General features: G+C 41.9%; 45 protein-coding genes and 2 pseudogenes. 20 read left to right on the plus strand and 27 right to left on the minus strand.

Annotated elements, in window-relative coordinates; genetic code table 11:
* From L1267_RS18220 to L1267_RS18240, 5 genes and pseudogenes are all read left to right on the plus strand, one after another.
* A pseudogene (locus L1267_RS18220) lies at positions 1-232 on the plus strand (4-hydroxy-tetrahydrodipicolinate synthase); the annotation flags it as partial.
* Positions 233-246: 14 nt separating this feature from the next.
* Positions 247-987, plus strand: a complete 741-nt coding sequence (locus L1267_RS18225; RefSeq protein ID WP_135923242.1) for a 2,3,4,5-tetrahydropyridine-2,6-dicarboxylate N-succinyltransferase — start codon at positions 247-249, stop codon at positions 985-987.
* Entirely contained in the window at positions 987-2192 is a 1206-nt protein-coding gene (locus L1267_RS18230; RefSeq protein WP_235383711.1) for a PLP-dependent decarboxylase, read from the plus strand. Before L1267_RS18225 ends, L1267_RS18230 begins: the two co-directional genes overlap by 1 nt.
* Positions 2193-2197: 5 nt before the next feature.
* Entirely contained in the window at positions 2198-3316 is a 1119-nt protein-coding gene (locus tag L1267_RS18235) for a succinylglutamate desuccinylase/aspartoacylase family protein (RefSeq protein ID WP_235383712.1), read from the plus strand.
* A 187-nt stretch (positions 3317-3503) separates the two neighbouring features.
* Positions 3504-4541 (plus strand): phospholipase A, encoded by a 1038-nt coding sequence (locus L1267_RS18240; RefSeq protein WP_054563462.1) that lies wholly within the window; start codon positions 3504-3506, stop codon positions 4539-4541.
* 70 nt (positions 4542-4611) lie between these two features.
* Here the strand turns inward: L1267_RS18240 and L1267_RS18245 are convergent, their stop codons facing one another.
* Positions 4612-5505, minus strand: coding sequence for a bifunctional GNAT family N-acetyltransferase/hotdog fold thioesterase (locus L1267_RS18245; RefSeq protein WP_135923239.1), 894 nt, complete (start codon positions 5503-5505; stop codon positions 4612-4614).
* A gap of 228 nt (positions 5506-5733) precedes the next feature.
* On the opposite strand from L1267_RS18245, the gene L1267_RS18250 reads away from it, so the two are divergent.
* Complete coding sequence (locus tag L1267_RS18250; RefSeq protein WP_138556667.1) at positions 5734-6423, plus strand: spermidine synthase; 690 nt, start codon at positions 5734-5736, stop codon at positions 6421-6423.
* A 7-nt stretch (positions 6424-6430) separates the two neighbouring features.
* Here L1267_RS18250 and dtd read toward each other — a convergent pair whose 3' ends face one another.
* Genes dtd through L1267_RS18265 form a run of 3 tightly spaced genes read right to left on the minus strand, consistent with a single transcriptional unit; the run spans position 6431 to position 8708 of the window.
* Positions 6431-6868, minus strand: coding sequence for a D-aminoacyl-tRNA deacylase (dtd, locus tag L1267_RS18255; RefSeq protein ID WP_135923237.1), 438 nt, complete (start codon positions 6866-6868; stop codon positions 6431-6433).
* Entirely contained in the window at positions 6856-7809 is a 954-nt protein-coding gene (locus L1267_RS18260; RefSeq protein ID WP_171040378.1) for an alpha/beta fold hydrolase, read from the minus strand. Before L1267_RS18260 ends, dtd begins: the two co-directional genes overlap by 13 nt.
* Positions 7810-7835: 26 nt before the next feature.
* Positions 7836-8708: a virulence factor BrkB family protein gene (locus L1267_RS18265; RefSeq protein ID WP_235383713.1), complete on the minus strand. Its 873-nt coding sequence runs from the start codon at positions 8706-8708 to the stop codon at positions 7836-7838.
* 86 nt (positions 8709-8794) lie between these two features.
* Between L1267_RS18265 and L1267_RS18270 the strand changes: the two genes are divergently transcribed.
* Together L1267_RS18270 and L1267_RS18275 are read left to right on the plus strand one after the other, a co-directional pair.
* Positions 8795-9451: a DUF2959 domain-containing protein gene (locus L1267_RS18270; protein WP_235383714.1), complete on the plus strand. Its 657-nt coding sequence runs from the start codon at positions 8795-8797 to the stop codon at positions 9449-9451.
* A 132-nt stretch (positions 9452-9583) separates the two neighbouring features.
* A complete protein-coding gene (locus L1267_RS18275; RefSeq protein ID WP_235383715.1) occupies positions 9584-10675 on the plus strand; it encodes an MBL fold metallo-hydrolase in 1092 nt (363 codons plus the stop codon).
* A gap of 52 nt (positions 10676-10727) precedes the next feature.
* Here L1267_RS18275 and L1267_RS18280 read toward each other — a convergent pair whose 3' ends face one another.
* On the minus strand, positions 10728-11147 hold the full coding sequence (locus L1267_RS18280) for a BLUF domain-containing protein (protein WP_199527628.1): 420 nt from the start codon (positions 11145-11147) through the stop codon (positions 10728-10730).
* Positions 11148-11341: 194 nt separating this feature from the next.
* Positions 11342-13165 carry a translational GTPase TypA gene (typA, locus tag L1267_RS18285; protein ID WP_135923231.1) on the minus strand — a complete coding sequence of 608 codons (1824 nt, stop codon included), beginning with the start codon at positions 13163-13165 and terminating at the stop codon, positions 11342-11344.
* Between the two features lie 507 nt (positions 13166-13672).
* Here typA and glnA point away from each other — a divergent pair.
* The 5 genes from glnA to L1267_RS18310 all read left to right on the plus strand — a co-directional run bounded on the left by glnA (position 13673) and on the right by L1267_RS18310 (position 18774).
* Complete coding sequence (glnA, locus tag L1267_RS18290; RefSeq protein ID WP_135923230.1) at positions 13673-15079, plus strand: glutamate--ammonia ligase; 1407 nt, start codon at positions 13673-13675, stop codon at positions 15077-15079.
* A 134-nt stretch (positions 15080-15213) separates the two neighbouring features.
* Positions 15214-15729: a DUF4124 domain-containing protein gene (locus L1267_RS18295; protein WP_235383716.1), complete on the plus strand. Its 516-nt coding sequence runs from the start codon at positions 15214-15216 to the stop codon at positions 15727-15729.
* Between the two features lie 86 nt (positions 15730-15815).
* Positions 15816-16886 carry a nitrogen regulation protein NR(II) gene (glnL, locus tag L1267_RS18300; protein WP_135923228.1) on the plus strand — a complete coding sequence of 357 codons (1071 nt, stop codon included), beginning with the start codon at positions 15816-15818 and terminating at the stop codon, positions 16884-16886.
* Positions 16887-16904: 18 nt separating this feature from the next.
* Positions 16905-18290, plus strand: a complete 1386-nt coding sequence (gene ntrC, locus L1267_RS18305; protein WP_135923227.1) for a nitrogen regulation protein NR(I) — start codon at positions 16905-16907, stop codon at positions 18288-18290.
* A 25-nt stretch (positions 18291-18315) separates the two neighbouring features.
* Complete coding sequence (locus L1267_RS18310) at positions 18316-18774, plus strand: Crp/Fnr family transcriptional regulator (RefSeq protein WP_135923226.1); 459 nt, start codon at positions 18316-18318, stop codon at positions 18772-18774.
* Here L1267_RS18310 and L1267_RS18315 read toward each other — a convergent pair.
* Positions 18771-19433, minus strand: a complete 663-nt coding sequence (locus L1267_RS18315; RefSeq protein WP_235383717.1) for a hypothetical protein — start codon at positions 19431-19433, stop codon at positions 18771-18773. The genes L1267_RS18310 and L1267_RS18315 overlap by 4 nt on opposite strands.
* Before the next feature lie 57 nt (positions 19434-19490).
* Positions 19491-19778 (minus strand): hypothetical protein, encoded by a 288-nt coding sequence (locus L1267_RS18320; RefSeq protein WP_199527626.1) that lies wholly within the window; start codon positions 19776-19778, stop codon positions 19491-19493.
* Between the two features lie 238 nt (positions 19779-20016).
* On the opposite strand from L1267_RS18320, the gene L1267_RS18325 reads away from it, so the two are divergent.
* The 5 genes from L1267_RS18325 (at position 20017) to L1267_RS18345 (ending at position 25248) form a co-directional block, all read left to right on the plus strand.
* Positions 20017-20391 carry an RNA-binding S4 domain-containing protein gene (locus tag L1267_RS18325; RefSeq protein WP_138556717.1) on the plus strand — a complete coding sequence of 125 codons (375 nt, stop codon included), beginning with the start codon at positions 20017-20019 and terminating at the stop codon, positions 20389-20391.
* Between the two features lie 70 nt (positions 20392-20461).
* Positions 20462-20881 carry a hypothetical protein gene (locus tag L1267_RS18330; RefSeq protein ID WP_135923223.1) on the plus strand — a complete coding sequence of 140 codons (420 nt, stop codon included), beginning with the start codon at positions 20462-20464 and terminating at the stop codon, positions 20879-20881.
* A 214-nt stretch (positions 20882-21095) separates the two neighbouring features.
* The gene (gene acnA / locus L1267_RS18335) at positions 21096-23846 is read left to right on the plus strand and encodes an aconitate hydratase AcnA (RefSeq protein WP_235383718.1); all 2751 of its coding nucleotides are present in this window, start codon (positions 21096-21098) and stop codon (positions 23844-23846) included.
* Between the two features lie 187 nt (positions 23847-24033).
* The gene (locus tag L1267_RS18340; RefSeq protein ID WP_235383719.1) at positions 24034-24921 is read left to right on the plus strand and encodes a DUF4097 domain-containing protein; all 888 of its coding nucleotides are present in this window, start codon (positions 24034-24036) and stop codon (positions 24919-24921) included.
* A gap of 81 nt (positions 24922-25002) precedes the next feature.
* Complete coding sequence (locus L1267_RS18345) at positions 25003-25248, plus strand: hypothetical protein (RefSeq protein ID WP_054552382.1); 246 nt, start codon at positions 25003-25005, stop codon at positions 25246-25248.
* On the opposite strand, the gene L1267_RS18350 is transcribed toward L1267_RS18345, so the two are convergent.
* From L1267_RS18350 to L1267_RS18370, 5 genes are all read right to left on the minus strand, one after another.
* A complete protein-coding gene (locus L1267_RS18350; RefSeq protein ID WP_235383720.1) occupies positions 25245-25784 on the minus strand; it encodes a DUF4124 domain-containing protein in 540 nt (179 codons plus the stop codon). The genes L1267_RS18345 and L1267_RS18350 overlap by 4 nt on opposite strands.
* A 15-nt stretch (positions 25785-25799) precedes the next feature.
* Positions 25800-26528, minus strand: a complete 729-nt coding sequence (locus L1267_RS18355) for a substrate-binding periplasmic protein (protein WP_235383721.1) — start codon at positions 26526-26528, stop codon at positions 25800-25802.
* A 100-nt stretch (positions 26529-26628) separates the two neighbouring features.
* A complete protein-coding gene (locus L1267_RS18360) occupies positions 26629-27369 on the minus strand; it encodes a phosphoadenylyl-sulfate reductase (protein ID WP_235383722.1) in 741 nt (246 codons plus the stop codon).
* A 38-nt stretch (positions 27370-27407) separates the two neighbouring features.
* Entirely contained in the window at positions 27408-29105 is a 1698-nt protein-coding gene (cysI, locus tag L1267_RS18365; protein ID WP_135923217.1) for an assimilatory sulfite reductase (NADPH) hemoprotein subunit, read from the minus strand.
* Between the two features lie 48 nt (positions 29106-29153).
* Positions 29154-30968 carry an assimilatory sulfite reductase (NADPH) flavoprotein subunit gene (locus L1267_RS18370; RefSeq protein WP_235383723.1) on the minus strand — a complete coding sequence of 605 codons (1815 nt, stop codon included), beginning with the start codon at positions 30966-30968 and terminating at the stop codon, positions 29154-29156.
* A 347-nt stretch (positions 30969-31315) separates the two neighbouring features.
* On the opposite strand from L1267_RS18370, the gene L1267_RS18375 reads away from it, so the two are divergent.
* A complete protein-coding gene (locus L1267_RS18375) occupies positions 31316-32956 on the plus strand; it encodes an endonuclease (protein WP_235383724.1) in 1641 nt (546 codons plus the stop codon).
* 60 nt (positions 32957-33016) lie between these two features.
* Here L1267_RS18375 and L1267_RS18380 read toward each other — a convergent pair whose 3' ends face one another.
* The 13 genes from L1267_RS18380 to rpsJ form a co-directional block, all read right to left on the minus strand.
* Positions 33017-33331, minus strand: coding sequence for a hypothetical protein (locus L1267_RS18380; RefSeq protein WP_235383725.1), 315 nt, complete (start codon positions 33329-33331; stop codon positions 33017-33019).
* A 64-nt stretch (positions 33332-33395) separates the two neighbouring features.
* A complete protein-coding gene (locus L1267_RS18385) occupies positions 33396-34112 on the minus strand; it encodes a hypothetical protein (RefSeq protein WP_235383726.1) in 717 nt (238 codons plus the stop codon).
* Positions 34113-34394: 282 nt separating this feature from the next.
* On the minus strand, positions 34395-34652 hold the full coding sequence (gene rpsQ, locus L1267_RS18390) for a 30S ribosomal protein S17 (protein ID WP_135923212.1): 258 nt from the start codon (positions 34650-34652) through the stop codon (positions 34395-34397).
* Positions 34652-34843: a 50S ribosomal protein L29 gene (gene rpmC, locus L1267_RS18395; RefSeq protein WP_054552371.1), complete on the minus strand. Its 192-nt coding sequence runs from the start codon at positions 34841-34843 to the stop codon at positions 34652-34654. Before rpmC ends, rpsQ begins: the two co-directional genes overlap by 1 nt.
* Complete coding sequence (gene rplP, locus L1267_RS18400; protein ID WP_036974208.1) at positions 34843-35256, minus strand: 50S ribosomal protein L16; 414 nt, start codon at positions 35254-35256, stop codon at positions 34843-34845. Before rplP ends, rpmC begins: the two co-directional genes overlap by 1 nt.
* A gap of 12 nt (positions 35257-35268) precedes the next feature.
* Entirely contained in the window at positions 35269-35970 is a 702-nt protein-coding gene (gene rpsC, locus L1267_RS18405; protein WP_063701047.1) for a 30S ribosomal protein S3, read from the minus strand.
* An 11-nt stretch (positions 35971-35981) separates the two neighbouring features.
* A complete protein-coding gene (rplV, locus tag L1267_RS18410; protein ID WP_004588690.1) occupies positions 35982-36314 on the minus strand; it encodes a 50S ribosomal protein L22 in 333 nt (110 codons plus the stop codon).
* Positions 36315-36328: 14 nt separating this feature from the next.
* Positions 36329-36607 carry a 30S ribosomal protein S19 gene (rpsS, locus tag L1267_RS18415; protein ID WP_010376377.1) on the minus strand — a complete coding sequence of 93 codons (279 nt, stop codon included), beginning with the start codon at positions 36605-36607 and terminating at the stop codon, positions 36329-36331.
* A 16-nt stretch (positions 36608-36623) separates the two neighbouring features.
* A complete protein-coding gene (gene rplB, locus L1267_RS18420) occupies positions 36624-37448 on the minus strand; it encodes a 50S ribosomal protein L2 (RefSeq protein WP_135923211.1) in 825 nt (274 codons plus the stop codon).
* A 17-nt stretch (positions 37449-37465) separates the two neighbouring features.
* Positions 37466-37768: a 50S ribosomal protein L23 gene (rplW, locus tag L1267_RS18425; RefSeq protein WP_135923210.1), complete on the minus strand. Its 303-nt coding sequence runs from the start codon at positions 37766-37768 to the stop codon at positions 37466-37468.
* Positions 37765-38370 carry a 50S ribosomal protein L4 gene (gene rplD / locus L1267_RS18430; RefSeq protein ID WP_062568199.1) on the minus strand — a complete coding sequence of 202 codons (606 nt, stop codon included), beginning with the start codon at positions 38368-38370 and terminating at the stop codon, positions 37765-37767. Before rplD ends, rplW begins: the two co-directional genes overlap by 4 nt.
* 17 nt (positions 38371-38387) lie before the next feature.
* The gene (gene rplC, locus L1267_RS18435) at positions 38388-39023 is read right to left on the minus strand and encodes a 50S ribosomal protein L3 (RefSeq protein WP_004588685.1); all 636 of its coding nucleotides are present in this window, start codon (positions 39021-39023) and stop codon (positions 38388-38390) included.
* A gap of 27 nt (positions 39024-39050) precedes the next feature.
* A complete protein-coding gene (rpsJ, locus tag L1267_RS18440; RefSeq protein WP_002957900.1) occupies positions 39051-39362 on the minus strand; it encodes a 30S ribosomal protein S10 in 312 nt (103 codons plus the stop codon).
* Positions 39363-39855: 493 nt separating this feature from the next.
* Here rpsJ and plsB point away from each other — a divergent pair, with 493 nt between their 5' ends.
* On the plus strand, positions 39856-42306 hold the full coding sequence (plsB, locus tag L1267_RS18445) for a glycerol-3-phosphate 1-O-acyltransferase PlsB (protein ID WP_235383727.1): 2451 nt from the start codon (positions 39856-39858) through the stop codon (positions 42304-42306).
* On the opposite strand, the pseudogene L1267_RS18450 reads toward plsB, so the two are convergent.
* Positions 42303-42645: pseudogene (locus tag L1267_RS18450) on the minus strand (acyl-CoA thioesterase domain-containing protein); the annotation flags it as partial. The gene plsB and the pseudogene L1267_RS18450 overlap by 4 nt on opposite strands.

Consider the following 42645-nt stretch of genomic DNA (forward strand, 5'->3'; position numbering starts at 1 on the left):
CCATGAGTTTGTTAAACGCAGTTTAAGTGGTCAATATCCAAATCTATTCACCGATTGGTCGCAAGCGATTCAAAGCTTATTTGCTGTCGCAAATCCAATCCCCGTAAAAGTACTGATGCACCTGCAAGGTAAAATAAATACCCCGCATTTACGTCCGCCGCTTACGCATTTAGAGCTAGAGCAAACAGACAGCATCACCCACGCAAACAACACAATTTTATCTTGGAACTAAAAACAGGTTTTATCATGAGCTGGTTAGAATTATTAAACAACTTAGAATCGGGCGCAGTGCGCGCAGCTACACAAGACGAAAACGGCAACTGGCATGCCAATGTTGAAGTTAAACAAGGCATTTTAGAAGCCTTCAAAAATGGTACTAACACCGAGTTCCCAGGTGGTTTTGTAGATAAGCACAACCTAGCACCACAGGGCTTTGCTGCAAATGCCGGCGTGCGTATGGTACCAGGTGGTAGCAGTGTTCGTCGTGGCGCACACGTTGCTAAAGGCACGATTATCATGCCACCAGCGTATGTAAATATTGGCGCATTCATCGACGAAGGCACGATGGTCGACAGTCACGCATTAGTGGGTTCATGCGCACAAGTAGGTAAAAATGTTCACTTAAGTGCAGCAGTACAGTTAGGTGGCGTGCTTGAGCCAATTGGTGCCAGCCCTGTGGTTATTGAAGATGACGCTTTCATCGGTGCAGGCTGCGTTATTGTTGAAGGTGTGGTTGTGAAAAAAGGTGCTGTACTTGCGCCGGGTGTGCGCTTATCTGCAACCATCCCTGTCTACGATTGTGTTAATGAGCGCCAGCTAAACAAAGGTGAAGCAATTCCAGAAAACGCGATTGTAATCCCAGGTTCTCGCCCTGCTTCAAATGCATGGGCTCGCGAGCAAGGTTTAAGCATGTCTTGTGCATTGATCGTGAAATACCGTGACGAACAAAGCGATGCATCATTATTGTTAGAAGAGGTTTTACGTTAATGAGCTTTTTGAGCACGCCCATCAAGCAAGCGGTTGAACAAGTTTCAACACATCTTGATACGCCATTTTTTATCTATGATTTAGATAAATTAACTGCACATTTAAATCAATTAACTGCGCAAACCGATGTGAAACTTTGGTATGCCGTTAAGGCCAACCCGCTGTCTCGCATTATTCAATGTTTAGACAGCGCAGGGTTTAATTTTGATGTTGCGAGTAAAGGTGAACTTGAGCAAGTACTTGCCCAAGGCATCGATAGCGAGCGCGTGCTCAACACAGGGCCTGCAAAGAGCCCTGCACAAATTTCACATTTTATTGCTCGCGGCGTACGTACCTTCGTGGCCGAGAGCATAAACCAAGTTCGCTGGTTAAATGAGCAAGCAACAAAAGCAAATTGTCAGCTGCAAGTTCTGTTGCGTGTACAACTTCGTTGGCCAGACAGCGAAAAGAACCCACTTGGCGGCGATAGCCTTACTCCTTTTGGTTTGGGCTGTGATGAGTGGCAAGCGCTCACAGTAAGTGATTACCCTGCTCTTAACTTTGATGGCCTGCATATTTTCCAATGGGGCAATATGCTGAGCACTGACAAACTCGCCGAGCTATGGCGTGCGATGATTGCGCCATTACAACAACTAGCAAGTGCATTAAATATTAACCTTAATATTCTCGATTTAGGGGGTGGCTTAGGCATTCCTTATACTCAAGATGCTAACCGACTCGATTGGTCTGCACTTATCGAGACTCTGGCGGGTATTAAAGCAGATGCCGGTGTCAAAGAGCTTTGGATGGAACTTGGCCGCTATGCGGTGGGCGAATGCGGCCATTACGCCACACCGGTTGTTGAACGCAAAGAAAATTACAATCAACAGCAGGTGATTTTATCAGGCGGTATTAACCATTTACTTCGCCCTGCTGTGACAAGCCAAGATTTTCCTGCGGCATTACTACGCGAGTCAACGGCTGAGCCTGCGGCAATGACTTTATACGGCCCTCTTTGCACCGCCCTTGATTGCTTAGGTGAGCACCAATTAGCGAGCGATTTAAATGAGCAAGACTGGTTGGTATTCAGCCAATGTGGTGCATACGGCTTTACCGAAAGCATGCCGTACTTTTTATGCCACGAATTAGCGGCTGAATACATCCTTGAACAAGGCAATATTGAGTGCATTCGTAGCGCTGAAGATGCCAGCTATTATTTAAGGTAATCACCATGAGTAAAGAATTAATCAGCCAAGAGAATATTGTGGTTGGCGAAATTGCCAACGGCCTACCACTGACAATTCCTGTGTATCGTTTAAAAGGCGATGGCACAGGGCCAAACGTGTATATACAAGCTAATATGCACGGTGCTGAAGTACAAGGTAACGCTGTAATTTATCAATTGCTTGAGCAGCTAAAATCACTCAAGCTGCGTGGCGATATTACCCTAGTGCCTTATGCCAACCCAATTGGTTGTAATCAAAAGTCAGGTGAGTTTACTCTAGGTCGCTTCGATCCAATTACTGGCACCAACTGGAACCGCATGTACCGCTTTAATAAAGCATTACCATCACAAATTGCTGAACTGCACAAAGACAGTGATGATGCGACCCTTAAAGCTGCGTTTAAACAGGCACTCGTTGCTGACATCGACAGCCAATTAACGGGCCCTGATTACAGCTTAACAACGGGTAAGCGCATTGCACTTAACTTGCAAAAGCTTGCCCATCAGGCTGATATTGTTTTAGATCTTCACACCGGGCCTATCTCAAGTAAGCACTTATACTGCCCCCAATACGCCAAAGCCAGCGCGAGCTATTTTAATATTGAGCATGTGTTATTGATCCCAAGTGATTTTGATGGCGCAATGGATGAAGCGAGTTTCTGCCCGTGGTGGTCGTTATCTGAAGAGCTTGCCAAACAAGGCCGTGAATTTGCAGTTCAAGTCGAAGCATTTACCGTTGAACTTGGTAGCCAAGAAAAAATCGATTTAAGTGCAGCCCTTGAAGACGCCAATAGCATTTTAAGTTACCTAAATTATAAAGAGGTATTGGTTGATGCCGCATATCAACCAAAAGCGATGACACGCTATGCATGTATGCTTGAAGATTATGTAGCTTACTACGCACCTATGGGTGGCATGGTAGAATACCTTGCACCACTCGGTGGCCATATTAAAGCAGGCGAACCAATTGCTCATATTTTACGAATGGAGCGCTACCTTTCTGAGCAGCCACTACAAACATTGAGTTTTGATAAAGACGCCATCGCTATTTTGCATTTTGCCTCAGCAAGCGTGAATCAAGGCACCGAACTTTATAAGTTTTTTACCAACGTATTTGAGCTATAAGCTCACCCCTTCTCATTGCGTGAGAGTCGACGGCTTATGCCCTTAGGCCGTCACAGCAGGGCTCCAAGCTTAGCTTGGGGCTCTCTATTTACCTAAAATATCAACAATTCAGTATAAGTTCACGGTTACTTATGTAAAAATCGTTATAATTATTCTTACTTATAAGTCTATTCAAAAGGGAACTGCAATGGGATGGCGCATTTGGCTGGCAGCTGCTGGCTTATTTTCTGTACCTGTATTTGCTCAAACTGAACAACCACAAACCAATGAACAAGATGACGCGCTAGAACTCGTAAAGCAGTGTATTTTGAACGAAGCCATTGGCGGTGACGGCAAACAAACACTCGAAGAACTTCGTAAAAAATGCTCTGACTTAGACGAGAGTAAAAAGCTTACCGCTTTAGACAAACGTAAAGCCCGTGAAGAAGTGAGCAAGAAAAACCGTAATGTGATCACTCCTCATAAGCGTAACTACATTTTACCACTTTCATATGTATCTAATCCGAATGAGCGTCCATTTGATGGTTTAAAAGATCTTGCTGAGCAAACTGATGGTGAACCACTTGATAACCTTGAAGTGAAATATCAACTATCAATTAAAGTACCTATTTTCGAAGGCTTCTCAGATAAAGATCAGGGCGTATTCTTTGCGTTTACCATGCAATCGTTTTGGCAGTTTTATAACAAAGATATTTCATCACCGTTTCGTGAAACAAACTACGAACCAGAGATCTTCTGGGTGAACTACCTTGATCCTGAGCATGTGCTTTGGGGCGATGAAATGGCAATTGCAATTGGTGCATCACATCAATCTAATGGTCGCAGCCAACCAAATTCACGTTCATGGAACCGTATCTATGCCGATTTCTTGTGGGAAAAAGACGGCTTTGTATTTAGCTTTAAGCCTTGGTACCGAATTCCGGAAGATAAAAAAGACGATGAATTAGAAGCGCGTGGCGATGATAACCCTGATATTTACAAATACATGGGTTACTTTGAATTCTCAGGTGCATACCGTTATAACGAGCATGAATTTAGCTTTATGACCCGTAATAACTTAAATTCAGATAACCGTGGTGCAATCCAATTAGATTGGTCTTTCCCTCTATGGGGCCGATTACGTGGTTACGCACAATACTTTAATGGTTATGGCGAGAGCTTAATTGATTACAACGCCGATATTGAACGTTTTGGTGTGGGTATTCTGTTAACTGACTTGCTTTAACTGCAGTATTAACTGACTTACTTTAACTGCAATAAAGAGCGAGCTTTAGTTAGCTCGCTCTGAATATGCGTTATTTTTTAACGATGAAGTGACCTTCAAATTCAGCAACTAACACATCACCATCGTATACATTCACTGGTACATGGTAGCTTGCTTTGCCACTGTCTTCTAAATCCGCTAACTTGCCTTTGCAGCCAGCCAGCTCAACACTACCACGAGGGTCGTTATTCAGTGGTTTAAGGTATTTAATGTTAGCATCAGCTAATACGATATTCCCTTCAAGTCCTGCTTCTTTCAGTGCAAGGTAAGTAGCACCCCAGCCAGTTAAAGTCGCTAGACTGTAAATTGAACCTGCAAACATAGTGTTATGAAGGTTTAGGTTCGCATCTAAATCAGCACGAGTAGTAAATTGCCAATCGGTATAGCTTTCAACTTTAATTCCCATCGCATCACTGATTGGAATCGACTCACGCCACGTATTTTGCAGTACTTGTGTCCAGTTTGGATGACGGAACCAGCCCGGCTCAGACGGTTTTTGTTTTACCATTTTCCAGTGTTGTACATCGTCATAGGCAAGGTGCGCTTTTTCTTTTAGCTCGTAGCCGTGACGTTTATAAAACTCTAAGGCACGTTCACGGGCAAAAAGCACGAGCTCATCGGCATCTTGAGTCCACGCTATTTTTTCTAGCTCATGCAGTAAACGACTACCAATGTGCTGATTACGATTCCCTTCAGCAACCGCCATATAGCGTACTTGTGCTTGTTGATGATTATTAAAATGCAAACGTGCTACACCTAATACTTCGCCATCATTGTTTTTAATAAAGCGATGCTCGGCATCTTGCTCTAAGTCATCTTGCTCAGAACCGCGCGGCTCACCCCAAGGTGCTCTTAAAACCTGCCAACGTAATGAATAATACGCTTGCCAATCTTCGCTACTTTGCGGTGTGGTCACTTTAAACATAAATACTCCTGTGAAAATACAGCCACTGTCTGTTATTTTTCTAACGTGGCTCGACGAATGCAAATTACGATACGCGATCTTCTTGCAAGTTGGAATAATACTTTGGTGACCCAGCTTAAATTATTATTCAGAGCTGTAAAAACTAATGCACAATTGCACTTTATGGTGACTAGTCTATGCTGAAACAATTGTCATACTTTTTAAACATAAAAGCTAAAGGCCCGAGATATGGAACATTTTTTTGAACCCAGTGGCGCAATAAAGCATAGTTTTATTGAAGAATGTCACCAGTTAGGGCAGCTGATTTACTGGCACAAGCAAGGCAATTACAGCATTCAAGTTAGGCAACTCAATCAACTACGTTGGTTATTGATTAACGAAACTCTTCAATCTGTTATCGAAAAACGTCAGCCTAACAGGCTTCTTTTCCCTCATTTACAATATCTTGCGAAGCTCTGGCAGAAACTTGATGAACCTAAAAAAATTTTAGAGTTAGGCTTAGGTGGCGGGGCAATTCGTAACTATCTTCAGCATACCTACCCTGATAGCCAGCTTATTTCAGTGGAAAAAAACCCCGATATTATTCATTGTTACAAACGCTACTTTGGTGGAGATCACACAAGTAATTTACGCTGTTTCGATGCTCAACAAATACTTGAGCAAGGACACGAATACAATTGGATTATATTGGATTTATTCAGTGAAGTAGATGGCCCACTGTTTTTATACAAACATACTTTTTATGCCAAGCTTCGTACAGCGATGGCTAAAGGTGGTGTATTATTTATTAACTTTTTATCCAGTCACCCATCGCAGTTAAAGCAACTTGAGCATTTACTTATCACCGAATTCGGCAAGCGACCAAGTATCGAAAAGATCCCTAATTATGTGAATCATATCGTGATGATCAAAAAGTAGTTGTCTGTTACACAGATAAATTAAAAGTAACGGGACCATCGTTACATAGGCTTACTTGCATATCAGCACCAAATTGCCCTGTGGCTACTGTTAACCCGGCTTTTTTAGCTTCAGCGATAAAATACTCATAGAGCGTATTAGCTTGATCAGGCGTACCAGCACTTGAAAAGCTCGGACGCATGCCCTTTTTAGTGTCTGCGGCTAGTGTAAACTGCGAAACCACCAACAGTTCACCCTTGATATCATTCAAACTTAAATTCATCTTTCCTTGTTCATCGGTAAAAATTCGGTAATTACTTACTTTATGTAAAAGCTTCTGAGCGCTTTGTTCGGTATCCTGTTTTTCAACGCCTAATAGCAGCAAAATACCTTGTGAAATTTCACCGACGACTTCGCCCGCCACTTCTACTTTTGCCTGTTTTACTCTTTGAATTAAACCTTGCATTGATCCCTCGATAACTTGATATACATTAAATCTGCAGCACGTCGCATTGCTGCCAAATATACCTGATTATCGCTACTGTGCCCAATACCATCTAATATCAATAATTGTGCATTTAACTGTTCAGCAAGCTGCTGTACGGCACTATATCGACAGATCAAATCGGCCCGGCCATGAATAAACCAAATGGGTAAATGAGTCAATACATGCGCATTTTCTGCGATGTAACCCTCTTCAATAAAACAAAGATTACGAAAATAATGCACCATTAATCTTGCTTGATTTAAGCCTACATGGGGCTCTTGCAAACTCCAATTATTTAATGGCTCACCATGACATAACACCTGCTCCCAATGGCACCATAGTTTGGCGAATTTGCTGGCTTTAATTTGATCGCTACTATTTAGTTGTTGCTGATAAAAGTCGAGTAAGGCATGCCAATCGGTAAAATCATGAGCAAACTCTTTAAAGCATTCTGGGTAAAAATGCGCGCCCGCGCCTTTAGTTGTGTAAAGCCATTCAAAGTCACTGTTACAGGCTAAAAAACTAGCCCGTAAAATAAGTCCTGCGATGTGCTCCCGATGTTTTATTGCATACACAAGTGCAAGAGTTGCTCCCCACGATTCGCCGCACACCAGCCATTTTTCAATGCCGAGTTGCTGGCGTAAAAACTCGAGATCAGCGACTAAATCTAATGTGGTGTTTGTGTTGATATCATGGGGGGTTGAATGACCACAACCGCGCTGGCTGAACATGATCACTCGATAACGTTCTAAATCAAAAAAGCGGCAATTTTCAGGGCACAGCCCCGCTCCGGGCCCGCCATGACATAACACCACAGCAATCCCTGTAGACGCACCATATTCTTGCACATGGATTTGATGGCCATCGCCAACACTCAAATGGTAATCACGGTTGGCAACATAATGTGGATGTAACTGCACCTCGCTCTCCTTAGGTGCAGTCGCTATTAAACGTCTATATCAGGTGTATCCTCAATATCTTCAGGACTGATACATACCGTAAACTCTGCACCGAGTAATACGACAATCCAAGACAGATAGACCCAAACAAATAGTATAGGTATCGTCGCCAACGCCCCATAAATAACTTCATAAGATGGGAAGTGACTGATATACAGAGCAAAGCCTTTTTTTGTCAGCTCAAACAACATAGCTGCAAACAATGCTCCTGGAATTGCCGCTCTAAATGGAACTCGTGTGTTAGGCACTAAAGTATAGAGCATAATGAAGCCAATCATGGAAATTATGTAAGGTAATAGTTTCAATAAAAAGCCGCTGAATCCAGGAATACCTTGATCAGCGAATGATACTAAAGACACAATGTATGAGGTAACACCAATACTCGCGCCGAGTAATACTGGACCTAAGCTAAGCACCATCCAATAAACGGCAAACGAAATCATCATGGGGCGTTTTTTCTTAATACGCCAAATTCGGTTCAATGTGGCATCGACATTGCGAATGAGTAACAAGGACACTGATGCTAAAAATCCCACACCGACCGCAGTCATTTTATTAGCATTACCGGCAAAGGCGCTGATATGCTCTTTAATAACATCAGAAGAAGTCGGCACAAGATTAGTAAATAAGAAATTTTCTATGGTTACCAAGGTGCTTTCAAATCCAGGAAAAGCAGAAAAAATAGCGACACCAACCGCCACTAATGGCACGATTGATAACAAGGTTACATAAGCCAAATAACCTGCATTAACAGTAATTTGATCGTCAATACAACGATTGAGATACTGCATCCACCAAGTAGGTTGTTGCTTTAAGAAAATGCTTATTTGCAGCTTATAACGAGTGAGCTTCTCATCCATAGAATCTAATTTCTGCTAAAATGTTTTGATAATCATAGCAATCCACCACATAATTTGAAATGACAGGTACCTAAAAAGGATTCTCAATGAAAAAACTGATACTTTTAAGTGCACCACTATTTGCAGTAACCATGGCATTATCAGGCTGTCAGTCAGCTTATTACTCTGCTATGGAATCTGTAGGAGTGCACAAACGCGACATTTTAGTCGACCGCGTAGAAGAAACAAAAGAATCACAACAAGAATCCCAAGAAGAATTTCAATCAGCCCTAGATAGATTAACCACATTAATCAATTTCAATGGCGGTGAACTTGAGGATGCATATAAGCAACTAAATGATGATTATGAATCAAGCCTAGCGGCTGCAAATGACGTAACAAATAATATCAATAAAGTTGAAGATGTCGCTGAGGCACTATTTGAAGAATGGGCTGATGAGCTAGAGCAATACAAAAGCGCCTCACTAAAACGTGAAAGCAGCAAAAAGCTCAATGCAACTAAGCGCCAATTTGATCAACTACTTCGCTCAATGCGCAGCGCAGAAAGCAAAATGGAGCCGGTATTATCATCACTGCATGACAACGTCCTGTATTTAAAGCACAACCTCAACGCGCAGGCTGTTACAGCTATCAAGGGTGAATTTACGAATCTTAAACGCGATATAAAAGTGTTAATGGACGACATGAACAAATCAATTGAAGACTCTAATAAGTTCATTGAGCAAATGAATAAAGCTGGTTAATTAGCGCAAACGAGTTTTTACAAAGCCTACTTAAACGTAGGCTTTTTTGTGTAATCTCTTGTTACTTTTTAATGATTTATCTTAAATTTTATTTTGCTAAACTCACGGCAAAGAATAAAAAGTAAACATAGTATGCACTTAAAAACACTCTCAGCACTCATTGCAGCTGCACTCTTAACTGCTTGTAGCAGCCCTAATACTGTCAATGTTATTGCCGGTGAAGGCACTATTACTCCGTTAAAAACTGAAGGTGACTACGAAGGTCGCTTTCATAACCTATATCCTGGTGATAAAGAATACCCAACAACCTGCACTGACAATTGCTATGAACCATCAGAGCTACTTATATGTGACGACAGCAACTCACAATGCCAATATCAAGCAGAACAAAGCGTACCTGAAATAAACTCAGGGTTTACAGTTCGCTGGTTAGGTCATGCAGGCTTTTATATTCAATCACCCAATGGTGAGCAGCTATTATTTGACCCAGTCAAAGAGCAATTTGATTCGCCTGTAGACTTGGCCTTTAAGCTAGCTGGAGGTATCTATCGCAAACCAGGTTTTTGGCCAACACAAGCAGAACTTGATGGCTTAGATGCTGTGATATATTCACATATTCACTATGATCATTTTAACAAAGCCAATATAGAAGAAATTGGCAATTCGCCGCGTTATTTAGTGCCATTAGGATTTGCAGATAACTTTCCGACTGGTGGCTTTAATATTTCAGAAATGGCGTGGTACGCGAGTACACAAATTAATGACTTAACTATTAATGCGGTGCCAGCACACCATTTTAGTAGCCGAACTCTAGTCCCATTCATTTATGAAGATCACAACAAAGATCTCTGGAATGGCTGGTTACTAGAACAAAATGGTAAAACATTATTTTTTGCTGGCGATACCGGTTACTCACAACATTTTCAGGATATTAAGCAGAAATACGGCGAGATTGATGTATGTCTTATGCCGATAGCTTCTTATTACCATGAAGAAGATGGTAAGTGGTATCGCTATGTTCATACTACACCTGAAGATGCTATTAACGCAGCTGAGGAGCTTGGCTGTAAAGTGATGATCCCTTGGGGTTATGGTAACTCAAGCTGGCAAATGGGCGACCATTCAAGCCATTCGGCACTACTAAGATTACTAACAATGAAAGCAAGAATGGCTAGCAAGCTCCCTTTGTACATTCTTAATGAAGGTGAGCAAGTTTCACTATAATGCTGCTTGTTCTAGTATACCAATTCGCTTAATTGAGCGAATTGGTATTAAGCTAACTTTTAAGCAGTAAATCCCTGAGCGCCAACATTAGTTTGTGTGCACTACCTGCAGACATAGCGAGCGGGTTAAACTCACTCGTACCAGAATATTTGAGGGTAATCGGAGTAACGAGTCTAGAGTAAGGAATGTAGCCCATAGACCAGTTCTCAAACTCTCTTTCAAAAATCTCACAATAATTTAGCATAATAATATTTTTATGCCGCGTATCATTCAAAATACGGTGATAAGTTGCATTTACCGCACTTCTAGAGCCTTCCAAGCACTGTAAAAAGTGAGTAGTATTAAAACAAAGCAAACCTGTAACATTCATTTTGCTATTGTTTTGTTTGGCTTTCTCAAGAATATTTTCAATATCCCCAGGCCCAAACCCATCGCTAATTTCACTTGTATAAATAAGTCTAACTAAGTACATCTCACTCTCCTGCAAGGTCGATTTAGAAAAGATAGTACAGATGGGGGGTTTAGCAAAAAAAGTGCAGTTAAGTTTAAAATTTTACATGAATAAAGTTGGGTATCGCTGCGCTCAACCTACTTGGCTAACCACTAAAAAAAACCGCCGTATCTTTCAATACGGCGGTTCTAATTTTGTGAAACTAAAAGACCTTATTAGTCTTTAGCTTGACGGCTCGCACGTTTACGCTCACTTTCAGTTAAGTGACGTTTACGAATACGGATGCTCTGAGGTGTCACTTCCACTAACTCATCATCATCGATGAATTCAATCGCTTGTTCAAGCGTATAGTTAAGTGGTGGTGTTAACGTTTGTGCTTCATCTGTACCAGATGCACGAACGTTAGTAAGTTGCTTACCTTTAAGTGCGTTTACTGTTAGGTCGTTATCGCGGCTGTGGATACCGATAACCATACCTTCGTAAACTTCAACACCGTGACCGATGAATAACTTACCACGGTCTTGTAGGTTGAATAATGCGTTAGTAAGTGCTTTACCTGTTGCGTTAGCAATCATTACACCATTCTTACGCGCGCCGATAGTACCGCCTTTATGTGGGCCGTAGTGATCGAATGTGTGGTAAAGAAGACCAGAACCAGACGTTAATGTCATGAATTCAGTTTGGAAACCAATTAAGCCACGGCTTGGGATCATAAAGTCCATACGTACACGGCCTTTACCATCTGGAGACATGTCTGTTAGTTCACCCTTACGAAGACCAATTTGTTCCATGATAGAACCTTGGTGCTCTTCTTGACAGTCAATTGTAAGTGTTTCGTATGGCTCTTCTTTTTGACCATCAACTTCACGAAGGATTACTTGTGGACGAGAAACCGCAAGCTCGTAGCCTTCACGACGCATGTTCTCGATTAAGATACCTAAGTGTAACTCACCACGACCAGAAACACGGAAGCTATCTGGGTTGTCAGTTTCTTCAACACGTAGTGCTACGTTATGTACAAGCTCTGCTTGTAAACGCTCTAGGATGTTACGTGACGTTACGAATTTACCTTCTTTACCAGCGAATGGTGAAGTGTTTACAGAGAACGTCATTGTTACTGTAGGCTCATCAACGCTAAGCGGTGGTAATGCTTCAACGGTATTTACATCACAGATAGTGTCTGAGATTTTCAGCTCACCAAGACCCGTGATAGCAATGATGTCACCAGCGCCTGCAGATTCTGCTTCATGACGCTCAAGACCTAAGTAGCTCATTACTTGGCCAACTTTACCGTTACGCTTAGTACCGTCTGCGCTTACAACAGTAACCTGTTGGTTAGGACGAACAGTACCACGCTTGATACGACCAACACCGATAACACCGATGTATGAGTTGTAGTCAAGCTGAGAAATTTGCATTTGGAAAGCACCTTCAGGATCTGCATCCGGTGGAGATACTTCATCAACGATCATCTGGAACATTGGTTCCATGTTATCTGATGGCTCGTCTAAATCTAATGTAGCCCAGCCATTGATAGCTGATGCATAGATTACTTTAAAGTCTAACTGTTCGTCAGTTGCACCTAAGTTATCGAATAAGTCGAATACTTGGTCCATAACCCAGTCAGGACGTGCACCTGGCTTGTCGATTTTGTTGATAACAACGATCGGTGTTAAACCTTGTGCGAATGCTTTTTGCGTTACGAAACGCGTTTGTGGCATTGGACCTTCTTGAGCATCAACAAGTAGTAATACTGAGTCAGCCATCGAAAGTACGCGCTCTACTTCACCACCGAAGTCGGCGTGTCCTGGGGTGTCTACGATATTGATATGGTAGTCATTCCAAGAGATAGCTGTGTTTTTAGCTAAAATGGTAATACCACGCTCTTTCTCAATGTCGTTTGAGTCCATTACGCGCTCTTCATTACCGCCGCGCGTTTCTAATGTGCCTGATTGCTCAAGCAGTTTATCAACCAAAGTTGTTTTACCGTGGTCAACGTGGGCGATAATCGCTATATTTCTTAACTTTTCGATGCTCATATTTTTTCTCAGAGAAATTGAATCTCATTGATCCTGCAAGATCTACGCACTCACCGGCATTTTCACCAGATGTCCCAGCATAGGATTTAAAAGGGCGCATATTATCCCTTAATAATGGCATGGATGAAAGTTTATCCAATACAATTTTCAAAACTTTCTTCAGGCATTTTATAAGTATCTGTTTTATAAATGACAAATTTATGAAAATAATAATTTTTATAAGCATAAAACTGGCAAAATTGCATTTTTTAAACCATATTTTGGCACTTAATCGTATTTAGAACCGATAAATTGGCACGCTCAGTAATTGTGCAAATCGTCGTCATTCTTTTTACGCACCAAAATGATCTTTTTCCGCACCAAAACAGTGCATAAAAAGTTAACATAACAACAAGCGGTTTCTTTTTTGTCAGCCTTAACAACACCTTAAAAAAATGGCATGAAACCAGCTTACATAGAGCAAAAGCAATAATGCAGCAAAAATAAAACCCAACAATTGGAGGACACATGTCACAATCGGTTTTAGATTTTATCAAAGAAAATGACGTTAAGTTCATTGATTTACGCTTTACTGATACCAAAGGTAAAGAACAGCATGTTTCTATTCCTCATCACCAAATTGATGAAGATTTCTTCGAAGACGGCAAAATGTTTGACGGTTCTTCAATTGCAGGTTGGAAAGGCATCAACGAATCAGATATGGTGCTTATGCCTGTTCCTGAGTCTGCTAAAATGGACCCGTTTTCTGAAGAAGCTACACTAATCATCCGTTGTGACGTAGTTGAGCCTTCAACACTTCAAGGTTACGAGCGTGACCCACGTTCAGTTGCAAAACGCGCTGAAGAGTACATGCGTTCTACAGGTATCGCTGATACTGTATTATTTGGTCCAGAGCCAGAATTCTTCCTTTTTGATGACGTTAAATACAAATCAGACATGTCTGGTTCTATGTACAAAATCGATTCTGTAGAAGCTGCTTGGAACTCAGATAAAGATTACGAAGGTGGCAACATGGGTCACCGTCCAGGTGTTAAAGGCGGTTACTTCCCGTGTTCACCTGTTGATTCATCACATGACTGGCGTTCAGCAACTTGTTTAGTTCTTGAAGAGCTAGGTCAAGTAGTAGAAGCTCACCACCACGAAGTAGCAACTGCAGGTCAAAATGAGATCGCAACTCGCTTCAATACAATGGTATTAAAAGCTGACGAAATCCAAGAGATGAAATATGTTATCCATAACATGGCTCACTTATACGGAAAAACAGCGACATTCATGCCTAAGCCAATCGTAGGTGATAACGGTTCTGGTATGCACTGTCACCAATCTCTAGGTAAAGATGGCGTAAACATCTTCGCTGGTGACAAATACGCTGGTCTATCTGAAGAAGCACTTTACTACATCGGTGGTATCATCAAGCACGCTAAAGCAATCAACGCATTCGCTAACGCGTCAACTAACTCATACAAGCGTCTAGTTCCGGGCTTCGAAGCACCAGTAATGCTTGCATACTCTGCACGTAACCGTTCTGCTTCAATCCGTATCCCAGTGGTACCGTCTGCTAAAGCACGTCGTATCGAAGTACGTTTCCCTGATCCAACAGCTAACCCATACTTAGCGTTCTCTGCAATGCTTATGGCTGGCCTTGACGGTATCAAAAACAAGATCCACCCTGGTGATGCAATGGATAAAGACTTATACGATCTTCCAGCTGAAGAAGCTGCAGAGATCCCACAAGTTGCATCTTCACTGCAAGAAGCATTAGATTCATTAGATGCTGACCGTGAGTTCTTAAAAGCTGGCGGCGTATTCACTGATGACCTTATCGATGCTTACATTGCACTTAAGGGCAAAGAAGTTGAAAAGCTTAACATGACAACTCACCCAGTTGAGTTCGAAATGTACTACAGCGTTTAATTTAACGCCGTATCAGAATTATCAGATTGATAATAAATGTGTGTTCTCAAGCCCGCTTTGCGGGCTTTTTTGATGGTAATTTGGCCAATTCTACTCTAAAGTTTTAGTTAGATTAGATAACCTAGGGTCACAGAGTGAAAAACACGATTTTATTAGTATTACTCCTTTTTACAGTATGCAATTACGCACAAAGTGAAGTAAAAAAAATTTACTCGTGGAAAGATGAGAATGGTGTTTTAGTGTTCTCAGACTCACCTCGCCCTGGGGCTAAAGAAGTAAAGCTCAATACTCAAAACCTTACCATGCCTACAACCGACACCAGCATACTCGATAACCCCGCTAGTGCGACACCTGTCAATTTTAAAATAACGATTTCCTCACCAGAAAATGAGGCAACCGTTCGAGAGAATACAGGCTCAGTATACGTCACAGCACGAGTGAGTCCGCGTTTTGCAACAGGCTTCAAAGTACAGCTGATAGTTGATGGCACACCTCACGGAAAATCGAGTAATAGCACGACCTTTGCATTGCGAAATGTCGACCGAGGCGAACACACATTACAAGCAAAACTTATAGATGCGAATAATAAAGTCGTTTCGGTTAGCCCTGTTAGCACTTTCTACATGCACAGAGCATCGATACTTAATTGAAACTAATTTTTTCGAGTCGGTATCATGCAAAGTAAATGGATTGTGCTAAGCTGCTGTTAATTGCAACGCACTAAAATGGTGCAAACATGCTCAGTGATACACATTTTAATTCTGAACTACTCGAAAGTATTTGGAAAAATTTAAGTACAGCCGTTATTTTGCTCGATAATGATTTTAAACTGGTTTATGCAAATGATAGTGCTAGTGAGCTATTAGGCTTAGGTCCAAAGCGTATAATTAATCAGCCATTCGATAACTTATTTAACTACCACTCCATTGACCTAAAACGTATTGCTCAGTACTCGTTGTTTGATGGCGTTGACTGCCACCAGCATAGAGCTGACGTGGTGTTCGTCGATTCTCGCCATGCTAAGCTAACCATTAGCACCCGCCGAATAAACAGCAATAATGAAAATTATATTTTGTTTGAGTGCCGACAAATGGATGATGAAATTCGCCACGATCAAGCATCAAATCAAATGCACCAATATCAAGCCGCACGCAATTTAATTCGTGGTTTAGCACACGAAATTAAAAATCCTTTGGGTGGAATACGCGGAGCGGCGCAATTATTGCAGTACGAGGTTGATCAGCAAGAGCGTGATCAATGTGCAGAGCTTATCATTGAGCAAGCTGACCGATTACGAGAGCTCGTAGACCGTTTACTTGGTCCAAACCAATTGCCACATAAATCATATGGCAATATTCACCAAGCTCTTGAGTCAGTGATTAAGCTTAGCATGTTAGATAACAGCGCTAATATCACTTTAGTGAAAGACTATGATCCAAGTATACCGAGTGTGTACATTGACCAAAGTAAAATTCAACAAGTGGTACTTAACATTATTCGCAATGCACAGCAGGCTCTGGTTGATGGTGGCGAAATTAGAATAAAAACCCGTATTAACCATCAACATAGACGTCCTGGTAAAGCACCGAAGAAAACCTTGCTGATCCAGATTTCAGATAATGGTCCAGGGATAGATAAGAGTTTAAGAGAAACCTTGTTTTATCCAATGATCACTAACAAAGAAAATGGTTCAGGACTTGGGTTATCCATTGCACAGACTTTGGTTGATCAACACGGTGGACACATTGACTGCGATAGTTGGCCAGGCCATACAGAATTTAATATCTATTTGCCTTTTACGGATTAATGGTTTTTTGGAGTAGTCATGAAAACAGTTTGGTTAGTTGATGATGATGCCTCAATACGCTTTGTATTAGAAAAAGCGCTGGCGCGAGCAGGATTTGAAACAGAAAGTTATGCAAATGCACAAGATGTGCTTAACGCACTCAAGTTTAGTCAGCCTACCGTTCTAGTCTCAGATGTAAGAATGCCTGGTATGGATGGTATGGCATTACTTGAAACAATTGCCGAACAAAACCCTGGGTTGCCAGTCATCATTATGACTGCACACTCAGACTTAGACTCAGCGGTAAATGCATTCCAAAAAGGCGCATTTGAATACCTTGCAAAACCATTTGATCTAGATGAAGCAGTTGCGCTGGTAGAGAGCGCCTGTCGTGCTAATTCAACAAAAAAAACCAAGCGTAAGCAAGCACCACAAACGAATGCCCATATCATAGGCGAAGCGCCTGCGATGCAAGAGGTGTTTCGCGCGATTGGTAAATTATCAGCATCAAGTATGAGCGTGCTAATTAATGGTGAATCAGGAACAGGTAAAGAGCTTGTTGCCAGTGCCCTACACAATCATAGTCCGCGTAAAGAAAACCAATTTATCGCTTTAAATATGGCTGCCATTCCAAAAGAGTTAGTAGAATCAGAATTGTTTGGCCATGAAAAAGGCGCGTTTACAGGGGCCGACAGTATTCGTAAAGGTCGTTTTGAACAAGCCAATGGTGGTACCTTATTTTTAGATGAAATTGGTGACATGCCACTTGATGTACAAACGCGTTTGTTACGTGTATTAGCCGATGGTGAATTTTACCGAGTTGGTGGCCATCAAAGCATTAAAGTAGATGTGCGTATTATCGCTGCAACACACCAAAATCTCGAAGATTTAGTTAAACAAGGCAAGTTTCGTGATGACTTGTTTCATCGTCTTAACGTTGTGCGTTTACGCTTACCAGCGCTACGCGAACGTACCGAAGACATTGAACGATTAGCACAGCACTTTTTACATAAAAGTGCCAAAGAGCTTCAAGTTGAAAGCAAAATACTAAGCCCTAAAGCCACAGAGCAACTACGCTTATTCAATTGGCCAGGTAACGTGCGCCAACTAGAAAACACCTGTCGCTGGTTAACAGTAATGGCTCCGGGTGAGCTTATCAGCGAACAAGATTTACCGCCCGAAATAGTTGCCGCAGCTCCAGTGGAACAGGAAGGTGATTGGCTGGATGCATTTCAGCAGTGGCTCAACCTTGAGCTTAAACAAGGTAAAGAAAATATCTGGCCGGCTATACAAGCACAGCTAGAAACTCGCTTGATTAAAACAGCATTAGCCAATTGTGCGGGGCACAAGCAAGACGCCGCGGTGAAAATTGGTTGGGGCCGCAATACATTGACCCGTAAGTTAAAAGAGCGCAATATTAGCTAATTTATTGCCATAACAATGTGAATCAATGAAGTTAATCGAACACATACCACTCATTAAACAAATGGAAATAATTAACAGATTGTCGTTCTTTAGAGAGTTTACTCTTAGTGAACGACAAGTGTTATTAGAGTCATTCAGTCATTTATATTTGGTTAAACAAGGCCGTGCTGTTTTCAAGCAGTACGACAATGACAAGCGTTTGTATATTGTTCTAAGTGGTTCACTGATGGTGTTCAAGCAAAGTCATTTACATGAGCTTGGGATTATTGACCCAGGTGAATTTATCGGTGAAGGTGCTTTTATTAACAATCGGGAACATAGCACAAGCGCCCGTGCTAGAGTGGATACTATTTTATTAGCTATCGCCCCCGAAGCACTCACCCGCTTGCCCAATGTGATCCGCGAGAAAATTAAAGATCGCATAATCGAAGGCATGAGTGAGCGAATTGTGAAATTGAGTAATTATCTCGAATCACGTAGCTAATCCATATACACAACTTGCAATGAACAATTAAGCCACCCTGGTTTATTTACACGTGCTGTGTAACGGTAGGTGTCAGATGGCTTCATACCAAATGGGGTACTCACTTCTGGCGTTAAATGGCTGTAACTTTGCGAATAGTTTTTATAATAAATGACTAAATAGCCGTATAAGTAATCCCAGTCCAATGAGACTCGCCTACCACTCGCTAGGTTAAACTCGGCCTGTTTATCACTAAATTTGACCGCAAGGCCGTTAAACTCATCCTCAACGCAACCCGTTGTTATTACTCGAGCCGGCATAGTGAAACTAGTTGAGTCATTTTTTGCTCGTAAGTAAAAGCCTATATTGCCTTGATTGTAAAAGTGATTAGCCTCTGTGGTGTACTTAATTTCAGCTTGATAACCCAGCCCTTGCATAATTTCTGCAAGTTGTTCGGTTTCATGAGTGAGAATTTTATCGCTCGATAACATTAAGGTTGCATCAGCAAAGTCTCTTGGAATAGGGAGCTTAGTGTATTCGTAGGGTAAGCTTTGCTTATTTAAAGCTTGCTCTAATGTGTGCAACTGTTGTTGATCAAGATTTTCTGTGTATACGTAGACTGTTGGTTGCTGACAACCTGCCAAAATTAAAAATATAGCTGCTGAAATTATCCTCTTCATTTTCTTTCTCACTTTAGATTACAAACGTAGTCTAAAGTGAGAAAAACAATAAATCAATTAATTCAGGTGCTTTTTCAGCCAATTATTAACACTTTGCCGAGTGTAGAGAATATCTTTAAATAAGCGGTGAGTTTGATGCTGAAGCATTTTTTCTTTATTTGCTTCACCTGAAGTCAATTGGCTATGGTTATCATTAAAGCGAGAAATTAATGCAAATCCCTGTTCTGACTTTTCAGGCTGCGACTTTATAGCTTGAGTTAGCAAAGCTCGCACATCATCTGCCGCTAGCAATGATGAATCTTGTAATCCCATTAACTCTTTTCTTAGCGCTGATCTTACGCCCATTACTACTACTCCAGAACGAATCTAAAAATATTAAACGGATAAGCAATTAGCAATTTGTACACCAATTTCATACGCGCGCAGTGTAGCCAGCAAATACTGCAGTTTTTTTACTGTTTGTAAAAATCTCAGATTATTTATTGCTGTAAATTTTAACCGCTTGAAGAGCTTGAAAATTTAATCTTGGTTCAATTGAGTGCTAGGCTTTATAATGGCTGCGATTGAATTAAGAGAGACCAACATGAACGAAGATTTCATCGAAATTGAACTAGAAGAAGAGCCAATAGAGCTATGTAACTTGCTAAAAGTGCTCGACCTAGTCGAAACAGGTGGCCAAGCAAAAGCCTTAATTGGTGAAGGTTATGTTGGGGTTAACTATGAAATTTGTACAATAAAGCGGAAAAAATTATACAGTGGTGACGTGCTTGCTTTTGATGGTGAGTTGTTCCAGCTTACATTAAGCGAAGATGCAACACCAAATCCTCGCCCACCAGAATCAGTACAAAAAGCACAACCACAAAGCTCTGAAGAAGCACCAAAAAAATCAAAACGTAAACGCACTAAAAAACCAAAAGTAGACGAAAAAACCGGTCGCCGCCCTATCTCTTTTGGTTAACTAAATCTTGCTTAGTTAGCATAAATCACCTTTAATTGAATGTGATAATAACAACAATAAAAGGTGATTTATGACCCCTCCTGCTTGGCTTAAACCACTTGCTTGGGCTGCACTTGTTTGGAATCTGTTAGGTGTTTTTGCGTTTATCATGCAACAGTTAATGACTCCTGAAATGATTGCTTTACTACCCGAGAATCAACAAGACGCATACCGCAACATCCCCCTTTGGTCTACTGCAGCCTTTGCTGTAGCGGTGTTTTCAGCATGCCTTGGCAGTATTATGCTAATTGTTCGAAAAGCCCTAGCCAGAGAGTTTTTTTTAGTGTCATTTATCGCTGTGTTAGTACAGCAATATTATAACTTTGTAGTGATCGATAGCCTTGCCATGTTTGGCAGTAGTGCACTGGCAATGCCATTTTGCGTTATTGTGATTGGCTTAGTCTTACTTTTGATTAGTAATAAAGGTAAGCAAGAAAGCTGGCTTAATTGACACACTTATTCATGAGAACTATCTTAAATATCTACACTTTAATCTGCCCTTTACACTTGAAATAAATCACATAGGCATCAACTATATTTAAGTAGCATATTTTTTCATCAGCAGAAAAATTTACCAGCTGGTATTAAGTTTGCAATAGCAATGTGTCTATTTCAAAAGGAAACACAAAAGCGAGCTTTGCTTGCTCAAACCACAGGGGCAAATAATGAATAATAGTTTTGATACCCAAAAACAGCTTACAATTAATGGTGAACAATACCATATTCACTCTTTACAAGGTTTAGGCGACAAAGCCAAACGTCTACCATTTTCGTTAAAAATATTACTCGAAAACCTGTTGCGCAATGAAGATGGCGTCAACATTAAAAAGCAAGACATTGAAGCCTTACTCAACTGGGACCCACAAGCTAAACCATCTGCTGAAGTTGCCTTTACACCTGCACGCGTAGTAATGCAAGACTTCACAGGGGTTCCTGCAATTGTTGACTTAGCGGCGATGCGCGATGCCATGGAAAAACTCGGTGGTGATCCTGCAAAGATAAATCCACTGTCACCTGCTGAGCTGGTTATTGACCACTCAGTGCAAGTCGATGGCTACGGTGAAGATGGCTCATTTGATCTAAATGCGAAGCTTGAATATGAGCGCAACAAAGAACGTTACGAATTTTTACGTTGGGGCCAAACCGCTTTTGATAACCTAAAAGTTGTGCCACCAGCAACCGGTATCGTTCACCAAGTTAATTTAGAATATTTAGCCCGCGTGGTATTTAACGATAGTAAAAACGGTAAATCACTCGCTTACCCAGATACCCTCGTTGGTACTGACTCACATACTACTATGATCAATGGTCTCGGGGTACTTGGTTGGGGCGTAGGTGGTATCGAAGCCGAAGCCGCAATGCTTGGCCAACCAATCAGCTTACTTATTCCTCAAGTTATTGGCTTTAAGCTCAATGGTCGCCTGCCTGAAGGTACAACTGCAACCGACCTTGTGCTAACCGTGACAGAAATGCTGCGTAAACATGGTGTGGTTGGAAAGTTTGTTGAATTTTATGGTGATGGTCTTGCTGATTTACCACTTGCTGACCGCGCGACAATCGCCAATATGGCGCCTGAGTATGGTGCAACTTGCGGTATTTTCCCGATTGACGACGAAACTATTAACTATCTACGTTTAACTAACCGTGATGAGGAGCAGCTTAAGCTTATTGAGGACTATGCTAAGCACCAAGGCTTATGGCGTAACCCTGGCGATGAAGCTCACTACACAGATACGCTTGAATTATCACTTGATGATGTCGTGCCAAGCCTTGCAGGTCCTAAACGCCCGCAAGATAGAATCGCCCTTGATAAAGCTGGTAGCATTATCGGTGAACACCTTCGTGGCTTTCAAGAAGAGCGCATGCAACAACGTGATAAAAGCGATGTTCAAGAAGCCCGCATTGAAGATGAAGGTCCAACAACTAACCCAGATGATCAGGTAAACGAAGCACAATACATGGGTGCTGCCAAGGTTAACTTTAAAGGCGAGGAGTTTGAGCTTAAAGACGGCGCTTGTGTGATTGCTGCAATCACAAGTTGTACAAACACCTCAAACCCAAGTGTAATTCTAGCTGCAGGATTAGTTGCGAAGAAAGCAAAACAATTAGGCTTAAAGGTTAAACCTTGGGTTAAAACTTCACTCGCTCCAGGCTCTCAAGTGGTGACTGATTACTTGAAAAAAGCCGACTTAATGGACGATTTAGATGCGTTAGGCTTTAACCTTGTCGGTTATGGTTGTACAACCTGTATCGGTAACTCAGGCCCGCTGGCCGATGAGATCAGTGAAGCAATTCAAAAGCATAAACTGGTCGTAAGCTCTATTTTATCGGGTAACCGTAACTTTGAAGGTCGTATACACCAAGATGTGAAAATGAACTTCTTAGCCTCACCGCCACTCGTTGTTGCTTACGCTATTGCAGGTCGCACAGATATTGATGTATATAACGAGCCATTAGCGCAAGATCCGAATGGTAATGACATTTACCTGAAAAATATCTGGCCAAGTGTTAGCGAAGTTAACGACCTTGTCCGTGAAACAGTGACCAAAGAAATGTTCGCATCAAGCTATGGCAATGTGTATCAAGGCGATGATCGTTGGCAGAAAATTCAAATTCCTGATGGCAAACTATATGATTGGGATGATGCGTCAACCTACATCAAAAAAGCGCCATTCTTTGATGGTATGGAAATTGAGCCTCCAGGAATTCCGAGCATTAGTGGTGCACGCTGTTTAGCAAAATTAGGTGACTCAGTTACAACCGACCACATTTCGCCAGCAGGTGCGATTAAAGCTGATGCTCCTGCAGGTCTTTACTTACAAGATCACGGTGTACAAAAAGCACAATTTAACTCTTATGGATCACGCCGTGGTAATCACGAAGTGATGATGCGCGGTACCTTTGCTAATGTGCGTTTACGCAACCTACTAGCGCCGGGTACTGAAGGCGGTGTTACCCGTATACAACCAAGTGATGAACTTGCCAGTATTTATGATGCAGCAATGCAGTACCAGCAAGACGGCACACCTCTGATTATTTTAGCGGGCACAGAATATGGCACAGGTTCATCACGAGACTGGGCAGCAAAAGGCTCATTATTACTGGGTGTTAAAGCTGTTATTGCACAAAGTTATGAGCGTATTCACCGCTCTAACCTGATAGGTATGGGTGTATTACCACTGCAATTTAAAGAAGGTGAAAGCTATGAGTCACTGGGCCTTACAGGCCAAGAGTCATTCGACTTTGAGGGCTTATACGACAAAACCAATGAAGTCAGTGTGATTGCCACTAACAGCGAAGGCAAACAAATTAGCTTTAGTGTTGATGTGCGCATAGATACTCCTAAAGAATGGGATTACTACAAACACGGCGGTATTTTACAGTATGTACTTCGTAATATGCTGGCTGAGCAATAACTGCTTTTAAGTTAACTAAGGGGCTGAATTTTCAGCCCCTTTTTTGTTTAAATCACTAATTAATTGCAGTTTAGACCAACACACTTATTTACAAAAAATGAAAAGCACATAAAAATCAGAATGTTAAAATTGGACCATAGTTTGCAAATGCTAACCAGATAACAATCACAATAATTTTGGAATCCATATGACTATTGCATCATTCAAACGCGCAATTTGCGCAACGGCCATTTCATCAAGTTTATTATTAACGGGCTGTGTTATTCATGTCTCTCCGGGTCAAATCGCAGAACAAAAACAACAAGACTTAAGCGTGTCGGCTGCAAGTATCAGCGCATTAAAAATTGATGCCGAAGCAGGCTCACTGATCATCAAAGGCGACAGCAACGCCACGGCTATCACAGTGAATGCTAATATCTATGCGGCTAAAGGCGATGAAACCTATACACTAACACTCGAAAAGCATGGCGACACGGCTGAGCTTATCAGCAAGCTCAATAATGGTAGCTTGTCGTTTTACAGTGGCTCATCCCCTCATATTGATTTAATTGTCTCTGTGCCTAGCAACCTTAAACTAGATATCGATGATGACTCAGGTGATATCGTGATACGTGCGATGCAAAACGATATCAGCATTGATGATGATTCTGGCTCAATCATTATTGAACAAGGCAGAAATATCAACATAGATGATGACTCCGGCGATATTCGCATTAGCAATGTCAGCGGCAATATCAGTATTGAAGACGACTCTGGCTCAATTATGATTGACCAAGGCCAAGGGCGTATTGATATTGAAGATGACTCTGGTGATATCCAGATCGACAATAGCCAAGGCCCTGCACGTATTATTGATGAATCAGGTAGTATCAGCGTTAAAACATTGGCTGGTGCGCTTACTATCGAAGATGGCTCTGGTGATATAGATGTAAGACAAATCAAAGGGCTGGTTACCATTACCGATGGCTCTGGCAGCATTTATGTGGATGACACACTTGGCCTGACAATTATCGAAGCGGGTTCAGGTGATTTAAGTATCGATAACATCAACGGCCCAGTAAAATTGGACAAATAACCGACAATTGCTTGATTTAGAACAACCCTATTAATTACAACAGCACCTACACTTTAATTATGGCTAAAGTGAGGTGCTTGTATGACTGAACAAACCATCATTCGAATCTTAAAAACCTTTATCATTTTAGGTATTTGCCTAATTATATTGGGGCACTCTTTATTAGCCGGTAATTACTTAAGTGATAGCATGGGTATACATGGCATTATGATCAGCGCAGCGTGTATTGCTGTTGGTGTGCTATTCTCACTACCCACCAAAATTTATCTCACTATTTTACTGATGAAAATGGAAAGCGACCTCACAGCGCAAAACAAACAAAGTTAATTTCCACCTTGCTTTTTGAGCTGCTGTTCAAGTTGCTTGTTACGTTGCTCCATAAGCTGTTTTGCTTGCTCAGCGTCTTGCATCATTTTTTGTACGTTTTTAGGGTCGTATACCCCAAGCGTTGAAGGTGTTTCGTCAGCTTTAACTGTTGCTGCTTGCTTCTCATCTGCTTGAAATGTCTCTGCAGGTAACACTGTTATGTCGTTCGGATCTAAACTTACCGCGATACTAAAATAATTAGGATGGGGTGTATCAGCATAGTGCCACTGCCCTTGTTCATCTTGCCATTTATACACAACAACAGGTGTATTAACGTCTTTGCTCAAGCTCAACTTCTCAGTGAGCTTTTTAACTTGGCTAGTAAGAGTATCGGCTCCTTGCGAAGCAAAATCACTCACATCATCACTGACTTTTTCTGAATAACGCTCAAACATACCAAGCTCTAGGTAAGGTTTACCGTCTGGCTTTTTAATGTAAAACAGCAGCGCAACACTGGTTAGGAGCAGCATCACAGCAAAATAACAAAAGCGTTTCATAATTCCATTTACACATTATTGGTAGTTACTCACAATCTTAGCAAATTCCCCCGATGATTTAAGACTTTTCATAAAGTCATTAAATTTTTCGCTCATGCGCTTACCTTTTTCATTATAAATGAACTGTAGTTGCATCGGCGCTTTGCCCACGTTGTAGTCGCTAACAGTAAACTTTTTAAAGGCATCATCTTGTGCGGCATACCATTGCAAGGTATTTTTTGCGATGACGGCAACACGTTGATTTTGTTTTTTATCAAGTAAAGCATTCAACATGTCTAATTCAGAATAGAAGTCTTCTCGGTGTACTTTTCCTGAAGCAAACAAAGCTTCAAATTGCGGATAGGTATAGCCAAATCGCGTCAGTACAGCAAAACCATTCAGTTTATCAAGTGGTGGGATATGACAACCATTTGGCATCACCAGCACGTCTTCGACAACAGCTATCATATCACTCCAATAATAGTGATTTTCGCCTCTGTACCACTGCTCAGACTCCAACCTCACATCAACCTTTCCCTCATCCAGTAAATGCTGAGAGCGCACTTCAGGTACGAGAATATAACTAATTTGCACTTTGTACTTTTTAGCGAAACGTTCAAGTAGCTCATCAACTAAGCCTTTTTGTTTCTCGCTCGCAAAATGATAAGGAGGGTAATCTGTGTCATAGAGTGCAACACGCAGCGTTTCAGCTCGTACTAAAGGAGCAATAAATAATAAAAATAAAAATACAACAACACGACTCATAATTTTCTCTCACAGAATTAAGCCTGAGATTGTATATAAATAGCACAAAAAAAGCGCAACCTTGGTTACGCTTTACGAAAATTCTGATAGGAATTTAGGATTAGATACCATCACCATCGATATGTAAGCCACATTCACGGTTTAAACCAAAGAAACGCGTCTCTTCTTCTGTCATGCCCGGTTCAAGTTTACGTGTTGTGTGAACATCGCCCATCGACACATAACCTTGCTCCCAAAGTGGATGATAAGGTAAATCATGTTTAGTTAGATACTGATAGATGTCACGGTTGTTCCACTCAATAAGTGGATACACTTTCACAGTCCCTCGGCTGATTTCAACAATTTGCTTATCAGCTCGGCTAGATGACTGATCGCGACGCAAGCCACTAAACCAAGTACCTGCATCCAGCTCGTTTAAGGCACGAGTCATTGGCTCAATTTTATTCAGTTGATTGTACTGCTTAATGCCTTCTTCACCTTGCTCCCAAAGCTTACCAAACTTCGCTTCTTGCCACGCAGGGCTAAGCTCAGCTTTATAAACTTTAAGATTAAGCGATAGTCGCTCCGTCATTTGCTCGATGAACTGATAGGTTTCAGGAAACAAATAACCGGTATCTGTCAGTACCACCGGAATATCTGGCTGCTGTGATGTCACTAAGTGCAACATTACCGCCGCTTGAATACCAAAACTCGACGACAAAAAGTGCGTGCTTGGTAAGTTTTCAAGCGCCCAAGCAACACGCTCTTCAGCGCTTTTATCAGCCAGAAGACCATTTATATCAGCCAGCATGGCTGTTTGGTCTTCTTTGCTCATCGTTAAGATGTTTTTAAATTCACTCATGGTTAATTCCAAACCTTAAAGCGGTGTCGCTTATAAAATTATGCGTGAAAATCAGTTACTGAAACTTTAACTTCAGCAACAATGCCTTTGCGAATTACAAAATCACCAAAACACTCGCCTTCATTACGCTCACTTGCCCATTGGCCAATTAGCTTATCGAATGCGTCTAGGTATACGTCTTCGCCAACATTTTCTAAATACAGTTTTGGAATACGCGTGCCTTCACGGTTACCACCTAAGTACACGTTGTATTTTCCTGGACCTTTACCAACCAGACCCGCTTCTGCCAACATTGCGCGGCCACAGCCATTCGGACAACCCACAACACGCATAATGATGTTGTCATCGCCAATACCATGTTTCGCTAATAGCGCTTCTGTTTTCTCAATTAAGCTTGGTAAATAACGCTCAGCTTCTGCCATCGCTAACGGACACGTTGGTAATGCCACACACGCCATTGAGTTTTTACGCTGCTCTGTATGGCTGTCATCAATTAGGCCATGGTTACGAGCGATCTCTTCGATTACCGCTTTTTGATCAGCCGGAACACCTGCGATGATCAAGTTTTGGTTTGCCGTCATGCGGAAATCACCTTGGTGAATTTCAGCAATTTTACGACAGCCTGTTTTTAGCGGTTTATCTGGGTAATCTAAAATACGGCCACTTTGAATAAACAGCGTTAAGTGGTGCTTACCATCAATACCTTCAACCCAACCGATACGGTCACCACGGTGAGTGAACTCATACGGGCGGCTCTGTTCAAATTTAACACCAGCACGTTTTTCAACTTCAGCTTTAAATACATCCGTACCTACACGGTCTAGTGTGTACTTAGTTTTCGCATTTTTACGATTTGAGCGGTTACCCCAATCACGCTGTACAGACACGACGTGCTCAGCAATTTTCAAGGTGTGCTCAAGTGGAATAAAACCAAAGTCATCCGCTTTACGAGGATACGTTGCTGTATCACCGTGAGTCATCGCAAGACCACCACCCACTAACACGTTAAAACCAACTAACTTGCCGTTTTCTGCAATTGCCACGAAGTTTAGGTCGTTCGCATGCACATCCACTTCATTATTCGGTGGAATTGTTACTGTGGTTTTAAACTTACGCGGTAAATAAGTTGAACCTAAAATTGGCTCTTCAGTGGTTTCACTCTTTTCACCATCTAACCAAATTTCAGCGTATGCTTTGGTTTTTGGTAATAGGTGCTCTGAGATCTTCGCAGCCCACTCGTAAGCTTCTTGGTGAAGCTCAGATTCAACAGGGTTCGTTGTACATAATACGTTTCGGTTTACGTCGCCCGCCGTTGCAATTGAATCAATGCCCACGCTATTAAGCATTTGGTGCATGCCTTTAATATTTGGCTTAAGCACACCATGGAACTGGAAAGTTTGACGCGTGGTTAAACGAATACTGCCATAGCTGGTTTTTTCTTCAGCAAACTTATCAATTGCTAACCATTGCTCTGGCTTGATGATACCGCCAGGCATACGAGCACGTAACATTACGTTATGTAACGGCTCTAATTTTTGTTTAGCGCGCTCAGGACGAATATCACGGTCATCTTGCTGGTACATGCCGTGGAAACGGATCAGTTGGAAGTTATCAGCAGTGAAACCACCTGTGATCTCGTCTTTTAAATCTTGCTCAATTGTGCCACGTAAAAAATTACTTTCTCTTTTCAAACGCTCGTTATCAGAAAGCTTTACGTTTTTGTCTTGTTCGCTCATGGTATTTCCTAAATTTGTTACAGTGACGGCTGTTAGCTTTAAACGTGATTAGTACACGTCTTTCTGATAGCGGTTTGCGCTACGTAAATCTTTTAAATATTGCTCAGCTTGTTCATCATCTTTGCCGCTATTTTCTTTGATAATGTCTACAAGCGCCTGATGAACATCTTTCGCCATACGGTTTGCATCACCACAGATATAGAAATGAGCACCCGCTTCTAACCAAGCAAATACTTCTTGGCTGTTTTTGCGAAGTTTGTCTTGAACATATACTTTTTCCGCTTGGTCACGGCTAAACGCCACATCCACTTTAGTCAGTAAACCTGACTTCAAGTAACCTTGAATTTCAACTTGATATAAGAAGTCTTGAGTAAAGTGTGGGTTACCAAAGAATAACCAGTTTTTACCACTTGCTTCACGAGCATCACGCTCTTGTAAAAACGCACGGAATGGTGCAATACCCGTACCCGGACCTACCATAATAATTGGCGTTTCATCATTAGCCGGTAAACGGAAATTATCGTTATGCTCACTGAATACTTTTACTTTGCAACCTTCTTCAGCACGACGCGCTAAATAGCCAGAACACCCACCTAAGTGCTCGCTACCAAATGCATCAAACTCAACCAGACCCACAGTTAAGTGAACTTCATCTTCAACTTCAGCTTGGCTAGATGCAATCGAATATAAACGCGCTTGTAGTTTACGTAAGCAGTCTACTAAGGTTTGCGCTTCTAGTTGAGCTGGGTTTTGACGAATAATATCGAAGATTTGGCGAGGTTCGATGTACTCACGCATTGCCGCTTTATCTTCAACTAACTTTAATAATTCAGGGTTGCCAGTTGCTGTTGCATATTTTTCAACAAAACCTGGGTATGACTGGGTTAACTCTAATTTTTCGATTAATGCATCACGAATACTGAGCTCTTCATCGCCTAGTTTAACCGTGCTAGATGCATCAATTTGGGTAAGCGCAAGGACTTCATCAACAAGTACTTCATCATTCAAGAAGTAAACGCCCAGCGAATCACCCGGTGTATAGGTGATGTCTGAACCTTCTAATGAGATTTCAACATGACGCACATCTTTAGTTGAGTCACGACCGGTAATTTTTTGCACAACACTTAGCTCTGCAGCAAATGGGTTTTGCTTGGTGTATTGGCTTGCTGCTGGCGCTGCTGCTCCAAATGGCATCGCCACAACTTGACCACCACTTGCTTGCTGCTGCGCTTTAAGATCTGGTTCAAACGCATCAAGTGCACCATCAATCCACTTAGCAGCTTCATCATCGTAATCAACATCTAGGTCAGCACGCTGGAAAATAGTTTCTGCGCCAAGCTTGTTAAAGCGCTCTTCGAAATCTTTTGCTGTTTGGCAGAAGAATTCGTAGCTTGAGTCACCTAAGCCAATCACAGCCACTTTAACACCATCTAGCTTTGGTGCTTTTTTAGTCGTTAAGAATTCATGGAGGCTTTCAGCATCTTCTGGTGGCTCACCCTCACCATAGGTTGAAACAACAACCGTGATAAACTTTTCTTTTTTCAGGGCTGTTGGTTTGTAGTCAGCCATGTTTACTAGCTTAGCCGTTAGACCGCGCGACTCTGCTTGCTCTTTTAACTTGCTCGCCACGCCTTTGGCGTTACCCGTTTGCGAGCCGTATAAAATAGTCAATGGTGCAGCATCACCCGCAGCTGGAGCGGCAGCAACACCACCAGTTAATGCACCTGCATTTGCGTTAGCAGCTAAGTAACCACTTACCCACGCTTGCTGAATTGGATTAAGTTCAGCCACTAAGCCTTGCAGCTTTTGTACTTGCTCTTGCGATAGCGGGCTCGCCGCTGCATTTAGTTGACTTAACAACATGAATTTATTCCTCGTAACCCTGAAAAGTTAACTGCGAAACGAGCTTACTACCGTCATTTCGCGAACAATTTTTTCGACTTTAAAGACTAAACAAAAATGCTTTAAAGGTTTATCTTAGCGTGAAGAATAACGGGGTCTGAGGCGATTAAAAAAGAATAGAATCTGCTTTGATATTCCATTTAGTTATTAATTTAGTATTTATCCAAAAAAAACATGTTAAAAGCAAAAATTACCCAATAAGAAACTTTTATTAATTAACATTATTGCAACATAAGCCGATTAGCCTATACTCGCTGTGTTCATTTTGAGAACAGCTAAAACTATTAAAATATAAAAAGGAAACAACGATGTCACACGGGACATGTAAAAAATACATGCTAGCCAGTAGTTTACTGTGTTTAGCGAGTTCAGCATTGGCAAATGTTAATAATGCCGACTTCGAAAACTGGTCAGCAAACACCCCTGCAAGCTGGAGCACCATAGATAGCGGTATTAGTCTTAGCGCTAATAGTAATGTGGTTTACTCAGGTAATTACTCAGCGCAAGTTGTGGTTAATACTGGCACGCAAAGTAATACCGATTTACAGCAATTAGTTGATGTAGTGGCCGGTGAAAGCTATGAGTTTTCTGCTTGGGTTTACCATACTGAAGGCGGCGTAAAAGCTCGCTTAGTGGTTGATGGCTATCAAGGTTACTCTAATTCAGCATTAACGAATCAATGGCAACAAATCAGCTATCAGTATACAGCTTCTGCGACTACCTCAATTAGTGTTGGCCTGCGCTTTTACGATGTAACAGGCTTTGATGGCAGCGAAGTGGTTTATGTTGATAACTTTGCACCAAGCACGGGCTCAACACCACCACCTTCGGGCAGCTGCGCCGATAACCAAGTATCTTTAACCCTCACTACCGATAACTATGGTGAAGAAACCAGCTGGCATATCACTAATAGCCAAGGTAGCACAGTAGCATCAGGCGGCAGCTATGCTGCAAATACTCAGTACAGTGAGCAAGCATGTTTAACTGATGGTGACTATACCTTTACTATTTTTGATAGCTATGGTGATGGCATATGCTGCTCATTCGGCAATGGCAGTTACAATCTTTCTTTAGGTCAAACAGTACTTGCCAGTGGTGCAAGCTTCCAAAGCTCGGAAGCTACGCCGTTTACTTTGGGTGATAACTCAGGCTGCGGTGACGGTGGTGGTACAACACCAACAGAGCCAACGGGATACTATGTTACAACGCAAGGCCTTAGTGGTTATGCACTGAAAACAGAGTTATACAACATCATTAAAGATCACAACTCACAAGGCTATTCAGCTATTTGGAGTTTTTACGATGTTGCCTCACGCGATAAGTATTTTGAAAACGACAACTCTATTTTAGACCGTTATTCAGAAAACCCTGCAGGCCAAGACAGTTACAACTATGTTGCTGTGAGCGATCAATGTGGTACATACAACAGCGAAGCAGATTGCTACAACCGTGAGCATTCTTTCCCGAAAAGTTGGTTTGGCGGTACAGTTGAGCCAATGAATTCAGACGTACATCACATTTTTGCTACTGATGGTTATGTAAATTCAAAACGTAGTAACTACCCGTTTGGTGAAGTTGGTAGTGCAAGCTATACCTCTAGCAACGGCAGTAAGTTAGGCAGTGCAGCTAGCTCATTAAATTACTCAGGAACGGTATTTGAACCTATTGATGAATTTAAAGGTGACTTTGCAAGAGCCTATTTCTACATGGCAACACGCTATGAAAATGTAATTGGCTCGTGGCAAAACAACACAACCTACAGTAACGCTGTATTGAATGGTTCATCTAATCAGGTATTTGAGAACTGGGTCGTTGCTATGTTATTAAAATGGCATAACGAGGATCCTGTTAGCCAATTAGAGCTTGACCGTAACCAAGCAGCTTACGAACATCAAGGTAACCGCAACCCATTTGTGGATCATCCAGAATTTGTAGAAATGATTTGGTAACTTCGTTAAGCCAAGGCACTTAGTTTCGGCTAAGTGCCTTTTTATACGATACAAGATGACTTATGCCCCACTAGCGTTTGACTGCTCGACAAGACGAATGTCATGTAACAAATGGTTATGCCTTACCGATAAAGCGTTTTCTGGCGTTGACTTTATTTTATAGCCAAGCTGCAGTAAAACCAGTGTAAATAGGGCTGCATGCTGGTAATGGCTAGGCTGCCCATTCAAATCAAACTCTTCGATTACGCTATGTGCATAACTAGAATTATTTTGTAATGACTGCCAAATACGCGTTTGTACTTGAGAAATTTGAATCGCTGACGCTTGATAGCAATTAATCTGTAAGCTTAATAAATAGTTTTCTAGTGAGTTCATAGCGTTATCCATTACAAAAAACGCTACTTTAAAATCTCAAGTTAAGTTGAGGTAAAGTGTTTTATTATTTATTACTCCATTTATTCATTATTTCTTTAAATAACTTAGCGTCTTTGTCTTCGCAGGGTCTTGGCGATCCACTTGGCACCCCAGATTTACCAAACACCGAATTGAAATTTATGCCATAACACATACCATTTAGCACCTCGATACGCTTGCTACCATCGCCACTTTGCCAAACGACAGTTGCTTTATCAGAGACGGTTAATTGCGCAGGCACTGTAACCCTGCCTGAGGGGCTATTCGCTTCATCCTGCCCAAACAAAGACGCATTAGCAGAACCATTTTCAAAATTAAGCTGTGGGATTGGCGCATAAGGGTTGAGCTTTTTAAAAGGCTCTTCGGCTATTTTTGAATTCTCAAGTGTCTGATTAGGCTTTACAACCTCAGAGGTAGCTTTTTTGGGTTCGTCTATTGTGGGATTAACTGTATTAGAATCACTTATCTGCCCAGAGCTACTCTGCGAAGTTTCTTCTTTTTTTGGCAAAGAATTAACCTCATCAGGCATTCCTTCTGTTTGCTCAGGTGAAGGTTTTTCTTGGATTTTCTGCAAACTAGGTAACGAAGTTAAATCAACACTCACATACGCGTTGATTACTTTTGGCGGCTCTGTGGCTGCTACTGGTAGTTTCACAAACTTTCCATATTGAGCAAATAACAACAAAAGCACAGCATGTAGCGTAATCGAGATGATCCATGCTTTGTAAGTCCCTTTTAGCACCCAAACGCCTCATTTTTATTTTTAAGAGTGTTAAATGAGTGAGTTAGTTCATAAGAAAAAGTGGCGTTTTAGCAAGAGTAAAGTTTATGGTTCTAGCTCAAGTCTATTCGTAGAGATGGTTTCGATTAAGCATTAGTGCCATATGAGGTTTTACAGCAGCGGGAAACTCTGCAGCAAACAAGTCTAGCGCTCAACTGACGTCTAAAAGCTGATAGCTTTATTTTAAAAACAAAAAGCCCCAGCAAATGCCGGGGCTTTTTAGTAAGTAAACTTAATTAAAAATTAAGCTTGCTTTGGACGTTCAACAACGTCTACTAAAGTCCAAGACTTAGTCTTAGAAATAGGAGCACACTCACGGATAGTAACTACGTCACCAGTTTGAGCTGTGTTGTTTTCGTCATGTACGTGTAGTTTAGTCGTACGTTTGATGAATTTACCATATACTGGGTGCTTCACGTAACGTGCGATAGCAACAGTGAAAGATTTATCCATCTTGTCGCTGATTACACGGCCTTGAAGAGTACGGATTTTATCGCTCATTATTGACCTGCCTTCTGGTTAATAACTGTTTTTACACGCGCGATATCGCGACGTACTGTTCTTAGCGTGTGTGTCTGAGCTAACTGACCAGTGCTTGCTTGCATGCGCAGGTTGAACTGCTCACGAAGAAGTCCTAGAAGTTCAGCGTTTAGCTCTTCTACGCTTTTGTCTTTTAGTTCGCTAGCTTTCATTACATCACCGTCCGAGTTACGAAAGTTGTTGTGAATGGTAATTTACGCGCTGCAAGGTTAAATGCTTCACGAGCAAGCTCTTCAGAAACACCTTCCATTTCGTAAAGTACTTTACCAGGTTGAATTTCAGCAACCCAATATTCAACAGAACCTTTACCTTTACCCATACGAACTTCTAATGGCTTGTTCGTAATTGGCTTATCTGGGAATACACGGATCCAGATTTTACCTTGACGCTTTACGTGACGTGTCATAGCACGACGAGCTGCTTCGATTTGACGAGCAGTCATACGGCCACGACCAGTAGCTTTCAAACCGAAAGTACCGAAGCTTACTTTGTTACCGTTTTGCGCTAAACCGCGGTTGCGGCCTTTGTGCATTTTACGGAATTTTGTACGTTTTGGCTGTAACATTACTCGCTACCTCTACTTAGCACTTTTTTTGGCTTTCTTTGGCGCGCGTTTAGCTGGCTTCTCTTGCTCTTGTACTAGTGGTAAACCACCAATAACTTCGCCTTTGAAGATCCAAACTTTAACACCAATGATACCATAAGTGGTTAAGGCTTCAGAAGTTGCGTAGTCGATATCAGCACGTAGAGTATGTAGAGGTACACGACCTTCACGATACCATTCTGAACGTGCGATCTCAGCACCGCCAAGACGACCGCTAACTTCAACTTTGATACCTTTTGCACCAATGCGCATTGCATTTTGTACCGAACGCTTCATAGCGCGACGGAACATAACACGACGCTCTAGCTGTGACGCAATACCGTCAGCTACTAGTTGTGCATCAAGTTCAGGCTTACGAACTTCAGAAATATTGATCTGAGCCGGAACACCTGCAATCTTAGTTACTGCTTGACGTAGTTTTTCAACGTCTTCGCCTTTTTTACCGATAACAACACCAGGACGAGCTGTGTGAATTGTTACACGGATAGATTTAGCTGGACGCTCGATAACGATTTTAGACACAGAAGCCGCTTTTAATTCCTTAGTTAGGAATGCACGTACTTTGTGATCGCCAAAAAGCTGATCAGAGAAATCTTTTGAATTCGCGTACCAGGTAGAAACCCAAGGTTTAGAGATACCTAGGCGAATACCAGTAGGATGAACTTTTTGTCCCATTACTTATACTCCTAGCTATCTGAAACCACAACAGTGATGTGGCTTGTACGCTTAAGGATGCGGTCAGCGCGTCCTTTAGCACGTGGCATAATACGCTTCATTGTAGGACCATCGTCCACAAAGATCGTAGTTACACGAAGCTCATCAATGTCAGCACCTTCGTTATGCTCTGCGTTAGCAATAGCAGACTCAAGTACTTTCTTAACTAATACAGCCGCTTTTTTAGGGCTGTACGCCAGGATTTCTAGAGCGCGATCAACCGGAAGTCCGCGGATCTGATCTGCAACTAGACGTGCTTTTTGCGCCGAACCAGAGGCGAATTTATGTTTAGCTAATGCTTGCATTTATCATTCTCCTCTTAACGTTTCTTCGCTTTCTTATCCGCAGCGTGACCGCGGTAAGTGCGAGTTGGTGCAAATTCACCTAGTTTGTGACCGATCATTTCGTCTGTGATAAACACAGGAACGTGCTGACGACCATTATGGACAGCGATGGTCAATCCGATCATGTTAGGTATGATCATTGAACGACGGCTCCAAGTTTTAATTGGCTTCTTGTCACCGCTTTCCAACGCTTTCTCTACCTTCTTCAGCAAGTGTAGGTCAATAAAAGGACCTTTCTTGAGAGAACGTGGCATGGCTATTCCTCAACTATTATTTAGTACGACGACGTACGATAAATTTATCAGTACGCTTGTTCTTACGTGTCTTAGCACCTTTAGTCGGTTTACCCCATGGAGACACAGGATGACGACCACCAGATGTACGACCTTCACCACCACCGTGCGGGTGATCTACCGGGTTCATGGCAACACCACGAACTGTCGGACGGATACCACGCCAGCGATTTGCACCAGCTTTACCTAGTGAACGAAGCATATGCTCAGCATTACCTACTTCACCAAGTGTTGCGCGACAGTCAGATGGAACTTTACGAACTTCGCCAGAACGAAGACGTAGAGTTACGTATTGACCTTCACGAGCAAGGATTTGAACGTATGCACCAGCAGAACGTGCGATTTGCGCGCCTTTACCTGGTTTTAATTCTACGTTGTGAACAGTCGAACCTACAGGCATGTTGCGCATTGGTAACGTGTTACCAGGTTTGATTGGTGCATCAATACCAGACTGGATTGAATCACCCGCTTTTAAGCCTTTAGGTGCAATAATGTAACGACGCTCACCGTCTGCATATAATACAAGAGCGATGTTTGCGCTACGGTTTGGATCATACTCTAGACGCTCAACAACAGCTGGAATGCCATCTTTAGTGCGTTTAAAGTCGATTACACGGTAATGATGCTTGTGACCACCACCGATGTGACGAACCGTGATACGACCTTTGTTATTACGACCACCAGACTTAGAGTTTTTCTCTAGTAGTGGTGCGTAAGGTTTACCCTTATGTAAATCTGGGTTAACCACTTTAACCAGGTGACGACGACCCGCAGAAGTTGGTTTACACTTTTGAAGTGCCATAATTCTAACTCCCCTTATTACTCGGCGCCGCCGACAAAGTCTAGCTCGCTACCTTCTTTAAGAGTAACGTAAGCTTTCTTCCAGTCTGAACGACGACCGAAACGCATGCCAGTACGTTTTGTTTTACCCTTAACGTTTAGTGTGCGAACACCAGTTACTTCTACTTCAAAAAGCTTTTCTGCAGCAGCTTTGATTTCAGCTTTAGTTGCATTAGAAGCTACTTTGAAAACAATCGTGTTGTTCTCTTCAGCAGCGATAGTGCTTTTTTCAGAGATGTGTGGAGCAAGGATCACTTTTAAAAGACGTTCTTCACGGATCATGCTAGCGCCTCCTCAAGTTGCTTAACAGCAGCAGCTGTAATAAGTACCTTATCGAAAGCGATTAGGCTTACAGGATCGATACCAGCTACATCACGCGTGTCAACCTTGTATAGGTTACGTGCCGATAAGAAAAGATTCTCATCTACTTCTTCAGTCACGATTAGAACATCTTTAAGCTCAAGTTCTTTAAGCTTAGCAACTAGTTCTTTAGTTTTTGGTGCTTCAAGACCAAACTGTTCAACAACGATTAAACGCTCTTGACGAACTAATTCAGATAAGATGCTTTTGATCGCACCGCGGTACATTTTACGGTTTACTTTTTGGCTATGATCTTGTGGTTTAGCTGCGAAGCTAACGCCACCTGAACGCCAAATTGGGCTACGAATTGTACCAGCACGTGCACGGCCAGTACCTTTTTGAGACCATGGTTTTTTACCACCACCGCTAACTTCAGAACGTGTCTTCTGAGCACGAGTACCTTGACGAGCACCTGCTGCGTAAGCAACAACTACTTGGTGTACTAATGCTTCGTTAAACTCACGTCCAAAAGTAGCTTCAGAAACTTCAAGAGCGCCAGAAGCGTCTTTAATTGCTAATTCCATCACTAAATCTCCAGGACTTATGCTTTAACAGCTGGTTTAACGATAACGTCACCGCCGATAGCGCCAGGTACTGCACCTTTAACTAAAAGCAAGTTACGCTCAGCGTCAACGCGAACTAGTTCTAAGTTTTGAGTCGTTACACGCTCAGCACCCATGTGACCGGCCATTTTCTTACCTTTAAACACCTTACCAGGTGATTGGTTTTGACCGATTGAACCAGGAGCACGGTGAGATAGAGAGTTACCGTGAGTAGCGTCTTGCATGCTGAAGTTCCAGCGCTTAACACCACCTTGGAAACCTTTACCTTTAGAAGTACCGGTTACGTCAACTTTGTTGATTTCGTTGAATAATTCAACAGTAAGCTCAGCGCCTACTTCAAAATCGCCTTCACCACCATTTAGGCGGAATTCCCACAGACCGCGACCCGCTTCAACACCAGCTTTAGCGAAGTGACCCGCTGCTGCTTTGTTTACACGGCTTGCTTTTTTAGTGCCTGCGGTTACTTGAAGCGCGTTATAACCGTCTGTTGCGTCAGATTTGATCTGTGCAATGCGGTTAGGAGTCGCTTCGATAACTGTCACAGGGATAGATACACCATCTTCAGTGAAGATACGTGTCATACCCACTTTACGACCGACTAGACCTAATGCCATTTTCCTAAAACCTCTCTAATCTTCCGATTAACCCAGGCTGATTTGAACATCAACACCAGCAGCAAGATCTAAACGCATAAGAGCGTCAACAGTCTTGTCAGTTGGTTCTACGATGTCGATCAGACGTTTATGGGTGCGGATTTCGTACTGATCACGCGCGTCTTTGTTAACGTGCGGTGAAGTTAGTACAGTAAAACGTTCAAAGCGTGTAGGTAGTGGAATTGGACCACGTACTTGAGCGCCAGTGCGTTTCGCAGTTTCCACGATTTCCGCCGTTGATTGGTCAATCAAACGGTGGTCAAAAGCTTTTAGGCGAATACGAATGCGTTGATTTGACATTCTTAAACCTCAATATAAAGAGCATTTAAAAAGAGCATAAAAAAACGACCGAAACAATCTTACTAACTAAGATGTCGGCTGTTCTCTTATATCTACGTTGAATTCCAAATCGGAATTCCTGTTTATTAGCTTGAAATCCAAGCTTAATCTTTCCTTCCAAGTTCCCGAGGGAATTTTGAAAGCCTGCGTATTATAGTTATATTGGTGATAAATGCAACAACTTTTTAGAATTAATACACTCGACGCCTTATCAAAATGAAATTTAAATGAAATAGAACTAAATTCAGCCAAGGTATGTCTTTGCTTACTATAGTTAGGTAAAGAAACAAAAAGCCATACAATGTTGCAATGGTCAGTCCAGTTAATAATTGTTATTCTATGCCGCTTATTTTGACCGCATGTGGTCTACTGTATATTTACTAATACCAATTGGCTTAATAAAGTGAGCTGTCTTAGGCACTAAACCTAGTTGGTATAAAACTTTGGTGAGTTGATGCGTATCATTAATCGTTGTTTAAATGCTATTTCTGCTGGGATGAACCGCTTGCTAGTAAAAAGCAAAGTTCTGCCTGAGAACCCTATTGAACAATACAATCTAAACCCTGCCAACCCAACTTTTTATATTGTGAGGTTGAATGCGCGCTCTGATTTAGCGGCACTGGCGCGGGTATGTAAAAAATATGGCTTACCTGACCCAACCGAAGAGCAATTATTAGGTAATGCCGAACTTAACCGCTTTATTGGTATTCAAAACCCACCACCGCTATTTGGTAATAAAAGCAAACCAAGTAATGCCTTGCAGCAAGGCAAACACATTATTGACCACCTAATGCAATCTGGTGAGCAAAACGTCCAAGTGATCCCGGTGACCATTTTATGGGGTCGTAACCCAGGAAAAGAAAAGCCTGGTTTAGGTACTTTGGTGTCTCATTCATTAACACCCAGCTGGTTTCGCAAGTTCTTTGTGTTGCTATTTTCTGGGCGTGATAACTTTATTCGATTTAGCCAACCACTCGACTTATCTTTATTAGTCAATGAAAAAGCCGATGTTGATGAGCTACCACATAAGTTAATACGCGTAGCTCGTGTGCACTTTCGCCGTCAAAAACTGGCTGCTACAGGGCCAAAAATGCCATCGCGTGAACAGCTTTTTAATTCGCTACTTGCATCACCAACAATAAAAAAAGCGATTCAAATAGAAGCAAAAGAAAAAAACATCAGCCAAGAGCAAGCTCGTCAAAATGCGCTGAAGCTACTTGATGAAATTGCTGCCAATTACAGCGATGCCACCATTCGTGTTGCTGACCGTGTATTAACTTGGCTGTGGAATAAACTTTATAACGGCATCGACATTAAGTTTTCAGAGCAAGTTCACGAGCTCACTGATAAAGGCCATGAAATTATTTATATGCCTTGTCACCGCTCGCACATGGATTACTTATTACTGACCTACTCTATTTATCACTTAGGTTTAGTACCACCGCATATAGCCGCTGGTATCAACTTAAACTTCTTCCCGGCAGGTGGTATTTTCCGTCGTAGTGGTGCTTTCTTTATTCGCCGCTCTTTCGCGGGCAACAAGTTATATTCATCAGTATTTAAAGAGTATCTGAGCCAGTTATTTATTAAAGGCTACTCAGTGAAGTTTTACACTGAAGGTGGCCGTAGCCGTACTGGTCGTTTGTTACCACCAAAAACAGGTATGCTCGCCATGACGTTGCAAGCCATGCTTCGTGGCATAGATCGCCCTATTTCGATTGTGCCTGTATACATCGGTTATGAGCACGTAATGGAAATTAATACTTACTTAAAAGAGCTGGCCGGTAACGATAAAAAAGGTGAGTCGGTCTTGGGGATTTTTAAAGCCATTAAAAACCTGAAAAACTATGGCCGTGGTTACTTAAATTTTGGTGATCCTATTTCGATAAATCAATACCTTAATGAACAGCAACCTGATTGGCGCGAGTCTATTCACCCGACCGATGTACAAAAGCCACAATGGCTTGGACCGCAGGTAGCGAATCTTGCCGATAAAGTAATGGTTAATATTAATAGTGCCGCTGCACTCAATGCGGTGAATCTACTCGCGATGATTTTATTGGTGAATGACAAACATGCGTTAAGTAAACCTAAGTTGATTGCGCAACTTGAGTTTTATCTACATTTACAACGCAGCGCAAGTTACAGCGACAAGGTAACAACACCTAACGAAAGTGCTGAACAGCTATTAGAGCATGCACTTAAGCTTAATAAGTTTGACGTCATCAGTGATGAATTTGGCGAAATTATCGCTATTAACGACAAAGAAAAGACGCTATTCAACTACTACCGTAATAACGTATTGCACTTATTTGCTGTACCAAGCTTGCTTGCGCTGCATTTATTCAAAGCACATCAAACTACCATGGCAGATTGCCGTGCCTTGATTGCACGTTTTTACCCGCTGTTCGCTAAAGAGTGGTTCTTGCATGAGCTAGATGAAAACTACATTACTCGCGTGCTCGCAAGCTTTGTTGATCAAGACCTTATTGAAATTGAAGGTGATAATATCAAAATCACCAATAGCAACGACTGCTTAGCAAAACTCGAAATGCTTGGCCGCGCCTTAAGCTTAACGCTACAGCGTTACGCTATCGTGGTTGGTTTTATTCAAACCAGTAGCGGTATTGAGCGTGAAGAACTTGAGCACGAAAGCCAAGTGTTAGCAGAGCGTTTAGGCACGTTGCACGGCATTAAAACGCCGGAGTTCTTTGACAAAAAAGTACTTATTGGTTTTATCTCAAGCTTGCGAGAGCAAAAGCTAATTACCGAATCAGAGCAAGGCTTAACGGGTAGCAATGAGCTGTGTGAAGTGTATTTATATCTGAAGGCATTGCTGCCAGCACGAGTCTGGCAGTCAATTGACGATATAGTGCAAAGCCAAGCTCAGCACGCAAAAGGTTAACGCTGACGCATTACCCCTTCTTGGATCGTTGAGGCAACCAAATTGCCTTGACGGTCAAAGAACTGACCTCGCACCAAACCACGGCCAGAGCTCGCACTTGGGCTATCAATCGAATATAAAATCCAATCGTCTAGTCTAAACGGGCGGTGAAACCACATTGCATGGTCAATCGTCGCAACCTGCATATTCGGCTGCATAAACGATACACCGTGCGGCTGTAATGCCGTTGGTAAAAACTCAAAGTCAGACGCATACGCAAGTAAGTAGTTATGAATACGCTGATCGTCAGGCATCTCACCATTGGCTTTAAACCAAATATGCTTAACGGGTTCCATTACT

Origin of the sequence: Pseudoalteromonas sp. OFAV1 (assembly GCF_021532595.1) — a bacterium.
Lineage (GTDB): Bacteria > Pseudomonadota > Gammaproteobacteria > Enterobacterales > Alteromonadaceae > Pseudoalteromonas > Pseudoalteromonas lipolytica_C.

What these genes read in the sequence shown, in the direction of transcription:
- L1267_RS18225 (WP_135923242.1), top strand. Translation starts at nt 247, where the DNA reads ATGAGCTGGTTAGAATTATTAAACAACTTAGAATCGGGCGCAGTGCGC.
- L1267_RS18230 (WP_235383711.1), top strand. Translation starts at nt 987, where the DNA reads ATGAGCTTTTTGAGCACGCCCATCAAGCAAGCGGTTGAACAAGTTTCA.
- L1267_RS18235 (WP_235383712.1), top strand. Translation starts at nt 2,198, where the DNA reads ATGAGTAAAGAATTAATCAGCCAAGAGAATATTGTGGTTGGCGAAATT.
- L1267_RS18240 (WP_054563462.1), top strand. Translation starts at nt 3,504, where the DNA reads ATGGGATGGCGCATTTGGCTGGCAGCTGCTGGCTTATTTTCTGTACCT.
- L1267_RS18245 (WP_135923239.1), bottom strand. Translation starts at nt 5,505, where the DNA reads ATGTTTAAAGTGACCACACCGCAAAGTAGCGAAGATTGGCAAGCGTAT.
- L1267_RS18250 (WP_138556667.1), top strand. Translation starts at nt 5,734, where the DNA reads ATGGAACATTTTTTTGAACCCAGTGGCGCAATAAAGCATAGTTTTATT.
- dtd (WP_135923237.1), bottom strand. Translation starts at nt 6,868, where the DNA reads ATGCAAGGTTTAATTCAAAGAGTAAAACAGGCAAAAGTAGAAGTGGCG.
- L1267_RS18265 (WP_235383713.1), bottom strand. Translation starts at nt 8,708, where the DNA reads ATGGATGAGAAGCTCACTCGTTATAAGCTGCAAATAAGCATTTTCTTA.
- L1267_RS18270 (WP_235383714.1), top strand. Translation starts at nt 8,795, where the DNA reads ATGAAAAAACTGATACTTTTAAGTGCACCACTATTTGCAGTAACCATG.
- L1267_RS18275 (WP_235383715.1), top strand. Translation starts at nt 9,584, where the DNA reads ATGCACTTAAAAACACTCTCAGCACTCATTGCAGCTGCACTCTTAACT.
- L1267_RS18280 (WP_199527628.1), bottom strand. Translation starts at nt 11,147, where the DNA reads ATGTACTTAGTTAGACTTATTTATACAAGTGAAATTAGCGATGGGTTT.
- typA (WP_135923231.1), bottom strand. Translation starts at nt 13,165, where the DNA reads ATGAGCATCGAAAAGTTAAGAAATATAGCGATTATCGCCCACGTTGAC.
- glnA (WP_135923230.1), top strand. Translation starts at nt 13,673, where the DNA reads ATGTCACAATCGGTTTTAGATTTTATCAAAGAAAATGACGTTAAGTTC.
- glnL (WP_135923228.1), top strand. Translation starts at nt 15,816, where the DNA reads ATGCTCAGTGATACACATTTTAATTCTGAACTACTCGAAAGTATTTGG.
- ntrC (WP_135923227.1), top strand. Translation starts at nt 16,905, where the DNA reads ATGAAAACAGTTTGGTTAGTTGATGATGATGCCTCAATACGCTTTGTA.
- L1267_RS18310 (WP_135923226.1), top strand. Translation starts at nt 18,316, where the DNA reads ATGAAGTTAATCGAACACATACCACTCATTAAACAAATGGAAATAATT.
- L1267_RS18315 (WP_235383717.1), bottom strand. Translation starts at nt 19,433, where the DNA reads ATGAAGAGGATAATTTCAGCAGCTATATTTTTAATTTTGGCAGGTTGT.
- L1267_RS18320 (WP_199527626.1), bottom strand. Translation starts at nt 19,778, where the DNA reads ATGGGCGTAAGATCAGCGCTAAGAAAAGAGTTAATGGGATTACAAGAT.
- L1267_RS18325 (WP_138556717.1), top strand. Translation starts at nt 20,017, where the DNA reads ATGAACGAAGATTTCATCGAAATTGAACTAGAAGAAGAGCCAATAGAG.
- L1267_RS18330 (WP_135923223.1), top strand. Translation starts at nt 20,462, where the DNA reads ATGACCCCTCCTGCTTGGCTTAAACCACTTGCTTGGGCTGCACTTGTT.
- acnA (WP_235383718.1), top strand. Translation starts at nt 21,096, where the DNA reads ATGAATAATAGTTTTGATACCCAAAAACAGCTTACAATTAATGGTGAA.
- L1267_RS18340 (WP_235383719.1), top strand. Translation starts at nt 24,034, where the DNA reads ATGACTATTGCATCATTCAAACGCGCAATTTGCGCAACGGCCATTTCA.
- L1267_RS18345 (WP_054552382.1), top strand. Translation starts at nt 25,003, where the DNA reads ATGACTGAACAAACCATCATTCGAATCTTAAAAACCTTTATCATTTTA.
- L1267_RS18350 (WP_235383720.1), bottom strand. Translation starts at nt 25,784, where the DNA reads ATGAAACGCTTTTGTTATTTTGCTGTGATGCTGCTCCTAACCAGTGTT.
- L1267_RS18355 (WP_235383721.1), bottom strand. Translation starts at nt 26,528, where the DNA reads ATGAGTCGTGTTGTTGTATTTTTATTTTTATTATTTATTGCTCCTTTA.
- L1267_RS18360 (WP_235383722.1), bottom strand. Translation starts at nt 27,369, where the DNA reads ATGAGTGAATTTAAAAACATCTTAACGATGAGCAAAGAAGACCAAACA.
- cysI (WP_135923217.1), bottom strand. Translation starts at nt 29,105, where the DNA reads ATGAGCGAACAAGACAAAAACGTAAAGCTTTCTGATAACGAGCGTTTG.
- L1267_RS18370 (WP_235383723.1), bottom strand. Translation starts at nt 30,968, where the DNA reads ATGTTGTTAAGTCAACTAAATGCAGCGGCGAGCCCGCTATCGCAAGAG.
- L1267_RS18375 (WP_235383724.1), top strand. Translation starts at nt 31,316, where the DNA reads ATGTCACACGGGACATGTAAAAAATACATGCTAGCCAGTAGTTTACTG.
- L1267_RS18380 (WP_235383725.1), bottom strand. Translation starts at nt 33,331, where the DNA reads ATGAACTCACTAGAAAACTATTTATTAAGCTTACAGATTAATTGCTAT.
- rpsQ (WP_135923212.1), bottom strand. Translation starts at nt 34,652, where the DNA reads ATGAGCGATAAAATCCGTACTCTTCAAGGCCGTGTAATCAGCGACAAG.
- rpmC (WP_054552371.1), bottom strand. Translation starts at nt 34,843, where the DNA reads ATGAAAGCTAGCGAACTAAAAGACAAAAGCGTAGAAGAGCTAAACGCT.
- rplP (WP_036974208.1), bottom strand. Translation starts at nt 35,256, where the DNA reads ATGTTACAGCCAAAACGTACAAAATTCCGTAAAATGCACAAAGGCCGC.
- rpsC (WP_063701047.1), bottom strand. Translation starts at nt 35,970, where the DNA reads ATGGGACAAAAAGTTCATCCTACTGGTATTCGCCTAGGTATCTCTAAA.
- rplV (WP_004588690.1), bottom strand. Translation starts at nt 36,314, where the DNA reads ATGCAAGCATTAGCTAAACATAAATTCGCCTCTGGTTCGGCGCAAAAA.
- rpsS (WP_010376377.1), bottom strand. Translation starts at nt 36,607, where the DNA reads ATGCCACGTTCTCTCAAGAAAGGTCCTTTTATTGACCTACACTTGCTG.
- rplB (WP_135923211.1), bottom strand. Translation starts at nt 37,448, where the DNA reads ATGGCACTTCAAAAGTGTAAACCAACTTCTGCGGGTCGTCGTCACCTG.
- rplW (WP_135923210.1), bottom strand. Translation starts at nt 37,768, where the DNA reads ATGATCCGTGAAGAACGTCTTTTAAAAGTGATCCTTGCTCCACACATC.
- rplD (WP_062568199.1), bottom strand. Translation starts at nt 38,370, where the DNA reads ATGGAATTAGCAATTAAAGACGCTTCTGGCGCTCTTGAAGTTTCTGAA.
- rplC (WP_004588685.1), bottom strand. Translation starts at nt 39,023, where the DNA reads ATGGCATTAGGTCTAGTCGGTCGTAAAGTGGGTATGACACGTATCTTC.
- rpsJ (WP_002957900.1), bottom strand. Translation starts at nt 39,362, where the DNA reads ATGTCAAATCAACGCATTCGTATTCGCCTAAAAGCTTTTGACCACCGT.
- plsB (WP_235383727.1), top strand. Translation starts at nt 39,856, where the DNA reads ATGCGTATCATTAATCGTTGTTTAAATGCTATTTCTGCTGGGATGAAC.